General features: G+C 71.4%; 51 protein-coding genes, 2 tRNA genes and 1 pseudogene (1 of these 54 cut by a window edge). 33 read left to right on the top strand and 21 right to left on the bottom strand.

The annotated features are described in order from the left end of the window. Window positions 1-20 precede the first annotated feature (20 nt). The 3 genes from Q9R28_RS15120 to Q9R28_RS15110 all read right to left on the bottom strand — a co-directional run bounded on the left by Q9R28_RS15120 (window position 21) and on the right by Q9R28_RS15110 (window position 3,712). A tRNA-Pro gene (locus tag Q9R28_RS15120) sits at window positions 21-94 on the bottom strand. Window positions 95-197: 103 nt separating this feature from the next. After that, complete coding sequence (locus Q9R28_RS15115) at window positions 198-1,160, bottom strand: metallophosphoesterase (RefSeq protein WP_066655158.1); 963 nt, start codon at window positions 1,158-1,160, stop codon at window positions 198-200. Further along, window positions 1,151-3,712: a transglycosylase domain-containing protein gene (locus tag Q9R28_RS15110; protein ID WP_311206490.1), complete on the bottom strand. Its 2,562-nt coding sequence runs from the start codon at window positions 3,710-3,712 to the stop codon at window positions 1,151-1,153. The genes Q9R28_RS15115 and Q9R28_RS15110 overlap by 10 nt, the downstream gene beginning before the upstream one ends. Before the next feature lie 50 nt (window positions 3,713-3,762). Between Q9R28_RS15110 and Q9R28_RS15105 the strand changes: the two genes are divergently transcribed. Continuing rightward, complete coding sequence (locus tag Q9R28_RS15105) at window positions 3,763-3,921, top strand: hypothetical protein (protein ID WP_182046010.1); 159 nt, start codon at window positions 3,763-3,765, stop codon at window positions 3,919-3,921. Beyond that, complete coding sequence (locus Q9R28_RS15100; protein ID WP_066655154.1) at window positions 3,918-4,379, top strand: RidA family protein; 462 nt, start codon at window positions 3,918-3,920, stop codon at window positions 4,377-4,379. The genes Q9R28_RS15105 and Q9R28_RS15100 overlap by 4 nt, the downstream gene beginning before the upstream one ends. A 74-nt stretch (window positions 4,380-4,453) precedes the next feature. Here the strand turns inward: Q9R28_RS15100 and acs are convergent, their stop codons facing one another. Beyond that, the gene (acs, locus tag Q9R28_RS15095) at window positions 4,454-6,406 is read right to left on the bottom strand and encodes an acetate--CoA ligase (RefSeq protein ID WP_271825290.1); all 1,953 of its coding nucleotides are present in this window, start codon (window positions 6,404-6,406) and stop codon (window positions 4,454-4,456) included. A gap of 543 nt (window positions 6,407-6,949) precedes the next feature. Here acs and Q9R28_RS15090 point away from each other — a divergent pair. From Q9R28_RS15090 to Q9R28_RS15050, 9 genes are all read left to right on the top strand, one after another. Next, on the top strand, window positions 6,950-8,008 hold the full coding sequence (locus tag Q9R28_RS15090) for a CpaF family protein (protein ID WP_081984954.1): 1,059 nt from the start codon (window positions 6,950-6,952) through the stop codon (window positions 8,006-8,008). Next, on the top strand, window positions 8,005-8,847 hold the full coding sequence (locus Q9R28_RS15085) for a hypothetical protein (protein WP_066655144.1): 843 nt from the start codon (window positions 8,005-8,007) through the stop codon (window positions 8,845-8,847). Before Q9R28_RS15090 ends, Q9R28_RS15085 begins: the two co-directional genes overlap by 4 nt. 179 nt (window positions 8,848-9,026) lie before the next feature. Next, window positions 9,027-9,221 carry a DUF4244 domain-containing protein gene (locus Q9R28_RS15080; RefSeq protein WP_066658434.1) on the top strand — a complete coding sequence of 65 codons (195 nt, stop codon included), beginning with the start codon at window positions 9,027-9,029 and terminating at the stop codon, window positions 9,219-9,221. Next, window positions 9,218-9,559: a hypothetical protein gene (locus Q9R28_RS15075; RefSeq protein ID WP_066655141.1), complete on the top strand. Its 342-nt coding sequence runs from the start codon at window positions 9,218-9,220 to the stop codon at window positions 9,557-9,559. Before Q9R28_RS15080 ends, Q9R28_RS15075 begins: the two co-directional genes overlap by 4 nt. A gap of 503 nt (window positions 9,560-10,062) precedes the next feature. Then, window positions 10,063-12,840: a type I DNA topoisomerase gene (gene topA / locus Q9R28_RS15070; protein WP_311206502.1), complete on the top strand. Its 2,778-nt coding sequence runs from the start codon at window positions 10,063-10,065 to the stop codon at window positions 12,838-12,840. Further along, complete coding sequence (gene tmk, locus Q9R28_RS15065; protein ID WP_066655139.1) at window positions 12,837-13,484, top strand: dTMP kinase; 648 nt, start codon at window positions 12,837-12,839, stop codon at window positions 13,482-13,484. The genes topA and tmk overlap by 4 nt, the downstream gene beginning before the upstream one ends. A 25-nt stretch (window positions 13,485-13,509) precedes the next feature. Beyond that, window positions 13,510-14,652: a DNA polymerase III subunit delta' gene (locus Q9R28_RS15060; RefSeq protein WP_066655138.1), complete on the top strand. Its 1,143-nt coding sequence runs from the start codon at window positions 13,510-13,512 to the stop codon at window positions 14,650-14,652. A gap of 226 nt (window positions 14,653-14,878) precedes the next feature. Next, window positions 14,879-15,514 carry a TetR/AcrR family transcriptional regulator gene (locus Q9R28_RS15055; protein ID WP_066655137.1) on the top strand — a complete coding sequence of 212 codons (636 nt, stop codon included), beginning with the start codon at window positions 14,879-14,881 and terminating at the stop codon, window positions 15,512-15,514. A gap of 44 nt (window positions 15,515-15,558) precedes the next feature. Next, window positions 15,559-15,631 (top strand) — tRNA-Thr (locus Q9R28_RS15050). Window positions 15,632-15,695: 64 nt separating this feature from the next. Here the strand turns inward: Q9R28_RS15050 and Q9R28_RS15045 are convergent. Then, entirely contained in the window at window positions 15,696-17,354 is a 1,659-nt protein-coding gene (locus tag Q9R28_RS15045) for an HAD family acid phosphatase (RefSeq protein WP_311206489.1), read from the bottom strand. A gap of 144 nt (window positions 17,355-17,498) precedes the next feature. Between Q9R28_RS15045 and Q9R28_RS15040 the strand changes: the two genes are divergently transcribed. The 4 genes from Q9R28_RS15040 to Q9R28_RS15025 all read left to right on the top strand — a co-directional run bounded on the left by Q9R28_RS15040 (window position 17,499) and on the right by Q9R28_RS15025 (window position 22,260). Next, window positions 17,499-18,506 carry a Gfo/Idh/MocA family protein gene (locus tag Q9R28_RS15040; RefSeq protein ID WP_251159552.1) on the top strand — a complete coding sequence of 336 codons (1,008 nt, stop codon included), beginning with the start codon at window positions 17,499-17,501 and terminating at the stop codon, window positions 18,504-18,506. Window positions 18,507-18,579: 73 nt separating this feature from the next. Next, window positions 18,580-20,076 (top strand): D-alanyl-D-alanine carboxypeptidase/D-alanyl-D-alanine-endopeptidase, encoded by a 1,497-nt coding sequence (gene dacB / locus Q9R28_RS15035; RefSeq protein ID WP_066655133.1) that lies wholly within the window; start codon window positions 18,580-18,582, stop codon window positions 20,074-20,076. Window positions 20,077-20,116: 40 nt separating this feature from the next. Further along, window positions 20,117-20,737, top strand: coding sequence for an isochorismatase family protein (locus Q9R28_RS15030; protein ID WP_066655131.1), 621 nt, complete (start codon window positions 20,117-20,119; stop codon window positions 20,735-20,737). Between the two features lie 50 nt (window positions 20,738-20,787). Further along, the gene (locus tag Q9R28_RS15025; protein WP_311206501.1) at window positions 20,788-22,260 is read left to right on the top strand and encodes an NAD-dependent succinate-semialdehyde dehydrogenase; all 1,473 of its coding nucleotides are present in this window, start codon (window positions 20,788-20,790) and stop codon (window positions 22,258-22,260) included. Window positions 22,261-22,349: 89 nt separating this feature from the next. Here the strand turns inward: Q9R28_RS15025 and Q9R28_RS15020 are convergent, their stop codons facing one another. The 9 genes and pseudogenes from Q9R28_RS15020 to Q9R28_RS14980 form a co-directional block, all read right to left on the bottom strand. Beyond that, window positions 22,350-24,224: an ABC transporter ATP-binding protein gene (locus Q9R28_RS15020; RefSeq protein ID WP_311206488.1), complete on the bottom strand. Its 1,875-nt coding sequence runs from the start codon at window positions 24,222-24,224 to the stop codon at window positions 22,350-22,352. A gap of 278 nt (window positions 24,225-24,502) precedes the next feature. Further along, window positions 24,503-25,924 carry an MFS transporter gene (locus tag Q9R28_RS15015; protein WP_066655129.1) on the bottom strand — a complete coding sequence of 474 codons (1,422 nt, stop codon included), beginning with the start codon at window positions 25,922-25,924 and terminating at the stop codon, window positions 24,503-24,505. 249 nt (window positions 25,925-26,173) lie between these two features. Next, window positions 26,174-26,797, bottom strand: a pseudogene (gene ribA, locus Q9R28_RS15010) (GTP cyclohydrolase II); the annotation flags it as partial. Window positions 26,798-26,826: 29 nt separating this feature from the next. After that, on the bottom strand, window positions 26,827-27,948 hold the full coding sequence (ribD, locus tag Q9R28_RS15005) for a bifunctional diaminohydroxyphosphoribosylaminopyrimidine deaminase/5-amino-6-(5-phosphoribosylamino)uracil reductase RibD (RefSeq protein ID WP_311206500.1): 1,122 nt from the start codon (window positions 27,946-27,948) through the stop codon (window positions 26,827-26,829). A gap of 12 nt (window positions 27,949-27,960) precedes the next feature. Next, the gene (locus Q9R28_RS15000) at window positions 27,961-28,557 is read right to left on the bottom strand and encodes a GNAT family N-acetyltransferase (RefSeq protein ID WP_311206487.1); all 597 of its coding nucleotides are present in this window, start codon (window positions 28,555-28,557) and stop codon (window positions 27,961-27,963) included. Window positions 28,558-28,568: 11 nt separating this feature from the next. Next, a complete protein-coding gene (gene trpS / locus Q9R28_RS14995) occupies window positions 28,569-29,579 on the bottom strand; it encodes a tryptophan--tRNA ligase (protein ID WP_111227094.1) in 1,011 nt (336 codons plus the stop codon). Between the two features lie 34 nt (window positions 29,580-29,613). Beyond that, complete coding sequence (locus Q9R28_RS14990; RefSeq protein ID WP_209685117.1) at window positions 29,614-30,456, bottom strand: exodeoxyribonuclease III; 843 nt, start codon at window positions 30,454-30,456, stop codon at window positions 29,614-29,616. Window positions 30,457-30,595: 139 nt separating this feature from the next. Continuing rightward, window positions 30,596-30,868, bottom strand: a complete 273-nt coding sequence (locus Q9R28_RS14985; protein ID WP_066655121.1) for an HPr family phosphocarrier protein — start codon at window positions 30,866-30,868, stop codon at window positions 30,596-30,598. A 75-nt stretch (window positions 30,869-30,943) separates the two neighbouring features. Further along, the gene (locus tag Q9R28_RS14980; RefSeq protein ID WP_058728882.1) at window positions 30,944-31,714 is read right to left on the bottom strand and encodes a DeoR/GlpR family DNA-binding transcription regulator; all 771 of its coding nucleotides are present in this window, start codon (window positions 31,712-31,714) and stop codon (window positions 30,944-30,946) included. Between the two features lie 261 nt (window positions 31,715-31,975). On the opposite strand from Q9R28_RS14980, the gene ptsP reads away from it, so the two are divergent. From ptsP to Q9R28_RS14945, 7 genes are all read left to right on the top strand, one after another. Continuing rightward, a complete protein-coding gene (gene ptsP / locus Q9R28_RS14975) occupies window positions 31,976-33,631 on the top strand; it encodes a phosphoenolpyruvate--protein phosphotransferase (RefSeq protein WP_311206486.1) in 1,656 nt (551 codons plus the stop codon). Between the two features lie 109 nt (window positions 33,632-33,740). Beyond that, a complete protein-coding gene (locus Q9R28_RS14970) occupies window positions 33,741-35,297 on the top strand; it encodes a PTS mannitol transporter subunit IICB (protein WP_066655119.1) in 1,557 nt (518 codons plus the stop codon). Between the two features lie 75 nt (window positions 35,298-35,372). Next, window positions 35,373-35,810 carry a PTS sugar transporter subunit IIA gene (locus tag Q9R28_RS14965; protein WP_022907882.1) on the top strand — a complete coding sequence of 146 codons (438 nt, stop codon included), beginning with the start codon at window positions 35,373-35,375 and terminating at the stop codon, window positions 35,808-35,810. Continuing rightward, window positions 35,807-36,961 (top strand): mannitol-1-phosphate 5-dehydrogenase, encoded by a 1,155-nt coding sequence (locus Q9R28_RS14960; RefSeq protein ID WP_311206485.1) that lies wholly within the window; start codon window positions 35,807-35,809, stop codon window positions 36,959-36,961. Before Q9R28_RS14965 ends, Q9R28_RS14960 begins: the two co-directional genes overlap by 4 nt. 241 nt (window positions 36,962-37,202) lie before the next feature. Beyond that, a complete protein-coding gene (locus Q9R28_RS14955; protein ID WP_311206484.1) occupies window positions 37,203-38,135 on the top strand; it encodes an NADP-dependent oxidoreductase in 933 nt (310 codons plus the stop codon). 64 nt (window positions 38,136-38,199) lie between these two features. Further along, window positions 38,200-38,814: a DUF805 domain-containing protein gene (locus Q9R28_RS14950; RefSeq protein WP_311206483.1), complete on the top strand. Its 615-nt coding sequence runs from the start codon at window positions 38,200-38,202 to the stop codon at window positions 38,812-38,814. After that, window positions 38,811-39,548: a DUF805 domain-containing protein gene (locus tag Q9R28_RS14945; RefSeq protein WP_311206482.1), complete on the top strand. Its 738-nt coding sequence runs from the start codon at window positions 38,811-38,813 to the stop codon at window positions 39,546-39,548. The genes Q9R28_RS14950 and Q9R28_RS14945 overlap by 4 nt, the downstream gene beginning before the upstream one ends. A 74-nt stretch (window positions 39,549-39,622) precedes the next feature. Here the strand turns inward: Q9R28_RS14945 and Q9R28_RS14940 are convergent, their stop codons facing one another. The 6 genes from Q9R28_RS14940 to Q9R28_RS14915 form a co-directional block, all read right to left on the bottom strand. Further along, window positions 39,623-40,267 (bottom strand): glycohydrolase toxin TNT-related protein, encoded by a 645-nt coding sequence (locus Q9R28_RS14940; RefSeq protein WP_066655114.1) that lies wholly within the window; start codon window positions 40,265-40,267, stop codon window positions 39,623-39,625. Window positions 40,268-40,337: 70 nt separating this feature from the next. Beyond that, window positions 40,338-41,111, bottom strand: a complete 774-nt coding sequence (locus Q9R28_RS14935; protein ID WP_066655113.1) for a succinate dehydrogenase iron-sulfur subunit — start codon at window positions 41,109-41,111, stop codon at window positions 40,338-40,340. Continuing rightward, window positions 41,111-42,904, bottom strand: coding sequence for a succinate dehydrogenase flavoprotein subunit (sdhA, locus tag Q9R28_RS14930; RefSeq protein WP_311206481.1), 1,794 nt, complete (start codon window positions 42,902-42,904; stop codon window positions 41,111-41,113). The genes Q9R28_RS14935 and sdhA overlap by 1 nt, the downstream gene beginning before the upstream one ends. Window positions 42,905-42,995: 91 nt before the next feature. Further along, window positions 42,996-43,442: a succinate dehydrogenase, hydrophobic membrane anchor protein gene (sdhD, locus tag Q9R28_RS14925; RefSeq protein WP_066655106.1), complete on the bottom strand. Its 447-nt coding sequence runs from the start codon at window positions 43,440-43,442 to the stop codon at window positions 42,996-42,998. An 18-nt stretch (window positions 43,443-43,460) separates the two neighbouring features. Continuing rightward, entirely contained in the window at window positions 43,461-43,910 is a 450-nt protein-coding gene (gene sdhC, locus Q9R28_RS14920; protein WP_209685124.1) for a succinate dehydrogenase, cytochrome b556 subunit, read from the bottom strand. Window positions 43,911-43,988: 78 nt separating this feature from the next. Then, window positions 43,989-45,227: a glycosyltransferase family 1 protein gene (locus Q9R28_RS14915; RefSeq protein WP_311206480.1), complete on the bottom strand. Its 1,239-nt coding sequence runs from the start codon at window positions 45,225-45,227 to the stop codon at window positions 43,989-43,991. 238 nt (window positions 45,228-45,465) lie between these two features. On the opposite strand from Q9R28_RS14915, the gene Q9R28_RS14910 reads away from it, so the two are divergent. Next, window positions 45,466-46,581, top strand: coding sequence for a mannose-1-phosphate guanylyltransferase (locus tag Q9R28_RS14910; RefSeq protein ID WP_066655104.1), 1,116 nt, complete (start codon window positions 45,466-45,468; stop codon window positions 46,579-46,581). 528 nt (window positions 46,582-47,109) lie between these two features. Here the strand turns inward: Q9R28_RS14910 and Q9R28_RS14905 are convergent. After that, a complete protein-coding gene (locus tag Q9R28_RS14905; protein WP_311206479.1) occupies window positions 47,110-47,268 on the bottom strand; it encodes a hypothetical protein in 159 nt (52 codons plus the stop codon). A 40-nt stretch (window positions 47,269-47,308) separates the two neighbouring features. Between Q9R28_RS14905 and Q9R28_RS14900 the strand changes: the two genes are divergently transcribed. From Q9R28_RS14900 to Q9R28_RS14855, 10 genes are all read left to right on the top strand, one after another. Continuing rightward, a complete protein-coding gene (locus tag Q9R28_RS14900) occupies window positions 47,309-48,595 on the top strand; it encodes an alpha/beta hydrolase (RefSeq protein ID WP_311206478.1) in 1,287 nt (428 codons plus the stop codon). A gap of 181 nt (window positions 48,596-48,776) precedes the next feature. After that, window positions 48,777-49,148: a hypothetical protein gene (locus tag Q9R28_RS14895; RefSeq protein WP_066655099.1), complete on the top strand. Its 372-nt coding sequence runs from the start codon at window positions 48,777-48,779 to the stop codon at window positions 49,146-49,148. 161 nt (window positions 49,149-49,309) lie between these two features. Further along, window positions 49,310-49,705 carry a hypothetical protein gene (locus Q9R28_RS14890; protein WP_311206477.1) on the top strand — a complete coding sequence of 132 codons (396 nt, stop codon included), beginning with the start codon at window positions 49,310-49,312 and terminating at the stop codon, window positions 49,703-49,705. A gap of 204 nt (window positions 49,706-49,909) precedes the next feature. Then, window positions 49,910-50,287: a hypothetical protein gene (locus tag Q9R28_RS14885; RefSeq protein WP_311206476.1), complete on the top strand. Its 378-nt coding sequence runs from the start codon at window positions 49,910-49,912 to the stop codon at window positions 50,285-50,287. Between the two features lie 286 nt (window positions 50,288-50,573). Beyond that, window positions 50,574-50,933, top strand: a complete 360-nt coding sequence (locus tag Q9R28_RS14880) for a hypothetical protein (RefSeq protein WP_311206475.1) — start codon at window positions 50,574-50,576, stop codon at window positions 50,931-50,933. Between the two features lie 268 nt (window positions 50,934-51,201). After that, window positions 51,202-52,272, top strand: coding sequence for a BMP family protein (locus tag Q9R28_RS14875; protein WP_066655092.1), 1,071 nt, complete (start codon window positions 51,202-51,204; stop codon window positions 52,270-52,272). A gap of 95 nt (window positions 52,273-52,367) precedes the next feature. Beyond that, a complete protein-coding gene (locus tag Q9R28_RS14870) occupies window positions 52,368-53,888 on the top strand; it encodes an ABC transporter ATP-binding protein (RefSeq protein WP_066655091.1) in 1,521 nt (506 codons plus the stop codon). Then, window positions 53,885-55,231, top strand: a complete 1,347-nt coding sequence (locus Q9R28_RS14865) for an ABC transporter permease (RefSeq protein WP_251159538.1) — start codon at window positions 53,885-53,887, stop codon at window positions 55,229-55,231. The genes Q9R28_RS14870 and Q9R28_RS14865 overlap by 4 nt, the downstream gene beginning before the upstream one ends. Further along, entirely contained in the window at window positions 55,228-56,514 is a 1,287-nt protein-coding gene (locus tag Q9R28_RS14860) for an ABC transporter permease (protein ID WP_311206474.1), read from the top strand. The genes Q9R28_RS14865 and Q9R28_RS14860 overlap by 4 nt, the downstream gene beginning before the upstream one ends. A 127-nt stretch (window positions 56,515-56,641) precedes the next feature. Next, window positions 56,642-56,822 carry the 5' portion of a cytidine deaminase gene (locus Q9R28_RS14855; RefSeq protein WP_066658412.1) on the top strand. It continues 239 nt past the right edge of the window, so the window shows 181 of its 420 coding nt (coding positions 1-181); it begins with the start codon at window positions 56,642-56,644; its stop codon lies off the right edge, out of view.

The following is a 56,822-nucleotide window of genomic DNA, read 5'->3' as shown; positions in this document are numbered from 1 at the left end:
TCTACTGTCTCAACACAGTGTCGGGGTGACAGGATTTGAACCTGCGACCTCCTCGTCCCGAACGAGGCGCGCTACCAAGCTGCGCCACACCCCGCGGTGTGGTTGCTCCGAATCGGAGCGACCAGGAAAGTCTACCGGACGTTCGAGGGTGCTCACGACCATTCGCGGTACACCCGGGCGCGTCGCGGCGGCTCGGGTCAGGAGGTCTTCGCGGTGAGTGTCACGACCACGGCCTCGGGGCGGCAGGAGAACCGCACCGGAGCGTAGATCGACGTGCCGATGCCCGCCGAGACCTCGAGCCACGACCAGTGTCCACGGTGCTGCCAACGGTGCAGACCGCTGACGTACTGCCGGGGCAGGTCGGAGTTCGTGACGAGTGCGCCGACCCCGGGCACCTGCACCTGACCACCGTGCGTGTGCCCGGCGAAGACGATGTCCGCACCCTGGTCGACGAAGGCGTCGAGGACGCGCCGGTACGGGGCGTGGGTGATGCCGATCGCGACGGGGGAGGGGCCGTCCTCGTCCTCGGTCCACGGCACGGCGCTGCGCATCTCGTCGACGTTGGTCGGCAGCAGGTCGAGACGGTCCCAGTCGCGGTGGGCGTCCGAGGTGCCGAACAGTTCGAAGCGCGATCCGCGGAGCTCGATCGCGTGGGCCTGGTCGTTGACGTCGAGCCACCCGAGCGACTCGAAGAACGCGGTCTGCCGGTCGATGTCGAGCTCGACCGGACGGCGGCCGGTGGGGTGGCTGCTCGGGCCGGTGAAGTACTTGAACGGGTTCCGCGGGGAGGGGCCGTAGAAGTCGTTCGAACCGTGCGCGAAGGCGCCCGGGACGCCGCGGAACGGCTCGAGTGCGTACTCGACCGCGGTGTTGGCCGTGGGGTGCCCGAGGTTGTCGCCCGTGTTCACGACGAAGTCGGGCTCGACCAGGCTCAGGTCGCGGAGCCACTGCTGCTTGTCGGCCTGCCAGGGCGCCATGTGGATGTCGGAGAGGTGCAGGACGGTGACGTCCCGGGACCCCGGCGGCAGCACCGGGACGGTCTCCCAGCGGATGCCGAAGCGGCGACGTTCGACGAGGGAACCCCACGCCGCCGTCGCCGCTCCGACGGTCGCGCCCGCTGCGATCACTCCCAGCGCGGCGCGACCACGGTTCACCGGCATTCCTTCGGGGCCTTGCCGTTCTTGTTGCCGAACAGCTGCAGCGTGATGGTCGCGTCCTTGCCGACCGCGGTGCCCTCACCGGGGTCGACCGCGGCGACGCTGCACTTGTTGTCGCCGTCGCCCTTCGCGTAGCCGTCCGAGAGCGCGATCTTCGTGAAGCCGGCATCCTGCAGGGCGCCGCGCGCATCGCTGACGCTCTTCCCGGTGACCTGGGGGACCGTCGTCTGACTGCCGTCGGTCGTGTACACGGTCACGCTGGACCCCGTCGACAGGAGCGATCCCGGGCCCGGGGAGGTCGACGAGACCGTCCCCGGGGTGCCGCCGCCGGGCTGGGCTCCGCCGTCGACGTACGTGAAGCCGGCACCGGCGAGCGTCGCACGGGCCGCGTCCGCGGTCTTCCCGCGGACGTCCGGAACGTTGACGCTGTTGCCGCGCAGCGCGGTCTGCGACGGCGTCGGGAACGGGTCGGCCGGGTGCAGCTGGTTGATCGGGATCATCGCCTGCTGCCACACGTGCGCACGCTGCGACGCGTAGGAGCCGTACCCCGCGGTGTTGTAGTAGTGGCGCAGGTTGTTCTTCGCCCCGTCGGTGTTGCCCTGCCAGTAGGCGGTCGCGACCTTCGAGCTCGCACCCACGAGCCAGATCTGGTCGGCGTCGTCCGTCGTGCCGGTCTTGGCGAACAGCTGCGTGCCGTCCGGGGTCTGGGCGCCCTGCGCGGTGCCGTACTGGATCGTGCCGCGCATCGCGAACGCAGCGGTGGCTGCGACGCTCGGGTCGAGCACCTGCTTGCACTGCTTCGGCTGGCCGCCGAGCTCCTTGCCGGAGGCGTCGGTGACCTGGTCGATCGCGATCGGGGCGCAGTAGGTCCCGCCGTTGGCGATGGTCGCGTACGCCGACGCCATGGTCAGCGGCGCGATGTTGTTGGTCCCGAGGATCGACGACGGGTAGGCGTTCAGCTCCGTCTTCTCGTCGGCGGAGTGCACGCCGAGGTCGACTGCGGTCTGCCGGATGTCGCACAGGTCGAGCTTCGCGGCCATCGACGCGAACGCGGCGTTCACGGAGAGGGCTGTGGCACGGGCGACTGTGAACTGGCCGTTCTCACCCGCGGAGTCGTTCTTCGGAGCCCACGGCGAGGTGATCGTGGAGCCGCACTGGGTCCACTGGGACGTGTTGTGCGGGGTGCCGTTCACGCTCTCGTTCAGGCCGTGCCCGGCCTTGAGCCAGTCGAGCAGCGTGAAGACCTTGTAGGTCGAGCCGACCTGGAAGCCGATCGAGCCGCCGTACTCCTTGTCGACGCTGTAGTTGATGGACGTCGCCGTCGGCGGGGACTGCAGGGACTGGTCGTAGTCCTTGTTCTGGGCCATCGTCAGGATGCGCCCCGTCGACGCCTCGACCGAGTTGAGCGCGCCGCCGAGCTGCAGCCGCGACTCGGTGTTCGGGTCGTAGGTGTTCAGCAGGTCCTTCTGCTGCCCGTTCAGGTTGATGTCCAGCGTCGTCTGGATCTTGTAGCCGCCGTTGCGCCACGCCTGGTCGCGCTCCTTCTGGGTCCCGCCCAGCTGTGACATCTGCTTGACGACCTTGACCGCGTAGTCGCAGAAGAACTGCGCGCCGTTGCCGGCCGCCGACTGGCAGCCCTGGTTCGGCTCGGTCAGGTGCACGTAGTCCTTGGGCTCCGACGCGATCGCCTTGTCGAACTCGTCCTTGGTCAGGTGCTTCTGCGCGTACATCGACTTGAGGATGACGTCGCGGCGAGCCTTGTTCGCCTCGTAGTTCTTCTCGTTCGCCAGGTTGCGCGTGTTCGGGGACTGCACGATCGCGAGGATCGAGGCCGCCTCGGCCGGCGTGAGGTTGGTCGCCGACTTGTTGAAGTAGTGCTGTGCGGCGGCCTGCACGCCGTACGTCTGGTCGCCGAAGTAGGCGATGTTGAGGTACCCGGTCAGGATCTCCTTGTGCGAGTACTTCTTCGCCAGGCCGATGGCGAGCTTCATCTCCTCGAGCTTGCGGGGGATGGTCTGCTCGACGGCGTCGTTGTACGCCTTCTGGCGCTCTTCCTCGGACGGGAGCTCGAGGGCCTGCTGCATCTTGATGTTGCGGACGAGCTGCATCGTCAGGGTCGAGCCACCGCCGGACTCGCCGAGGCCGCCGGCGATGCTGCCGACGCCGGCGCGGACGAGCGAGGTCATGTCGACGCCACCGTGGTCCCAGAAGCGCTTGTCCTCGCCGTCGATCGCGGCGTTCTTCAGCTGGTCGCTGATCTGGTCGTACTTGAGCTCCTCGCGGTTCTGGTCGTAGACCGTCGCGAGCTTGACCGGTTGCCCGTTCGCGTAGGCGTAGATCTCGTTGCGCTGCGGGAGGTCACCGATCTCGATGTACTCCGGCAGGGACTCGAACACGCCGATGGTCGAGGTCGTCGTGACGCCGGCGACGGCGATCGCCGGGGTGACCCCGATCGTGACCAGCAGACCAGCGAGCGCACTGAAACCGACGAAACCGACGAAGGCGCCGATCGCGGAGACGGGCTTGGTCCGCGAGGCAGACTTCTGGGCAGACATAGGATGCAGCCTAAACGACGCCCACGACTGAAAGGCTGGCAAGGAACCGCATGACTCAGTGGGAGTACTTCACCGCTCCGTTGTTCATCCACAACACGGCCGCGATCCTCAACAACTTCGGTTCCGAGGGGTGGGAGCTGGTCCAGGTCGTCAGCGGCCCCGAGGGCGGGCTCGTCGCCTACCTGAAGCGCCCGAAGGCCGACGCGTGAGCACCGCCGACCGCCTCGCGGAGCTCGGTCTGACGATCCCGGAGGTGGCTGCGCCCGTCGCCGCCTACGTGCCGGCCGTCCTCACCGGGCAGTACGTGTACACGGCCGGGCAGCTGCCCTTCGTCGACGGGGCGTTGTCGGTCACGGGCAAGGTCGGTGCCGCGGTCGACGCGGACACCGCCACCGCCCAGGCGCGCGTGGCCGCGCTCAACGCCCTCGCCGCGGTGCAGTCGGTCGCGGGCTCGCTGGACCGGGTCGCCCGGGTCGTCAAGGTGACGGTGTTCGTCGCGTCGGACCCGTCCTTCACCGGGCAGCCCGCGGTCGCCAACGGCGCGTCGACGCTCGTCGGCGAGGTGTTCGGGGACGCCGGCGTCCACGCGCGCAGCGCGGTGGGCGTGGCCGTGCTCCCGCTGGACGCACCGGTCGAGGTCGAGCTGGTGGTGGAGCTCACCGACTGACCGACCGTCAGCGACGCAGCTGACGCGAGCCGCGCCTCCAGACCGGTCGGGAGGCGCGGCTCGCGTCGTTCCGGCTACATGAGCTCTGCGATGGTCGCCATGATCGTCGGGTCGGCGAGCGTCGTCGTGTCGCCGATGCGACGGCCCTCGGCCGCGTCGCGCAGCAGGCGACGCATGATCTTGCCCGAGCGGGTCTTCGGCAGCTCCGGGACCACGACGACCTGCCGGGGCTTCGCGATCGCACCGATGCGCTTGCCGACCCAGTCGCGGAGTTCCTTCGCGACCGCGTCGCGGTCGGCACCCTCGGCCGCCTCGGCGGTCAGGATGACGAACGCGACGACGGCCTGGCCGGTCGTCTCGTCCGCGGCACCGACGACGGCGGCCTCGGCGACGCCCTCGTGCCCGACCAGGGCCGACTCGATCTCGGCGGTGGAGAGCCGGTGGCCGGAGACGTTCATGACGTCGTCGACGCGACCCTGCACCCAGATGTCGCCCTGCCCGTCCAGCCGCGCGCCGTCGCCGGCGAAGTAGCGGCCGGGGAAGCGGCTCCAGTAGGTCTCGACGAAGCGGTCGGGATCGTTCCAGATGCCACGGGCCATCGACGGCCACGGCTCCGTGATCGTCAGGTAGCCGCTCTCGCCGGGGTCGGCGCGGTGGCCCTCCTCGTCGATGATCTCGGCGACGATGCCCGGCAGCGGGGTCTGTGCGGCTCCGGGCTTCAGCTTCGTCACGCCGGGCAGCGCCGAGATCATGATCGCGCCGGTCTCGGTCTGCCACCAGGTGTCGACGATCGGCGTCCGGTCGTGGCCGATGACCTGCCGGTACCACTGCCACGCCTCGGGGTTGATCGGCTCGCCGACGCTGCCGAGCAGGCGGAGGGACTCGAGGCTCCGCGCCTCGGGGATCTGCCGGCCGGCCTTCATCGCGGCGCGGACGGCGGTCGGCGCGGTGTAGAGGACGGTGACGCCGTAGCTGTCGACGATGTCCCACCAGCGGCCGGGCTGCGGCTCGTCCGGGGTGCCCTCGTAGAGCACCTGCGTGACGCCGTTCGCGAGCGGGCCGTAGACGACGTAGGAGTGCCCGGTGATCCAGCCGATGTCGGCGGTGCACCAGTAGACGTCCTTCTCCGGGTGCATGTCGAAGACGTTCCGGTGCGTGTAGGCGGCCTGTGTCAGGTAGCCGCCGGAGGTGTGCACGATCCCCTTCGGCTTCCCGGTGGTGCCCGAGGTGTAGAGCACGAACAGGGGCGTCTCGGCGGGGAACGCCCGCGCCTCGTGCTCGGGGGCTGCCTTCGCGAGCTCGTCGTGCCACCACAGGTCGCGGTCGTTCCAGGCGATGTCGTTGCCGCCGCGCCTGACCACGAGCACGTGCTCGACGGAGTCGGTGCCCTCGCCGGCCAGTGCCTCGTCCACCGCGGGCTTCAGCGGGGAGACCGCGCCGCGCCGCCAGCCCCCGTCGGCGGTGACGACGAGCTTCGCGCCGGCGTCCTCGATGCGGGCGCGCAGGCTCTCGGCGCTGAAGCCGCCGAAGACGACCGAGTGGACGGCGCCGATCCGGGCGACGGCGAGCATCGTGACGACCGCCTCCGGGATCAGCGGCATGTAGACGACCACGCGGTCGCCCTGCGCGACGCCGAGGTCGGTGAGCATGTTCGCGGCGCGTTGCACCTCGGCGGTCAGTTCCGCGTAGGTGATCCGACGCGTGTCGCCGGGTGCACCCTCGAAGTGGATCGCGACCCGGTCGCCGTTGCCCGCGCGGACGTGCCGGTCGAGACAGTTCTCGGCCACGTTGAGGGTGCCGTCGTCGAACCACTTCGCGAACGGCGCGCCCGACCAGTCGAGTGTCCGGGTGAACGGTGTGCGCCAGTCGAGCAGGGTCCGGGCCTGGTCCGCCCAGAACGCCTCGCGGTCGGCGGCGGCCGCCTCGTGCAGGTCCTCCCGCGCGACGGCGTCCGCGACGAAGTCCGCCGGCGGAGCGAAGGTCGGGCCGTCCTCGTGGCGTTCGTCGGCCTGGGTCGGTGTGGACATCGGTGTCCTCTCGCATCGTTGCGGCTGGGGTGCAGTCGGAGACTACCCCCGGTGCGGGACCGTGCTGCGGGGCCCCGCGGACATTCCGGCCGAGGGGTTGCCGAGCACGGGTCGTCATGGGGTACAGTGGTTCCTGCCGGACTCGTTTCCGGTGGCACCGGGCCGGATTCCCCCCAATCCACCGATGTCAAGGCGGCACCGGTTCCCCCCAACAGGTGCCGCCTCTTCTTTTTCCCCGACGCCTGTTGCGCAGCGTCTCCGGGTGGCACGGCTCGATCGGCGTCCTGGTGCCGAAGAGTGGACAGACTTGTCCACGTCCTCGTTGCAGGGCCGCTCGCGACGGCGTCCGCTCGGAGGGTGCCCGGGCGACCGGCCGCCCGGCCCGGTGCCGTCGGTTCCGTGTGGTCGCGTGCGGACACCGAACGGGGTACGGCTTTGCGTGACGGGGTACAACACGGCACTCCGAGGGTGTCGAGCGGGTGGCGTCCACACGACATACCGATTCCTGCCGCGGCCGCCACAGACCGACCTAGCGTCGACCGCATGCACCGCCACCGAGCCGACGCCCCCGGGGCCGATCACGACGCCGCCGGTCCCGGCGCCCCTGCTGAGCCGGGCGGCGTGCCGTTCCTGCCGGGCGCCGCGCGTGCTCGGCGGCGCAGGGCCCTCGATCCGTCGGTGTTCGAGGAGCTCGCGGCCCTGGTCGCGGACGCGGAGACGACCGACGTGCTCGTCGTCGGCGGGCAGGGCACCTGGATCGACCGGGGTCGCGGCCTCGAACGCGTCCGCCCCGAGCTCCCGGAGCGGCGTGCGCGAGCGCTCGCCGCCGAGCTCGTCGCCCTCGGCGGCCGCCACGTCGACGAGACCACGCCGTGCGCCGACGTGCGGCACGGCGACGGGGTGCGCGTGCACGTCGTCCTCGCGCCGGTGTCCGTCGGCGGCACCGCGCTGTCCGTCCGGCTGCCGCGACCGGAGCGCCCGACGCTCGCCGGCCTGGAACGCCTCGGTGCCTTCCGGGTCGTGCCCCGGGCCGTGCTCGAGGACGCGGTCGCCCGGAGGCGCAACGTCCTGGTCACGGGCGCCACCGGCAGCGGGAAGACGACCGTGCTCGCGGCGATGCTCGGCGCGGTGCCGCACGACGAGCGGATCGTCACGGTCGAGGACACCGCGGAGCTCCGGGTCGAGCACCCGCACGTCGTCACGCTCGAGGCGAGACAGGCGACCGCCGAGGGCACCGGTGCGCTCGGGCTCGACCGGCTCGTGCGCGAGGCACTCCGGATGCGCCCGGACCGGTTGGTGGTGGGGGAGTGCCGGGGTGCCGAGGTCCGTGAGCTCCTCGGGGCCCTGAACACCGGGCACGACGGCGGGGCCGGCACCCTGCACGCGAACGGTCTCGCCGACGTCGGAGCGCGGCTCGAGGCCCTCGGGGCACTGGCCGGTCTCGTCCCGCAGGCGCTCGCGCGACAGGTCGTCAGCGCGGTCGACCTCGTCGTGCACGTCGAGCGGCGGTCGTCGTGGCGGGGGATCACGGCGGTCGGGACGTGCGGGATCGACCGCGACGGGCGGCTCGAGGTCCGCCCGGTCGGACGCGCCGGCCCGTGAGTCGCCGCCGCGGTCGGGTCGGTCCGGACGCTGCCGGAGCCGCGCGCGTGCTGGACCGGGTCGCGGTGCTCGTCGGTGCGGGGGTGCCACCACCTCGGGCCTGGGCCCTCGTGGGTGGCGTGCCCGAGGCCGACGCTCCCGCCTGGCAGGACGTCCGCCTCGTCCTGCAGGTGGCGGAGCGGACCGGGGCGCCCTCTGCCGGTGCCCTGCGCGCCCTGGCCGCGGCGATGCGCCGGACGGCCGCGTCCGACCGTGCCGTCCGGGTCGCCCTCTCCGGACCGCGCACGAGTGCTCGGGTCGTGCTGGCGCTGCCGCTCCTCGGGCTCGGACTCGGTTCGGTGTGGGGTGCGGACGCGTTCGTCGTGCTCCTCACCCGGCCGGTCGGCTGGATCTGCTGCGCAGCGGCGGCCGGACTCGTGCTCGTCGGGCAGCGCTGGACCCGACGGCTGGTCGACGCCGTGACGCCGGACGGGCACGTGCCGGGCATCCTGCTCGACGCGTGGGCGGTGGCGCTGACCGGCGGCGGGTCGTGGCAGTCGGCGGAAGCAGCCGTGCGCGGAGCCCTCGGAGCAACCACCGGTGACGGGGTCGCGGCGGCGCGGCTGCACGAGGTGCTTGTCCTGAGTCGTCGCGCCGGGGTGCCCGCCGCGGAGCTGCTGCGCGCCGCTGCCGAGGACGCCCGGGACGACGCCGCTGCGGCGGGCCTCGCTGCGGCGGAGCGACTGGCCGTCCGGCTCGTGCTGCCGCTCGGCGTGTGCGTCCTGCCGGCGTTCGTCCTGGTGGGCGTCGTGCCGGTCGTGGTCGGGGTCCTCTCCTCCACCGTCGGTGGTCTCCGCTGAACCGTCCACAGACCGACCCGCCGAGCGTCGGACGGTGCCCCCGGTGGGCGAACGTGGGACCACCACAGAGAGAGGGGAACACCATGACCGACTCGACACCTCCGCAGCCGACACGGGTCCCGGCGCCGGTGCCGTCACCGGGAGACACGGCGGGCGTCGCCCGAGGGTGGGCCGCGAGCGTGCACGTCCCCGCTCGTCCCGGTGCCGGACGTCGTCGGTGCCGCCCCGGGGACGACCGCGGGTCGGCCACCGCCGAGTACGCCGTCGTCATCCTTGCCGCGGTGGCGTTCGCCGGTGTGCTCGTCGCCGTGATGCGCTCGGGCGAGGTACAGCAGATCCTGACCGACCTCGTCCGCGGGGCACTGGTCCCGTGACCGGGCTCCGTCCGTCCGCGTCCGACCGCGGCAGTGTGACCGTGGAGTTCGCCGTCGGGCTCCCGGTCGTCGCCCTCGTCCTGGTCTCCCTGGTCGCCGGCGTGGTCCTGGTCGACCGTGCCGGGCGGCTCGGGTCGGTCGCCGGCACGGCGGCACGGGCGCTCGGGCGCGACGACGAGCGGACGGCCGCCGCGGCACTCGCCACCGTGCCCGGTTCCACCTCACGGGTCCGCCACGAGGACGGTCTGGTGTGCGTGGACGTGCAGGGGACCCCGGCCGGTCCCTTCGCGGTCCTGCCGCTCCGCGCGACCGGCTGCGCGGCAGGAGGGGGCGGATGACGCGGCCGTCGGGACCCGACCGGCGCGTGCGGCCGACCGGGACCGTCGCGGTCCGCAGGGCACCGGACCGCGGTTCGGTGACCGTCGCCCTCGTCGCCGTGCTGGCGCTCGCGCTGCTCGTCGGCTCCGCGGCGCTCGCCGGTGCTCGGACGCGCGTGCTGCTCGAACGGACGCGCACCGCCGCCGACGCCGCAGTGCTCGCCGCCGCTGCGGTGCTCGTGCACCGTCTTCCCGGCGCCCCCTGCGCCGTCGCCGGACGCGTGGCACGCGCCAACGGTGCCGCACTCGACGCCTGCGCCACCGCGGGCTCCGCCGCCCGGGTCCGGACGGTGGCGGGCTCCGGACCGTTCGCCGTGAGCGCAGTGGCCGTCGCCGGGCCGCCACGCGGGCTGCCCGACCAGTGTGTGTATGGTGTGCACGTCGGCCCCCGGTCACCGTTGTCCCGGTCGACCCGGACACCGTTGCGGTCCTGGGCCGGCGCGCACCATCGATCAAGGAGTCACGTGCCAGGCACGAAGAAGCTCGTGATCGTCGAGAGCCCTGCGAAGGCGAAGACGATCGCGCAATACCTCGGCGACGGATACGAGGTCCAGGCGTCCGTCGGACACATCCGCGACCTCGTCGAGCCCAAGAACCTGCCGGCTGAGCTCAAGAAGGGCTCCCTCGGGAAGTTCTCGGTCGACGTCGACAACGGCTTCGAGCCCTACTACGTCGTCTCCGACGCGAAGAAGAAGACCGTCACCGAGTTGAAGCGCGCCCTGAAGGACGCCGACGAGCTCTTCCTCGCAACAGATGAGGACCGCGAGGGCGAGGCGATCGCGTGGCACCTCCTGCAGGTGCTCAAGCCGAAGGTGCCGGTCAAGCGCATGGTGTTCCACGAGATCACCAAGGAGGCCATCCAGCGTGCGAAGGAGGCCACCCGTGAGCTCGACACCGCCCTGGTCGACGCGCAGGAGACCCGCCGCATCCTCGACCGTCTCTACGGGTACGAGGTCTCGCCGGTGCTGTGGCGCAAGGTCGGCCCCGGGCTGTCCGCCGGTCGTGTGCAGTCGGCGGCGACGCGACTCGTCGTCGACCGGGAGCGCGAGCGCCTGGCGTTCGTGTCGGCGAACTACTGGGACCTGACGGCTCGGTTCGAGAAGGTCGGCGACACCGCCTTCACGGCGCGCCTCGCCCGACTGCAGGGCACCCGTGTCGCCTCGGGTCGCGACTTCGACGACCGCGGCTCGCTCAAGGGCGAGGCCGTCCGCCTGGACGAGGCCTCGGCCGCGGCGCTCACCACCGTGCTCGAGCGGGCCGGCGACGCCGTCGTCCGCAGCGTCGAGTCGAAGCCGTACACCCGTCGGCCCGCCGGACCGTTCACGACGTCGACCCTGCAGCAGGAGGCGGCTCGCAAGCTCCGCTTCTCCGCTCGGCAGACGATGAGCGTCGCGCAGTCGCTGTACGAGAACGGCCACATCACCTACATGCGTACGGACTCCTCGTCGCTGTCGCAGCAGGCGATCACCGCCGCGCGCAAGCAGGCCTCGGCGCTGTACGGGCCGGAGACGATCCCCGACAAGCCACGCAGCTACGCCGGCAAGAGCAAGAACGCGCAGGAGGCCCACGAGGCCATCCGCCCCGCCGGCGACACGTTCCGCACCCCGTCCGAGATGAACGGCGTGCTGCGGGGCAACGACTGGAAGCTCTACGACCTCATCTGGAAGCGGACGGTCGCCTCGCAGATGGCCGACGCCAAGGGTTCGACCGCGTCGGTCGTCCTCGGCATCACGTCGACCGACAGCGTCGCAGGGGTCGCCTCGACGGCGAACGGGACGGACGCCGAGTTCACCGCGTCGGGCACCGTGATCACCTTCCGCGGCTTCCTCAACGCCTACGAGGAAGGCCGCGACGAGGAGCGCCACGGCGGGGGCGAGAACGGCGATGCCAAGCTCCCGCAGATGGCCGAGGGCGACCACCTCGGCGTCACCGAGGTCGAGGCCAAGGGCCACGACACGTCGGCTCCGCCGCGTTACACCGAGGCGAGCCTGGTGAAGACGCTCGAGGAACTCGGCATCGGTCGTCCGTCGACCTACGCCGCCATCATCTCGACGATCATGGACCGCGGGTACGTCACGCAGCGCGGGAGTGCCCTCGTCCCGAACTGGATCGCGTTCAGCGTGGTCCGGCTCCTCGAGGACCACTTCGGCGACCTCGTGCAGTACGACTTCACCGCCGGCATGGAAGAGGACCTCGACCGCATCGCGAGCGGCGACGCCGACCGCACCGACTGGCTCAAGGGCTTCTACTTCGGCGGCGACGACCACCGCGGGCTCCGGACCGTCATCGACAACCTGGGCGAGATCGACGCGCGCGACATCAACTCCGTCGAGCTCGCGCCGGGTCTGACCCTGCGGATCGGGCGGTACGGCCCCTACATCGAGGTGCCGAGCGACGACCCCGAGAAGCCCCGTCGCGTCAACGTGCCCGAGGACCTGGCGCCCGACGAGCTGACGACCGACAAGGCCCGCGAGCTCGTCGAGGCACCCGTCGTGGGCGACCGCGTGGTGGGCATCAACCCCGAGACGGGCAAGGAGGTCCTGGCGAAGGACGGTCGCTTCGGGCCGTACGTCACCGAGCGCACCCCCGAGCCCGAACCGACCGTCGACCCGTCGACGGGCGAGGTCACCGAGCCGGCCGCCGATGCAGCACCCGCAGCCGCGGACCAGGCGACCACCACCGCGAAGGGCGCGAAGGCCCCCGCGAAGAAGACGACGAAGAAGGCCGCGGCGCCGAAGGAACGCACCGCGTCGCTCTTCAAGTCGATGGACCCGCAGACCGTGGACCTCGAGACCGCGCTCAAGCTCCTCGACCTGCCCCGCGTCGTCGGCAAGGACCCGGAGTCCGGCGACGACATCACGGCGCAGAACGGTCGTTACGGCCCGTACATCAAGAAGGGCACGGACACCCGCACGCTGCCGAGCGAGGACGCGATCTTCGAGATCGACCTGCCCGGTGCGGTGGAGCTCTTCGCGCAGCCCAAGTACGGCGGCCGACGCGCTGCCACGGCCGCGCTCAAGGAGTTCGAGGCGGACCCCGTGTCCGGGAAGCCCATCAAGGTGAAGGACGGCCGCTTCGGTCCGTACGTCACCGACGGTGAGACGAACGCGACGATCCCGCGCGGCGAGGACGTCGAGACCGTCGACCACGCCCGTGCCGTGCAGCTGCTCGCGGACAAGCGTGCCAAGGGGCCGGTGAAGAAGAAGGCGCCGGCGCGGAAGACCGCGGCCAAGAAGAAGTGACCGGGCGCTTCATCACGCTCGAGGGCGGCGACGGCGCGGGCAAGACCACCCAGGCCGAGCTCCTCAGCAGATGGCTCGAGGAGCACGGTCGGACGGTCGTCCGCACGCGTGAACCCGGCGGCACGGAGCTCGGGCAGCGCATCCGCGAGATGGTGCTGCACGAGCGCGGGCACGTCTCGGCGCGCGCCGAGGCCCTCCTCTACGCCGCGGACCGGGCGCACCACGTCGAGACGGTCGTCCGCCCCGCGCTCGCCCGGGGGGAGGTCGTCCTGCAGGACCGGTACATCGACTCGTCGGTGGCGTACCAGGGCGTTGCACGGGGTCTGGGTGCCGAGCGCATCCGCTCGGTGTCCGACTGGGCGGCCGACGGCCTGCTCCCGGACCTGACGGTGCTGCTCGACCTCGACGTCACGGTCGGGCGGAGCCGGGTCGCGGCAGCTCGGGGCGACGTCTTCGACCGCCTGGAGTCCGAGGCGGCGTCGTTCCACGAGACCGTCCGACGGGCCTTCCTGGACGCTGCCGATGCGGAGCCGGAACGCTTCCTCGTCGTGGACGCCGGGCAGCCTGCCGACACGGTCCACCGCGCGGTCCGCGCCGCGGTCGGTGCCGTCGTCGGGATCGCGGACGAGGACGGTCCGGCGTGACGGTGGCTGCTGACAGGATGTCCTCGTGAGCGTGTGGGACGGCCTGACCGGACAGGACGACGCCGTCGCGGCCCTGCGCAGTGCGGCCGAGGCTCCCGACGGGACCGGTGGCATGACCCACTCGTGGTTGATCACCGGGCCGCCCGGGTCCGGCCGGTCGAACGTCGCCACCGCCTTCGCTGCCGCCCTGGTCGGTGCCGGAGCGGACGACGACCACGCCCTGCGGCAGATCACCGCGCGCACGCACCCCGACGTGTCGGTGCTCACCACACAACGCGTCATCATCACGATCGACGAGATCCGTCAGCTGGTGACGTCGTCGTACTACTCGCCCTCGGTCGGTCGGTACCGCGTGGTGATCATCGAGGACGCCGACCGCATGACGGAGCGCACCTCCAACCTGCTGCTCAAGGCACTCGAGGAGCCGCCGGAGCGGACGGTGTGGATCCTGTGCGCGCCGAGCGAGGCGGACCTGCTACCGACGATCCGGTCCCGCGTGCGCTCGGTGCGGCTCCGGGTGCCCGACGTCGCGTCCGTCGCGGAGCTCATCGTGGCCCGGACCGGGGTCGACCGGGCCCTCGCGACCGATGCCGCGCGGCAGGCGCAGAGCCACATCGGGATGGCGCAGCGACTGGCGACGAGCGAGGACGCCCGCGCACGCCGACGCCGGACACTCGAGACCGTGCTCGGGGTGCGCTCGGTCGGCGACGCCGTGATGGCCGCCGCCGAGCTCCTGGCGGTCGCCGACGAGGACGCCAAGGCGATCACGCAGCAGCGGGACGGCGAGGAGCGGGACGCAGCCCTGCGGTCACTCGGCGTGGAGCCGGGCGGCACGGTGCCACCGGCGCTGCGGTCGCAGCTGCGGGCGCTGGAGGAGGACCAGAAGCGCCGGGCGACCCGCAGCCTGCGCGACGGACTCGACCGGATCCTCGTCGACGTCTCGTCGCTGTACCGCGACCTGCTCCTGCTCGGCCTCGGTGCGCCGGCAGAGCCGGTGAACCTGTCGATGCGCGACCAGCTGGACCGGGCGCTCGAGGTGGTGCCGCCGTCCGCGGCGCTCGAGGTGCTCGACGCGGTGTCGCTCGCCCGCTCGCGGATCGCGGCGAACGTCGCGGCACTGCTCGCGCTCGAGGCGCTGCTCGTGACCGTGGCCCGCGCGACCCGCTGACCCGCGTGGCCCGCTGACCCGCGCGACCCGCTGGCCCGCGCCACCCTGACCCGTGCGGCCCGCGCCACCCTGACCCGCGCGGCCCGGACCGCCGTGACACCGGACCCCTGGCGACCAGGGTCGCGGGGCGGGCGTGCGCCGAGCCTCCCGGCCGGTCAGCCTCCACCCACCGGACCCTGCGCGACCCCGCAGCCGATCGCCCCGACCACCGTGAGAAGATCGCGACATGCCCGAAGCCGCACCCGGACTGCGTGAGCGCAAGCGCCGCGCCACCCGTCTCGCGATCCAGCAGGCCGCCCTGCGGATCGCACTCGACTCCGGCTGGCCCGCCGTCACCGTCGACGAGATCGCCCGACGAGCGGACGTGTCCCCGCGGACGTTCTTCAACTACTTCCCGAGCAAGGAACAGGCGCTCCTCGGGGACGACCCGACGCTGCCGACGGGACCGGCGCTCGACACCTTCCGCGCCGGGGGACCGAGCGGCGAGCTCCTGTCCGACCTCGGCACCCTGCTCGTGCACGCGACGGGCGAGCTGGTGGAGGAACGCGGGCTGCTCGCGGAACGGCAGCAGGTGCTCCGCGCCGCTCCGGAGCTGTTCACGCGGCGGATGGCCTCGATGAAGGAGTTCCAGGCCGAGATCGAGGAGGCCGTGGCGGGGCGGCTCGCGGACACGGAGCCGGACCTGGCGTCGGACCCGGACGCGCTGCGGCGCCGCGCCCGGCTGGCGTCGGTGGTGGCGCTGGCAGCGCTCCGACACGCCTGGTGGGAGTGGTCCGACGGGGCCACCGAGACGCAGCTGACCGAGGAGCTCCAGCGGTCGTTCGACGAGCTCGGCGCGCTCGTTTCGCGTTCGCTCGTCTGAACCTGTATAGTCATTGCTCGTGCCGCTCCGGGAACGGAGCGTCCGCCGCCTTAGCTCAGTCGGCAGAGCGATTCACTCGTAATGAATAGGTCGTCGGTTCGATTCCGACAGGCGGCTCGACACCGGAACCCCCGGTCGGACAGTGTCCGACCGGGGGTTCCGTCGTTGCCGAGCGGTCCGGCTAGGGCAGGTAGTAGGTCGGGTTCGGCAGCTTGATGCTCCGGTCCGACGATCCGCCGAGCAGGTCGCTGTACTGGTCGCCGAGGTTCGCGACCACGTCGTACCCGCCGCCGGCGGGGGACTCGATGTGCGCCCGGGTCTGCGCCTTGTACTCGACGGTCGTGCACTTCGCGGCGGCGCAGGTCACGTACGACGGCTGCTGGGAGCTGCCGGTGCCGGTCCACTTCGTGTAGTAGGTCCGGTTCCCGTCGGTGGTCGCGGCGAACTGCGGGTAGCCGACGGCGTGCAGGTTCGCGATGGTGGCGTCCTGCTGCGCCTCGTTCCGACCGGTCACGCCGATGACGGTGCAGCCCGCCTGCTGCGCGGCGGCGACGAGCGTCGGCATGCCCGGCGTCGCGGGGAAGCGCTGGTCCTGCACCCACTCGTCCTGCAGTGCGGGGTCGAACACGAAGTGCATCGCGGCGACCTCCATGTCGTAGGTCCACAGCGTCGTGTCGTCGGCGTCCAGGACGATCGCCGGGTTGCGGTGCTGCTGCCGGGCGACGGCGCACTGCCGGGCGATCGCGGGGGCCTGCCGTGCCACGAGCCGGGCCGTCTCGCGGACGTAGGGGGAGTCGGTGCGGTTCGCGAGTCCGGTGCCGGGGTCGCCGTAGTAGGTGGCGATGGTCTTCTTGACGGAGTCGATGTTCGGGATGCCCTCGCCGCCCTGCGTGGCGCCGGAGGAGCCGTCGGCGGCCATCGTGAAGTGGGTCCTCGGGGCGAGGCGGGGTTCGCGGACGCCGGGCAGGTCCGCCGAGGGCAGGGAGTACGTGGGGTTCGGCAGCTTCAGCGTCCGGTCGGCGTACCCGCCCTGCAGGTCGCTCCACTGGTCACCGACGTTCAGTGCGATGTCGTAGCCGAGGTCCTGCTCGATGTGCTTCCGGGTGAGTGCCTTGTACTCGACGGTGGTGCACTTCGCGGCTGCGCAGGTGATCCAGGACGGCTGCTGGGACGCGCCGGTCCCCGTCCACTTCGTGAAGAAGTGGTCCTCGGAGAAGGCCGTGTAGCCGACCTTCGCCAGGTTCTGCACGGTCGCCGTCTTCTGGTCGTCGGTGCGGCCGGTCAGGCCGAACACGGTGAAGCCCATCGCCTGCGCGCGGTTCACGAAGCCGACCATGGACGGGGTCGCGGGGAAGCGCTGGTCCTGCACCCACTCGTCCTGGCGCGCGGGGTCGAAGACGAAGTGCATGTCCGCGACCTCCATGTCGTAGGTCCACAGCGTGGTGTCGTCGGCGTCGAGGACGATCGCCGGGCGCTGCCCGTGCCGGACGGCGCGGTCGTGGATGCGGCGGAGCTGGCGCGTCTCGCGGTCGACGATCGACCGCACCTCGCGGACGTAGGGGGAGTCGGTTCGGTTCGCGAGTCCGGTGCCGGGGTCGCCGTAGTAGGTGGCGATGGTCTTCTTGACGGAGTCGATGTTCGGGATGCCCTCGCCGCCCTCGGTGGCGCCGGAGGAGCCGTCCGCGGCCATCGTGAAGTGCGTCCTCGGGGCGAGCGAGGAGTCGGGGCCGTGAGCGGGCGGCGTCCAGCCGTGCGCGTCGGCCGGCGCCGCGGTGAGGACGGTGGACACGACGAGGAGTGCCGCGCTCGTGGCGACGGCGGTGCGGAGGGATCGGCGCATGGAGACCTGGTGACCTTCGAGTCGGGGACCGCCCCCGATCGGGGGACAGCAGCACGCTAGTTGTCGGTCAGCCGAGTGGTCCATGTGGGTCCGTACAGGTGCCCGCCGCGTCGTCGCCCGGCGACCGGCTGGTAGACAGGTGCCATGACGGTTCGCTGGGGAGTCATCGGTACGGGCGGCATCGCCCACTCGTTCGTGGCGGACTGCACCGCCGCGGGGATCGACTTCGTCGCGGTGGGGAGCCGCACGCGCGAGTCCGCCGAAGCCTTCGCCGCCGAGCACGGCATCGCCCGCGCGCACGGCTCCTACGCAGACCTGGTCGCCGACCCGGACGTCGACGCCGTCTACGTCGCCACACCGCACTCGCGTCACGCCGAGGACGCCCTGCTCGCGATCGACGCCGGCAAGCACGTCCTGGTCGAGAAGGCGTTCACCATCACCGCGGCCGAGGCGCGTCGGGTGGTCGACGCCGCCCGCCGCGCCGACGTCGCCGTGACCGAGGCGATGTGGACCCGCTTCCTGCCGCAGATGCGGATGATCCGCGAGCTCGTGGCCGAGGGGCGCATCGGACGCCCGCGCCTGGTCGAGGCCACCCACCACCAGGCCCTGCCCAGCGATCCCCGCCACCGGCTGAACGACCCGGCGCTCGGCGGCGGCGCGATCCTCGACCTCGGCGTGTACCCGATCTCGTTCGCGGTGGACGTGCTCGGTGTGCCGACCGCGGTCACGGCCGCGGGCACGCTGAGCGACCAGGGCGTCGACACCCAGATGGGCCTGGTGCTCACCCACGAGGGCGGTGCCCAGTCGATGATCCACTTCAGCCTGGACCTGCGGAGCCCGAACACCGCGTCGATCATCGGCGAGGACGGGCGCATCGACCTCGACGACACCTGGTACACGCCCACCACGTGGCGGCTCCGTGACCGCGACGGCACGGTCCTCGAGGAGTTCGACTCGCGCGAGGAGCTCGCCGGCTACGCCCACGAGGCGCGTGCGTTCGAGGCGATGGTCACCTCCGGGACGCACGAGGGCGGCCCGATGGACCCCGAGGAGACGATCGCGATCACGGCCGTCATGGACGAGGCCCGCCGGCAGGTGGGCGTCCGCTACGCGGCCGACGACGACGGATCGGACGCGCCGTCGGCCGACTGACGTCCGCCGGCGGGTGCGCCGGTGACCGATCCGGTCTGGAGGCTCCTCCCGCGGTTCCGTAGTATCGGTCGCGATGTCCGACCAGCAGCCCACGTCGAAGTCCGTCCCGGCACGCCTCCGCGGCGCCGTCGGGTCCCTACGCCGCTCCGCGGCTCGCCGACCGGTCCCGTGGATCGCCGGTGGTCTCGTCGGTGTCCTCCTGCTGGGCTCGGGCGCCTCGGTCGCCGTGGCTGCCGCGACGATGCCGTCCCGCCCGTCCGCGGCGACGCGGTCGGCCGCCGCGACGCCCGCGCCGTCGGACACGCCCCGGAGCTCCGCGACACCGAGTGCGACGCCGACGGACGAGTCCCGCTCGGTGCCGGACGACGCCGCCGGCCCGTCGGCCCTGCGGACCTGCACGATCGACGCCGCGGCCTCGGCAGCCGGCCTCGGGTCCTTCGAGGGCTTCGTCATGGACGCGGAGTCCGGGGAGACGCTGTTCTCGCGGAACGGGGAGGAGGCGGCACAGACCGGCAGCGTGATGAAGACGCTGACGAGCGCCACGGCCCTCGCGGTCCTCGGCGGCGACCACCGCATCCCGACCACGGTGACGAAGGAGGCCGACGGCACCGTCGCGCTCGTCGGCCACGGCGATGCGACGCTCTCGGCCGGCAACGGCACGGTGTACCCGGGCGCGCCGACCCTCGCGCAGCTCGCACAGCAGGTGAAGGCGGCCCTCGGTGACGCCCCGGTGACGACGATCGTCGCCGACGACAGCTACTGGGACGACGCCGACGCGTGGGACCCGACCTGGCCGGAGAGCGAGCGCACCATCGGGTACCAGCCCCGGGTCACCGCGCTCATGGTCGACGGCGACCGGGCGAACCCGGCCGCTGCGACCTCGCCCCGCTCCACCGACCCGGTCGGTCGCGCCGGAGCAGCCTTCCGCACGGCACTGGCGAACGCGGGCGTCGCAGGAGCCGGGAACGCGCAGGTGGTGCAGCGCGCGACCACGAGCACGGACCAGATCGCCTCGGTCTCCTCGCAGCCGGTGTCGACGCTGATCGGGCAGATGATCCCGAACTCCGACAACACCCTGGCCGAGATGCTGGCGCGCGTCTCGTCGAAGGAGTCCGGTGCAGGCGGGTCGGCGGCGTCGCTGACCGGCGTCTACCAGGAGGCACTCGCCGGCTACGGCGTCGATCCCGCGGGCATCACGATCAAGGACGGCTCGGGGGAGAGCGCGGCGAACGCGGTGTCGCCGTCCTTCGTCGCCCACCTGATGGTCGCGGTCGCCGCGGGCGAGAAGGGCCTCGGCGTGCTGTCCGGGGCGCTCCCCGTCGCCGGCGTGTCCGGCACCCTGTCGAGCCGGTTCACGGGGGAGAACGCGGTCGCGCGCGGCAAGGTGCACGCGAAGACCGGGTGGATCGACAGCGCGAACACGCTCGGCGGGTACATCGACGCGGCGGACGGCCGACGCCTCACCTTCGCGTTCTACGCGATCGGGTCCCCGCGTGCCGCGGCGCTGCCGGCGCTCGACGCGGTCACCGCGGCGACGTACCGGTGCGGTGGGAGCCTGACCTCGTCCTGACGTCCACGCAGCCGCAGGGTGCCGGGTGCAGGATGGGTGCATGGCCAGGGCACTGCTCGTCGTCGACGTCCAGAACGACTTCACGGAGGGCGGTGCGCTCGGTGTGACCGGGGGCGCGGCCGTCGCGGAGCGCATCAGCGCGTTCCTCCGTCGGCACGCGGACGAGTACGACCTCATCGTCGGCTCCCGTGACTGGCACCACGGCGACGACGACAACGGCGGACACTTCGCCGGACCCGAGGGGCCGGACTTCGTGGACACGTGGCCGGTGCACTGCGTCGGCGGCACGCCCGGTGCGGCGTACCACCCGGACCTCGACACGAGCGTCATCGACGTCGACGTGTTCAAGGGGCGGGGCCGGCCGGACTACTCGGCGTTCCAGGCGAGCACGGACGACGGCACCGCGCTGCCGGACCTCCTCGCCGACCGTCGGGTGACGACGGTGGACATCGTCGGCATCGCCACCGACCACTGCGTGCGCGCCACGGCGCTCGACGCGCGGGCCGCCGGGTACGACGTCGCCGTCTACGACGACCTCGTGGCCGGGGTGGACCCGGACCGCAGCGCACGGGCCCTGGACGAGATCAGCGCGGTCGGCGGGCACGTCGACCACAGCGACATGGACGAGGGGCTCGCGAACCCCGGAGGAGCAGTACTGTGACCGCACCCACCACCACGACCAGCGGACCCACCCCGGCCGGCCCGACCACCATCGTCTCGGACGACCACGTCACCGTCGCCGACGTCCCCACCGGGCTGTTCATCGGTGGCGAATGGCGTTCCGCGAGCGGTGGCGCGACCTTCCCCGTCCGCGACCCCAGCACGGGCGAGGTCCTCGCCGAGGTCGCCGACGCGACGCCCGACGACGGCATCGCCGCCCTCGACGCCGCCGTGGCCGCGCAGGAGGCCTGGGCCTCGACCGCGCCGCGGCGACGGTCGGACATCCTCCGCCGGGCGTTCGACCTGGCTCACGAGCACGAGGACGACCTCGCCGCCCTGATGACGCTCGAGATGGGCAAGCCCCTCGCCGAGTCCCGGGGCGAGGTCGCCTACGGCAGCGAGTTCCTCCGGTGGTTCTCGGAGGAGGCCGTCCGCATCTCGGGTGACTACCGCACCAACCCGGAGGGCACCGGACGCGGCATCGTGCTCCGACGCCCCGTCGGTCCCGTCTACGCGATCACGCCGTGGAACTTCCCCCTCGCGATGGCGACGCGCAAGATCGGCCCGGCACTCGCGGCCGGCTGCACGGTCGTGCTGAAGCCGGCGGACCTCACGCCGCTCACGACGCTCTTCCTGGTCGAGTTGTTCCGCCGCGCCGGGCTGCCCGACGGGGTGCTCAACGTGGTGCCCTCGCGCGATGCGAAGGCGCTGTCGGAGCCGATCATCGCCGACCGCCGGCTGCGCAAGCTCACCTTCACCGGTTCGACGCCGGTCGGGTCGGCACTCCTCAAGCAGGCCGCCGACAACGTCCTCAAGACGAGCATGGAGCTCGGCGGCAACGCTCCGCTCCTCGTCTTCGACGACGCCGACCTCGACGAGGCGGTCACGGCGGCGATGCAGGCCAAGTTCCGCAACGTCGGCGAGGCCTGCACGGCGGCGAACCGCTTCTTCGTGCAGGAGGGCATCGCCGAGTCCTTCACCGCGGCGCTCACCGCGAAGGTCGACGGACTGCGGATCGGCCGGGGCACCGAGGACGGGACCACCATCGGTCCGCTCATCGACGACCGCGCCGTGGACAAGGCCGCCGGGCTCGTCGACGACGCCGTGCAGCGGGGTGCCCGACTCGTGACCGGCGGGGAGCGGGTCGACCGTCCGGGCACGTTCTACGCACCGACGGTGCTCGACGAGGTCCCGCCGGGGTCGGACATCCTCACCACCGAGATCTTCGGGCCGGTCGTGTCGATCACGCGGTTCGCCACCGAGGAGGAGGGCATCCGCCTCGCGAACGACACCGAGTACGGGCTCGTCGCGTACGCGTTCACGACCGACCTCCGGCGCGGTCAGCGGCTCGCCGAGCGTCTCGAGACGGGCATGCTCGGGCTGAACACGGGCGTCGTGTCGAACGCGGCGTTCCCGTTCGGCGGGGTCAAGTCCTCGGGGCTCGGCCGCGAGGGTTCGCACGAGGGCCTCGAGGAGTACCTGGAGTCGGTCTACGTCCTCACGCCGGACCCCTTCGCCGCCTGACCCCCCTCCGCACGACGCAACGTCGGCGGTTCCCCGCAGCGGTACAGCCCTGCGAGGAACCGCCGACGTTGCGTTCCGCGGGATCGACGTCAGACGAGCAGCTGGTGCTTGGCGAGGTCCCGGTAGAGCGGAGTGGACTGCACGAGCTCCGAGTGCGTGCCCGTGCCGACGACACGGCCGTGCTCGAGCACGACGATGACGTCGGAGTCGACGACGGTCGACAGCCGGTGGGCGATGACGAGCAGCGTCCGGTCGGCCGCGACGGCGTCGATCGCGAGCCGCATCTTCTGCTCGTTCACCCCGTCGAGGGACGACGTCGACTCGTCGAGCAGCAGGATCGGGGGAGCGGCGAGCAGCGCCCGGGCGATCGCGAGCCGTTGCCGCTCACCGCCGGACAGCATGACGCCGTCCTCACCGACCTGGGCGTCGAGCCCGCGGGGGTCGCGGTGCAGCACGTCGCCGAGGTTGACGGCCTCGAGCACCCGGACGCACTCGGCCTCGGACGCGTCGGGGGAGCCGAGCAGCAGGTTCGCCCGGATGGTGCCGGCGAGCACGGGGGCGTCCTGCTCGACGTACCCGATCTGCGCGCGGAGCTCGGCGCGGTCGAGCCCGCGGACGTCGACGCCGCCGAGCCGGATCACGCCCGAGGTCGGGTCGTAGAAGCGCTCGATGAGCGCGAGCGTCGTGGACTTGCCGGCCCCGGAGGGGCCGACCAGCGCCACTCGCGCGCCGCGGGGCACGCGGAACGACACGTCGTCCAGCACCACGTCCTCGGCGGAGGGTGCGGCGTCGACGGCACCCGAGCCTCCCGACCGGTCCGTCGCGCTGCCCGCGCCCGACGCGCTACCCGCGCCCGACGCTCCGTCCGCGCCCGACGCATCCGCAGCCCGCGCGTAGCGGAACGTCACGTGCTCGAACGCGATCGCGTCGTCGGTCTCCGTCGCCGCGGCGACCCGGACGGCACCGTCGTCCTGGTCCTCCGTCGGCAGGTGCAGGATCTCCTCGATGCGGCCGAGGGCGCCGAGTGCCTGGGCGACCGCGACGGCCGCACCGAGGGCCTGCCCGAGCGGCATGACCATCATGAAGAGCAGCAGGATGAAGGTGATCAGCGTGGCGATGGTGATCTGCCCCGCGGCGACCTGTGCACCCCCGACCCCGAGCACGGCGATGAACGCGACCTGCATCACGATGCTCGCGACCGGCACCACGAACGCCGACATCTTCGCGATGTCCAGGCCGCGGCGGTAGGCCTCGGTGGCGTGGCCGTCGACCTCGGCGACCTCGCGGCCGGTGGCCCCGGCGGCTCGGATCGTGCGGACGGCACCGATGCCCCGCTCGACCGCCGCGGTCAGGTCGCCGACCTTCTCCTGGGCACGCTTCGACGCGACGCGGATGCGTCGGCTGAGCCCGCCGACGACGACGATCGCGACGAGGACGATGACGACGGTGATGCCGAGGAGCAGGGGGTCGATGACCGCCATCGCGATGATCGCGCCGACGAACGTCAGGGCGCCACCGATCGACTCGATGAGTCCCTGCGTGAGCACGGCGCGCAGGAGCGTCGTGTCGCTGCCGACGCGGGACACGAGGTCGCCGGTGCGGCGGGTGTCGAACTCCGAGATCGGCAGGTTGAGGATCCGCGCGATGAGCTTGCGGCGGGTGGAGAGCACCACGCCCTCGCCGGCGCGCTGGAGCAGGAAGTGCTGCACGCCGTTCAGCACGCCCGAGACGAGCACGAGGGCGACGAGCGCCCAGACCAGGATCGAGAGCGTCTCGCCGTGCTGCACGGCGGTGACGACCTGGTTGACGAGCAACGGCTGCGCGAGCGAGGCGCCGGCTCCGAGGACGCTCAGCACGATGATCAGGGCCATCGCGGGCTTGTTCTCGAACAGGTAGGTCAGCAGGCGGCCGAAGCTCGCCCGTGGGCCCTCGGACGGCTTGCGGCGTGCGGAGAAGAGGCTCATCGTTCCTGGTTCCTGCCGCCCGTGCGGGGTGTGCTGGCGGCCGTCGTCCATCTTCGCACCGTCCCGTGGGAGCGTGGTGCGCGGGAGGCGGTGTGCGGTGCGTGCGGAACGATGCGCACGCACGGTCCGACGTGGCGCGCGTCGATCGACAGGTGCGATGTCGGAGCATGCGCCCGCACGGGATGCGCGCGCGACGCCGGACGCGACGGACAGGAGGCGCGGTGCCGGACCGGCACCGCGCCTCCCGTCCGTCGGGTGGTCGCGTCAGGACGCGCCGGTCATGCCCGCACGTCTGCCGGAGCAGCGTCCGGCGAACCGGCTGCGTCGGCTTCGTCGAGCCCCGCACCCTTCGTCTCACGGACGAAGAACAGCGCGACCACGGTCACCACGGCGGCGAGCGTCAGGTAGAGCCCGACCCAGACGATCGTGCCGTCCGGCTGCCACAGCGCCAGGGCGATCGTCGGTGCGAGCGACGCCCCGAGGATCGACGCCACGTTGTAGGCGATCGCCGACCCGGTGTAGCGGACGTTCGTCGGGAAGAGCTCCGGCAGCAGGGCCCCCATCGGACCGAACGTCAGGCCCATGAGCGAGAGCCCCACGACCAGGAACGTGACGACGGTGATCGGCCCCGTCGACGCGGCGAACCAGAACTGGAACGTCAGGCCGAACAGGGCGATGCCGATCGTGGTGGGGATCAGCGTGCGTCGGCGGCCGTACCTGTCGGCGAGCCACCCGGCGATCGGGGTGAAGACGCCGAAGAACACGACGCCGATCATGAGCAGCGTGAGGAACTCGCCCCGGCTGTACCCGAGGCCGACCTTCGGCACCAGCGGGCCGGCCTCGGCGGCGGTGGTGCCGTAGGACAGCGTGAACGTCGTCATGAAGTAGAAGAGCACGTAGGTCGCGACCATGCCGAAGGTGCCGACGATCAGGGCCTTCCACGAGGTGCGGAACACCCGTCCGAGCGGCACCTTGGCGACCGAGCCGGACTCCTGTACGCCGCGGAACACCGTGGACTCGACGAGCTTGAACCGGACGTAGAGGCCGACGATCACGAGGACGGCCGAGAGCAGGAACGGGATGCGCCAGCCCCACGCCTGGAAGTCGGCGTTCGGGGTGCCGTCCGCACCGGCGGGCATCGCGGCGTTGATGGCGATGAACAGGCCGTTCGCGAGCAGGAATCCGATCGGGGCGCCGAGCTGCGGCATCGACCCGAACACGCCGCGCTTGCCCTTCGGCGCGTTCTCGGTCGCGAGCAGCGCCGCGCCGGACCACTCGCCGCCGAGCCCGACGCCCTGGGCGAAGCGCATCACGGCGAGCAGGACCGGTGCCCAGATGCCGATCGACGCGAAGGTCGGCAGGCAGCCGATCAGGAACGTGGCGGTCCCCATCACGAGCAGCGACGCGACGAGGGTGGCCTTGCGACCGACACGGTCGCCGAAGTGGCCGAAGACGATCGACCCCACCGGGCGGGCGAAGAACGCCAGGGCGAACGTGACGAAGGACGACAGCTGCGAGGCCGTCGGGTCCTCGTTGGGGAAGAACAGCGTGGGGAAGACGAGGACGGCGGCGGTCGCGTAGACGTAGAAGTCGTAGAACTCGATGGAGGTTCCGACGAGGCTGGCGATGATCACGCGGGAGCGCGGGTTGCCGGTGGCCTTCGTGTCGGTCGTGGCGGCGGGTGCCGGGGCGGCGGTCATGTACGGGGACTCCGAGGGGAGCACTCACGAGGAGCGCGGCGGTGTACCGAGGCTGCGGACACCGGTCGGTCGCGCGGGGTGGCGCGGGCTCGGACCGGGTGCGTTCGGTGGGTGGTGGACCGCTCGTGACGGAACCCTCACCTTACGACACCCGTCGCGCAGCTGGAAATCGGCCGGGAGGCCCGTGGCAGCGTCCGCGCGCCGCGGAGCGTCCGTCAGCCGGCCACCGCCGTCAGCCGGCCATCCCCGTCAGCTGGTCGCGCCGGTCTCCAGGTGCGCGGGAAGCTGGTGGCCCATGCGGTCGCGCTTGGTGTCGAGGTACCCGGCGTTCTGCGCGACGACGCCGACCACGAGCGGGACCAGCGACGACACCGCGATGCCGTGCTCCTCGAGCTGCCGACGCTTCTCGGGGTTGTTCGAGAGCAGTCGGACGCGGGCGATGCCGAGGTCGGTGAGGATGCCCGCCGCACCGCCGTACTCGCGGGAGTCGGCCGGCAGTCCGAGCGCGAGGTTCGCGTCGAGCGTGTCGAGACCGTCCTCCTGCAGGCGGTAGGCCTTGAGCTTGTTGATCAGCCCGATACCGCGTCCCTCCTGCCCGCGCAGGTAGATCACGACCCCGCCCTCGGTGGCGATGGTGTCGAGCGCGGCGTCGAGCTGCGGCCCGCACTCGCACTTCAGCGACCCGAACGCCTCGCCGGTCAGGCACTCCGAGTGCACGCGGACCAGGGCGTCGTCCCCGGGGGCCGATCCGTCGGGCAGCGCGGCGATGATCGCGACGTGCTCGGCGCTCGTGACGAGGTCGCGGTAGGCCCGCATCTCGAACGTGCCGTGGGTGGTCGGGACGGTGGTCGCGACCTCGAACTGCACCGGGCTGCCCGGGGTGGGGGAGGTGAGGGCGTCGGTCATGGGGTGCTCCGGTCGTTCTGTGCCTGGTCGGCGGTCCTGGTCGTCGCGGCCGTCGACGTCGCGTCGTCGGCACGGGCGGTCCGGGCGCGGTGGGGTCGAGCGCGGACCAGGAGGTCGGGTCCCAGGCTGGTGGTCGATGTGATGTCCAACGGGTGGCGGTCGCTGATGCTTCCCACGCCGACGTCACCGATCGCGACGCGCGGGCCACCGAGCAGCACGGGCGCGAGGTACACGAGCAGCTCGTCGACGAGGCCCGCGGCGACGAGCGCCGAGGCCACGGTGGGACCGCCCTCGACGAGGACGCTGTGCACGCCGTGGTCACGCAGGGTGCGCAGCGCGGCGGCGAGGTCGTGCCCCGGCAGGGCGAGCAGGCCGCGTGGGTGGCGTCGGACGGCCGCGTCGTCGGGTACCGGGCGGTCGCCGACGACGACGGGGAGCGGCTGGTCGGCGAGCAGTTCGCCGGCGTCGCCGCGTGCGGTGAGGCTCGGGTCGTCGGCGAGCACGGTGCCGGTGCCGACCAGGATCGCGTCGTGGGCGGCACGCTGCTCGTGCACGTGCTGTCGGGCTGCCGCGCCGGTGATCCACTTGCTCGTGCCGTCGGCGGCGGCAGCGCGACCGTCGAGGCTCGACGCCCACTTCACGGTCACCCACGGGCGCCCGGTGCGGACGGACAGCAGCCAGCGCTCGAGGAACGCCTCGGCCTCGTCGGCGAGGACGCCGCTGACGACCTCGACGCCGGACGTCCGCAGTCGCTCGGCCCCGCCGCTCGCCTGCTCACCCGGGTCGTCGACGGCGTAGACGACGCGGCCGACGCCGGCCTCGATCAGGGCGAGCGCGCAGGGGCCGGTGCGACCGACGTGGTTGCACGGCTCGAGCGTCACGACGGCGGTGGCGCCCCGCAGCTGTTCGGCGGGCACCTTCGCCATCGCGTCGACCTCGGCGTGCGGGGTCCCCGCGCCCTTGTGCCAGCCCTCGGCGAGGACGTCCCCGGCGGGGGAGAGGAGCACTGCACCGACGCGGGCGTGGTCACCGACGACCGGTCCGAGCGCGGCGAGCTCGAGGGCGCGGCGCATCGCCCGGAGTTCCTCGGGGCGGGCGCGCGGGTCGGACGGCGACATCACGCTCCGACACTACCGACGAGGCGTCGATGACGCGTCACCTTGCTGTCCCCTGTCAGCGAACGACGCCGCGGGCCAGGGCAGGTCGGACGCAGGGACGCCGTCGGCGCGACGGAGGCCGGTCCACGCGGTCGTCGGCCCGCCGTCCCGGTCGGGGATCCGGGCGGTCCCGGTGCCCGTGAACGCGAAGCCGCCGGCGCGGGCCACCGAGGCGGAGCCGACGTTGCCCTCGTAGCACTCCCAGTACACGTCGGGCGCCCCCTGGGAGAACGCCCACGCGACGACGAGCTCCACCGCCGCGTGCATCAGGCCCTGGCCTCGGGCCGTCGGTGCGAGCCAGAAGCCGAGGTCGCGGTGCTCGGTGCGGAACGACACCACACCCTCGAGCCACGTCGACCCCGGGCGCCGGATGCCCCACGTGTACTCGCGGTCGGACGCCCACCCCGGGCCGACCAGCGCGTCGACGAAGGTCTGCGCGTCGCGGTCCGTGTACGGCGTCGGGATGGTCGTCCACCGCACGACCGACGGGTCCTGGCAGCCCCGCGTGATGGCCGCGGTGTCGGACCGGGTCGGCACCGTGAGGTGCACCCGGTCCGACGACAGCGTCACGGGGAGCATCGTCAGCCGCGCGAGCGGGGCACGAAGCCGATGCGGTCGTACACGCGGGCGAGCGTGGCCTGCGCGATGGACTCGGCACGCTCGGCGCCGACGGCGAGCAGCCGGTCGAGCTCCGCAGGGTCGTCGAGCAGTTCGAGCGTCCGCGCGCGCACGGGTTCGAGCTCGGCGACGACGGCGTCGGCCACGGCACCCTTGAGGTCGCCGTAGCCCTTGCCGACGAACTGCTCCTCGAGCGACGCGACCGGGGTCCGCGTGAACGCCGACAGGATCGCGAGCAGGTTGGTCACGCCGGGCTTCTCCTGGCGGTCCGCCCGGATCTCGCGCTCGGTGTCGGTGACGGCGGAGCGGATCTTCTTCGCGGTGCGCTTCGGGTCGTCGAGCAGGCGGATGAGGCCGTTGTCCGACGCGGCGGACTTGCTCATCTTGCTCGTCGGGTCCTGCAGGTCGTAGATGCGTGCGGTCTCGGTGCCGATCTGCGCCTTCGGGACGACGAAGGTGTCGCCGAAGCGGGAGTTGAACCGGGTCGCCAGGTCCCGCGTCAGCTCGACGTGCTGCCGCTGGTCGTCGCCGACCGGCACCACGGCGGTGTCGTAGAGCAGGATGTCCGCCGCCATGAGGATCGGGTACGTGAAGAGCCCGACCGAGGCCGCCTCGGCGCCCTGCCGTGCCGACTTGTCCTTGAACTGGGTCATGCGGCTCGCCTCGCCGAACCCCGTCAGGGTGTTCAGCACCCAGGCGAGTTCGGCGTGCGCCGGCACGTGCGACTGCACGAACAGGGTCGACTTCGTCGGGTCGATGCCGGAGGCGATGTACTGCGCCGCGGTCGCCCGGGTGCTCGCCCGGAGCTCCGCGGGGTCCTGCGGGGACGTGATCGCGTGCATGTCGACCACGCAGTAGATGGCGTCGTGGTCGTCCTGCAGGTCGCGCCACTGCATGAGCGCCCCGACGTAGTTGCCGAGGTGGAGGGATCCGGCCGACGGCTGGATGCCCGAGAAGATGCGCGTCTTGGTCATGAGGGTGTTCCTGTACTGCGTGGAGGGGAGGGGGTCAGAGCTCGTAGTCGACGACCACGGGGGCGTGGTCGGACCATCGCTGGTCGTACGCCGCAGCGCGGTCGACCGTGGAGCTCGTGACCTTCGCGGCGAGGTCGGGGGTGGCCACCTGGTAGTCGATGCGCCATCCGGAGTCGTTGTCGAACGCCTGCCCGCGCCACGACCACCACGTGTAGGGACCGTCGACGTCGCCGGCCTGCTCACGGCCGACGTCGACCCAGCCGAGACCCGGCGCGGTGGACCCGTCGGCGCCCTCGACCTGCTCGCCCTCGGCGCCGAAGAACCGCGAGAAGTAGGCGCGCTCCCGCGGCAGGAAGCCGGCGCGCTTGACGTTGCCCTTCCAGTTCTTGATGTCGCGCTGGTCGTGCCCGACGTTGAGGTCGCCGACGACGACCGCGAGCGGGTTGTGCTCGCGCAGCGCGGGGAGCCGCTCGGTCATCCCGTCGAGGAACTTCCACTTCTCGTCCTGCTTGGGGGTGTCGACCTCGCCCGAGTGGACGTAGCAGGACACCACCGTGACCGTGGTGCCGTCGAGCTCGTAGTCGGCCTCGATCCAGCGCCCGGCGGAGTCGAAGTCGGACGGGCCGAGCTCCACACGGTGGACGTGCGCGCGGTGCCGCGAGGCGATCGCCACCCCCGCGCGGCCCTTCGCCGTCGCGGGGTCGTGCACGATGTCCCACTCGTCGCCGAGCAGCCCCGCCAGGTCGTCGGTCGAGGCACGGACCTCCTGCAGGGCGAGCACGTCGACGTCGCGGGTGGCGAGCCAGTCGCCCATGCCCTTCCGGAACGCGGCGCGGACGCCGTTCACGTTGACGGATGCGAGGCGCAGGCGTGTCATGCCGACCACCCTACCGACGCGCGCCGACGGCTCCGGCGCAGCCCGTCGCCGTGGGTCGCGACAGACGGACGGGAGGCACGGTGCCAGCTGGCACCGTGCCTCCCGTCCGTCACGTGGTCGCGTCGCGCGACCGACCTGCTCAGGCCGCGTCGTGGTCCGTCTGCAGGAACTCGACCAGGCTGTCGGCCGTCGTCTCGGCGTCGTCGCCGGTCACCGTGAGGGTGACCTCGTCGCCGTTCTCGATGCCCAGGCCGAGGAGCGCGAGGATGCTGCCCGCGTTGCCGGACTTGTCGCCCTTGGCGATCGTCACCTGGTGACCGGACGCGGTGACGGTCTGGACGAAGAGGGACGCGGGGCGGGCGTGCAGGCCGGACGCGCTGGCGACGGTGACGGTGCGGGTGGCTTCGGACATCGATGGACTCCTGTCGACGGGTGGTGCGCTCATGCTAGCGAGCGCGTGGTGGGCGGTCCCGGGGACCGGCGCCGGTCAGTCGCGACCGGGCCAGAGGACCTCGGTGCCGGCGGCCTCGACCTCGCGCACGAGGTCGGCGTTCACGCCGGGGTCGGTGATGATCGTGTCGATCGCGGCGAGCGGCGCGACGCGGCCGAACTCCTCGCGGCCGAACTTGGTGTGGTCCGCGAGCAGGATGCTCCGGCGGGCGGACTTGATCATCGCGCTCTTCACGGCGGCCTCGGCCATGTTGTGGGTCGTCAGCCCGCGCTCGGGCGTGATCCCGTTGATGCTGATGAAGGCGACGTCGACGCTGACCATGCCGATGAGCTGATGCGTCCACGTGCCGACGCCGGCGAGCGAGTCGCTGCGGATGTTGCCGCCGAGCAGGTGCAGGTCGATGCCGGACCGGTTCGCGACGGCCATGGCGACCGGCAGCGAGTGGGTCACGACGGTGAGCCCGCGGTCGGTGGGGAGCATCTCGGCCAGGCAGATCGTCGAGGTCCCGGCGTCGATCATCACCGAGCCGTTCTCCGGCAGCTCGGCGAGGGCCGCCTCGGCGATGACCATCTTCTCGGCCTGGTTGATGCCGCCGCGGTCGCCGACGCCCGGGTGCAGGGTGATCCGCTCGACGGGGATCGCGCCACCGTGCGCACGACGGACGAGCCCACGCCGCTCCAGGCTGGTGAGGTCACGACGGATGGTCTCGGGCGTGACCTCGAGCAGCTCGGCGAGGTCCTTCACGTCGACCCGTCCCTGCGACCTGGCGCGTTCGACGATGCGCTGGTGGCGCTCTGGTGCGTACATGGACCTCGTCGTCTCGGTCGATCGGCCTGCTCGGAACAGAACGGGCATGCTCGGGCAGATCGGCGCCGGATCCGTCCGGATCGCTTCGTCCGCCAGACGCAAACGGGCATCTGTTTCTGCATTTTTATCCCCGGATGTGTTTGTTTGTCAACGCGGATCGGGGTAGTGTGCTGCCAAGCCGCACGGGCGTGGTCCGTTCGTGTCGCTGCGCACCGAACGAACCACCCCCACCGTGAGCGCGTGGAGATGAAGGAGTCTCGAATGTCCGAACTGCTCGGCACCGGCGTCGGCCGTGGCGTGGCCCACGGCCCCGTGCTCCGCATGGCGGACCCGCTCGGCGAACCCTCGAAGGACGCGCTGGCCGGCACGGCGGACGACGCGAAGCACGCCGTCGCCGAGGCGCTCGCGGCCGTGGCCGAGGACCTCAACAAGCGCGGACAGCTCGCCGGCGGCGACGCCCAGGCCGTGCTCGAGGCGCAGGCGCTCATGGCGCAGGACCCGACGCTCCTCGACGACGTGCACGCCCGCATCGACGGCGGCACCAACGCCGAGCGTGCGGTGTTCGAGGCGTTCGGCCAGTTCCGCGACCTGCTCGTCGGCATGGGCGGCTACATGGGGGAGCGCGCGGCCGACCTCGACGACGTGGCGCAGCGCATCATCGCGAAGCTCCGCGGTGTCCCCGCCCCGGGCGTCCCCGAGTCGGACACCCCCTTCGTCCTCGTCGCCCGTGACCTGGCGCCGGCCGACACCGCGCTGCTCGACCTCGACAAGGTGCTCGCCCTCGTCACCCGTGACGGCGGCCCGACCTCCCACACCGCGATCCTCGCCCGTGCCAAGGGCATCACCGCGATCGTCGGCGTCACCGGCGCCGACGACCTGTCCGACGGCACCCACGTCGTCGTGGACGCCGCGGCCGGCACCGTCGTCACCGACCCGTCCACCGAGCTCGTGGCCGACGTCGACCAGCGCATCGCGGACCGCCTCGCCGCTGCCGCCGCACCGCTGACCGCCGGTGCACTCGCCGACGGCCACACCGTCCCGCTGCTCGCGAACCTCGGCAGCCCCGCCGACGCCGCCGGCGCCGTTGCTCTCGGTGCGGAGGGCGTGGGGCTCTTCCGCACCGAGTTCCTCTTCCTCGACTCGCCGAAGGCGCCGACCGTCGAGCAGCAGACCGAGTCCTACCGCCAGCTGCTCGAGGCGTTCCCCGGCAAGAAGGTCGTCGTCCGCGCGCTCGACGCCGGCGCGGACAAGCCGCTGCCCTTCCTCACCGACAAGGACGAGGAGAACCCGGCACTCGGCCGTCGCGGACTGCGCGCGCTGCGGAACCACGAGGAGGTCCTCCGCGACCAGCTCACCGCGCTCGCCCAGGCCGACGCGGCGACCGAGGCCGACCTCTGGGTGATGGCACCGATGGTCGCCGACGCCGAGGAGACCGAGTACTTCGTCGACCTGGCCCGCGAGCTCGGCATCCGCACCGCCGGTGTCATGGCCGAGGTGCCCTCGCTCGCACTCATGGCCGAGCAGGTCTTCACGAACGCCGACTTCGTGTCGATCGGCACGAACGACCTGACCCAGTACACGATGGCCGCCGACCGCATGCTCGGCACCGTCGCGTCCTACCAGGACCCCTGGCACCCCGCCGTGCTGCGCCTCGTCGCACAGCTCGGTGCGGCCGGCGCCGACGCGGGCAAGGCCGTGGGCATCTGCGGCGAGGCCGCGGCCGACCCGCTGCTCGCCGTCGTGCTCGTCGGCCTCGGCGCCACCAGCCTGTCCATGACCCCCGCGGCCCTGGCCGACGTGCGCGCCGAACTCGGCAAGCACTCGCTCGAGCAGGCCCGCGAGATGGCGAAGGCGGCACTCGCCGCGAGCACCGCGGCGGCGGCCAAGTCCGCCGCGGCTGCCGCGCACGCCGTCTGACCCGACCAGCTCCACCCCACGCAGCACCAGCACCACCGCAGCACCAGCACCACCGCAGCACCAGCACCCCTTCACACCGCAGCAGCACCCATCACAGAAAGCCAGGCACATGACAACGTCGTCCGTTGCAGCGCCCGACGCACCCGCGAAGTCGCGGGGCGGCGCACGCGTCGCCGTCCAGAAGTTCGGCACGTTCCTCTCCGGCATGGTGATGCCGAACATCGCGATCTTCATCGCGTGGGGCCTCATCACCGCGTTCTTCATCGAGACCGGGTGGACCCCCGTGGGCGTCCTCGGCGGTTTCGGTGAGACCGACGGCGTGGCCAACATCGGTCTCGTCGGCCCGATCCTGACCTACCTCATCCCGCTCGCGATCGCCTTCCAGGGCGGCCGGATGATCTACGAGACCCGCGGCGCCGTCGTCGGCTCGATCATGGCGATGGGTGTCATCATCGGCGCCAACGGCACGATCATGATCCTCGGCGCGATGATCTGCGGCCCGCTCGGCGCGTGGCTCATCAAGCAGATCGACAAGATCTGGGACGGCAAGATCAAGCCCGGCTTCGAGATGCTCGTGAACAACTACGCGGCCGGCATCCTCGGCTTCGTGCTCGCGCTCGTCGGCTTCTTCTGGCTCGCGCCGCTGTTCAAGCTCATCGCCGAGGGCCTCGGTGCCGCGGTGAAGTTCCTGGTCGACAGCTCGCTCCTGCCGCTCGCCAGCGTCATCATCGAGCCCGCCAAGGTCTTCTTCCTGAACAACGCGATCAACCACGGCGTGCTCGACCAGCTCGGTGCGCAGCAGGTCCAGGAGTCGGGCAAGAGCATCCTGTTCCTGCTCGAGGCGAACCCCGGCCCGGGTCTCGGCATCCTGCTCGCCTTCACCTTCTTCGGTGTCGGCATCGCCCGCTCGACCGCTCCCGGTGCGATCCTCATCCAGTTCTTCGGCGGCATCCACGAGATCTACTTCCCGTACGTGCTGCAGAAGCCGGTCCTGTTCCTCGCCGTCATCCTCGGCGGTGCGACCGGTGTCGCGACCAACGTCGCGTTCCAGTCCGGCCTGGTCGCCCCGGCTTCGCCCGGTTCGATCATCGCCGTCCTCACCGCCACGGCGAAGGACAGCTACGTCGGCGTCATCCTCTCGGTGATCCTGTCCGCGGCGGTCTCGTTCGCGGTGGCCTCGTTCTTCCTGCTCGCCAGCCGCAAGCGTGACCTGGCGAACAACGGTGGCGACATGAGCGCCGCGATGGCGAAGCTCCAGGCCAACAAGGGCCGCGACGTCAACGCCGCGACCTCGGGCCTGCTCGGCAACAACGCGCCGGCCAACGACGAGGAGGCCGAGGCCGCGCTCGGTGGAGTCGGTTCGGCGTCCACCGCGACGGCGACCCGGGTCGAGAGCGTCGTGTTCGCCTGCGATGCGGGCATGGGCTCGAGCGCCATGGGCGCCAGCGTCCTGCGCAACAAGGTCAAGAAGGCGGGCATCGAGGGCGTCACGGTCGTCAACAAGGCGATCGCGAACCTCGACGGCACCGAGGACCTGATCATCACGCAGGAGGAACTGACCGACCGTGCGAAGCAGAAGAACCCGAACGCACAGCACGTGTCGGTCGGCAACTTCATGAACGCGCCGCAGTACGACCAGGTCGTCGACCAGCTCAAGAACCAGTAACGAAGTGCAGTATCGGAGGGGACGGGTGCGAACCCGTCCCCTCCACCACGTCCGTCGAGAACAAGGAGAACCCCGATGCCCGTCCTGCAGGAGAGCCAGATCCGCATCCACACCGAGGACACCGCCCCGACCAAGTCGGAGGCGATGAAGGAGGCGGCCGAGATCCTCGAGGCTGCGGGCGCGGTCACGGCGGACTACTACCCGGCGATGCTCGAGCGTGAGAAGAGCGTCTCGACGTACATGGGGAACTTCCTCGCCATCCCACACGGCACGAACGACGCCAAGGACGCCATCAAGTCCTCGGCCCTGTCGTTCATCCGCTACGCCACCCCGATCGACTGGGACGGCAACCCCGTGCGCTTCGTCGTCGGCATCGCCGGCGTGAACAACGAGCACCTCGACATCCTGTCGAAGATCGCGATCGTGTTCTCGGACGAGGACGAGGTCCAGAAGCTCACCGACGCGCCGGACACCGCCGCGATCCTGTCGATCCTCGGCGAGGTCAACGAGTGACCGGGACCGCCGTCCACTTCGGCGCCGGCAACATCGGGCGCGGCTTCGTCGGGCTCCTGCTCCACGAGGCCGGCTACGAGGTCGTCTTCGCGGACGTCGCCGCGCCGCTCATCGACGCCCTCGCCGCCGCCGACTCGTACACCGTGCACGAGGTCGGCCAGGGCGCACAGGACCACGAGGTCACCGGCTTCCGTGCCGTGAACAGCGCGCAGGACGAGGCCGGCGTGGTCGCCGAGGTCGCCGCCGCCGACATCGTGACCTGCGCCGTCGGACCGACCGTCCTGAAGTTCATCGCCCCGGTCATCGCGAAGGCGCTCCTGCAGCGCGACGCCGGTGCCGCGCCCCTCGCCGTCATGGCGTGCGAGAACGCGATCAACGCGACCGACCGCCTGCGCGAGTTCATCGTCGAGGCGCTCCCGGCCGAGTCGCGCGACGAGGCCCTGGCCAAGGCCGTGTTCGCGAACACCGCCGTCGACCGGATCGTCCCGGCCCAGCCCGAGGGCGCCGGCCTCGACGTCACGGTCGAGACGTACTTCGAGTGGGCCATCGACCGCACGCCCTTCGGCGGGAACGAGCCGGAGATCCCCGGTGCGCACTACGTCGACGGGCTCGCCGCGTCGATCGAGCGCAAGCTCTTCACGGTGAACACCGGACACGCCACGGTCGCGTACCACGGCTTCCTCGCCGGCGCCGACAAGATCTCGGACGCGATCGCGATCCCGGCCGTGCGGTCGGAGCTCGAGTCGGTGCTCGCCGAGACGAGCGACCTGCTGGTGCGTCGTCACGAGCTGGACCCCGAGGTGCACCGCTCGTACGTGCAGGCGATCATCGGCCGCTTCGAGAACCCGCACCTGCCCGACACGGTCACCCGCGTCGGTCGGCAGCCGCTCCGCAAGCTGTCGCGTGACGAGCGCTTCGTCTCGCCCGCGGCCGCCCTCGCCGAGGACGGTACCGAGCCGACCGCGCTGCTCGACGCGATGGGCGCCGCGCTGCGCTTCGACGTCGCCGACGACGAGCAGAGCGTCGAGCTGCAGCAGCTGCTGCGTTCGGACCGCTCGGACGCCGACGTGGCGACGGAGATCACCGGGCTCGACGCGCAGCACCCGCTGCACGCGGCGTTCACCGACCGGGTGCGGTCGGCGCGCGGCTGACGCGACGACACGACGCTCTGGAGGCGCGGTGCCGGCCGGCACCGCGCCTCCCGTGCGTCCGGGTACCGCGCCGCCCGCGAGTCCGACGGCCGCGCCCGCGAGACGCCGCGCTGCCCGCCAGACGCCGCCGGATCCGACCGTGTCTCGCCGACCCGGCGGCGTCTCGACGAGACGCCGCCGTCACGCTGCGGCGCCGCCCGGACCTGAGGGCAGGCCGGTCCCGGAGCGTAGCGTCCACCCCATGACGAAGCACTGGGTCGCCCCCGAGTTCGGCGGCAGCGAGGTCCTCGAGTACGTCGACGTCGAGGTGCCCGCCCCCGGCACCGGCGAGGTCACGATCGACGTCCGTGCCGCCGGCATGAACCCCGCCGACACGAAGCACACCCGGCAGGGCGACCGGTCCGACCTGCCGATTGCGGTCGGGTACGAGGTGTCCGGCGTGATCAGCGCGGTCGGTCCCCGCACCGAGATCGCGTCGGGCGGGGGAGCGGTCGGCGACGAGGTCCTCGCCTTCCGGGTCGAGGGCGGCTGGGCCGAGCGCATCACCGTCCCGGCCGCGGACGTCTTCGCCAAGCCCGCGTCGCTCGACCACCCGCAGGCCGCGAACCTGCTGCTCGCCGGGACCACCGCCGCCGACATGATCCGGGTCACCCGTGCCGAGGGGCGCGACATGGTCCTGGTGCACGGCGCCTCCGGTGCGGTCGGGGTCGCCGTCCTGCAGCTCCTCCGCCAGCTCGGCACACGCGTCATCGGCACCGCCTCGGAACGCAACGCCGAGACCGTCCGCCGCTTCGGGGGCGAGTGGGTCGCGTACGGTGACGGCCTGGAGGCGCGCGTCCGGGACCTCGCACCCTCCGGTGTCGACGTGGCGCTGGACTGCGTCGGGACGGACGAGGCGGTCGACGTGTCGCTGGCGCTCGTCGCCGACCGCTCCCGCATCGTGACCATCGCGGCCTTCGGCCGCGCGCAGCAGGACGGCTTCCCCGCGGTGGGTGGCGCGCAGCCGGAGAGCCAGGCCTTCCGGGACTCCGTGCGGCAGCGGTTGGTCGACCTCGCCGCGGCGGGGGAACTCGAGGTGCCGGTGGCCCGGACGTTCCCGCTCGCCGACGCGAAGGCCGCGGCGGAGCTGCTCGAGTCGCAGCACCCGGGCGGCAAGCTCGCACTGATCCCGTGAGCGCACTCGGTTCTGGTTGACTCGACGGGTACGTCGCACGACCGAACACCACGAGGGGGATCACGTGAGCGACCAACGACCGTCCGATCGACCGGGACCGACGGGCCCACCGTCGGCACCGCAGTACCAGCAGACGCAGTACGACCAGCCGCCGCAGTTCCGACCGCAGGGCCAGGCGCTGTACGAGCGTTCGGCGCCGGTGGGACCGGACGGGCGCCCTCCGCTCTGGGCACCCTGGTACGGCATCGGCTTCGTCCAGGCGCACGCGCGCTACTGGAGGAAGTACGTCCGCTTCGACGGGCGTGCGAGCCGCAGCGAGTTCTGGTGGGTGTACCTCTGGAACGTCGCGATCTCCGTCGTGCTGGGCGCGATCTGGGGCATCGGGTTCGCGCAGTCCGGCCGCGAGACGTACGTGACGCCGTCCGGGGTCGAGACGGTCGTCAGCGAGCCGTCCGCGCTGTTCTTCATCATGGGGTACGTGGGGACCCTGTGGATGCTCGTGATCGTGCTGCCCTCGATCGCCCTGGCGTGGCGACGCCTGCACGACGCGAACCTGGCGGGCCCGTTCTTCTTCCTCGGCCTGGTCCCGTTCTTCGGCGGGATCGCGCTCCTCGTCTTCACCCTGCTCGACTCCAAGCCCGCAGGCGCCCGCTTCGACCGACCGGAGGGATCGCGATGACGAACGGCGAGCAGTACGACCGAAACCCTGAGCAGCCGCAGCAGCCGCAGCAGCCGTACGGCCAGCAGCAGCCGCAGCAGCCGCAGCAGCCGCAGCAGCCGTACGGCCAGCAGCAGCCGCAGCAGCCGTACGGCCAGCAGCAGCCGCAGCAGCCGTACGGCCAGCAGCAGCCGTACGGCCAGCCCTACCCCCAGCAGCAGCAGCCGTACGGCCAGCCGTACCCGCAGTACCAGCAGCAGGCGCCGATCCCGACGGACGCCAGCGGCGCCCCGCCGCTCTGGGCGCCCTGGTACGGCGCCGGGTTCCTCGACGCCTTCGTCCGGTTCTGGAAGAAGTACGCCCGGTTCGACGGACGCGCGAGCCGCAGTGAGTTCTGGTGGTGGTACCTGGCGAACGCGATCGTGGTGACGGTCCTGTTCAGCGCGTACATCGCCTCGATCCTCGTCTGGGCGGCCGGTGCCACCACCACGGACGAGTACGGCACCACGACCTCGACCGGCGGCTTCCCGGCGGTCGCGCTCCTCTTCGCCGGGCTGCTCGGGCTGTGGGGACTCGCGACGTTCGTCCCGTCCCTCGCGCTCGGCTGGCGCCGCGTGCACGACGCTGGTCTCGCCGGCCCCTTCTGGCTGGTCTCCTTCGCGGCTGGGGTCGCCGGCATCGTGTTCGGGTGCCTGGAGTCGAGCCCCGCCGGTGCGCAGTACGACCGACCGGAGGCGCCCGGCCCGCAGGTCTGAGCGCCCGGACACGACGAAGCGGCCCACCCCGGCAGGGGTGGGCCGCTTCGTCACGTCAGGGGGGGGGCAGAGGCTCAGACCACCCGGAGACGGACCAGCGAACCGTCCACGACGAGGTCGCGCACCGTGACGGACGGGTCGGCCGTCGCGAACCGGAGCGCGCCTCCCGGCTGGTCGAACCAGGGCTGCACGAACGTGACCGTGACCATGAAGGGCCGGTCGACGACGTAGCGGTGCACCTCGGGTGCCGCCGCGACGTGCGGGGGCAGCGACCGCTGGGGGAGCGGGGTGTCGAGCGGGTGCAGCAGGTAGCCGTCGGGGCCGCCGACCCGGTCGACGGGGACGCCGGCCGGGATCTGGATGGTGAGCCCCTGCGGACCGGCCTGGCCGACCTGCTGTGCGAGCTGCGGGTACGTCGACGCAGCACGGTCACGCAGCCCGTCGAGCTCGTGCCGGGGGATGTCCCGCGGTGCCGGGAAGGCGCGGTTCAGGAAGCGGCGGAGCATCTCGACGGCGTCGTCCTCACCACGCGCGGTGGCGAGTCGGCGAGCGGTGCCGTAGTCGACGACCTCGAGCGCGAAGTCGCCGTGCGCCTCGGCCGGGACGACCCGGAGTGCACCCTCGACCGGGGGCTCGCCGAGCGTCTCACCGGGGAGCTGCACGTAGCGGATCGTGTAGCCGAGCTGGTCCAGGATGGGGCGGGTCTCCGCGAACGTCATGGGCGCGAGCCTACCGGCCGCTTCCATGCCGTTCGCCGAGACACCGCCGTGGCCCCGGTGGGTCGACGTCTCACACGCCGCCGCGCATGATCGCCTGCTTGACCTCGGAGATCGCCTTCGTCACCTGGATGCCGCGCGGGCAGGCGTCGGTGCAGTTGAAGGTGGTGCGGCACCGCCACACGCCCTCCTTGTCGTTGAGGATGTCGAGGCGCACGTTCGCCGAGTCGTCGCGCGAGTCGAAGATGAAGCGGTGTGCGTTGACGATCGCCGCCGGGCCGAAGTACTGCCCGTCGGTCCAGAACACGGGGCACGACGAGGTGCACGCGGCGCAGAGGATGCACTTCGTGGTGTCGTCGAACCGGGCGCGGTCGGCGACGGACTGCACGCGCTCCTTGCCCTTCTCCGGCTTGCTCGAGGCCTGCAGGAACGGCTGGACCTCGCGGTAGGACTGGAAGAACGGCTCCATGTCCACGACCAGGTCCTTCTCCAGCGGCAGGCCCTTGATCGCCTCGACGTAGATCGGCTTCGACACGTCGAGGTCCTTGATCAGGGTCTTGCACGCGAGCCGGTTGCGCCCGTTGATGCGCATCGCGTCCGAGCCGCACACGCCGTGCGCGCAGGACCGCCGGAACGTGAGCGAGCCGTCCTGCTCCCACTTGATCTGGTGCAGGGCGTCGAGGATGCGGTCCGTCGGCAGCATCATCACGTCGAAGTCCTGCCAGCGCGGCTCGTCGTCGACGTCCGGGTCGAACCGGCGGACGATGATCGTGACGGGGAACGATCCGGGAGGAGCGCTCTGCACGGTGTCGGTGCGCGGGCTGTCGGAGACCAGGGTGTCGGTCATCAGTACTTCCTCTCCATCGGCTCGTACCGCGTCACGACGACGGGCTTCCAGTCGAGTGTGATGTGGTCGTCGGCGAGTGACGAGTGCGGGTCGCCCGTCAGGTACGCCATGGTGTGCTGCATGTAGTTCTCGTCGTCGCGCTTCGGGTAGTCGTCGCGCATGTGGCCGCCGCGGCTCTCCTTGCGGTTCCGCGCGGAGAACACGACCACCTCGGCCAGGTCGAGCAGGAACCCGAGTTCGACGGCCTCGAGCAGGTCGGTGTTGAAGCGCTTGCCCTTGTCCTGCACGGCGATGTTCAGGTACCGCTCGCGGAGCTGGTGGATCGTCTCGGTCATCTTGCCGAGCGACTCGTCCGTGCGGAACACCTGCGCGTTCTTGTCCATCTCGTCCTGCAGCTCCTTGCGGAGGACGGCGATGCGCTCGGTCCCGGTCGAGGCGCGGAGCTGGTCGAGCATCCCGCGGACGCTGGCGGCCGGGTCCTCGGGCAGGGGGAGGAACTCGGCGGTCTGCACCCACTCGGCCGCGTTGTTGCCCGAGCGCTTGCCGAAGACGTTGATGTCGAGCAGCGAGTTGGTGCCGAGGCGGTTCGAGCCGTGCACGGACACGCAGGCGCACTCGCCGGCGGCGTACAGGCCGGGCACGACCGTGGTGTTGTCGTAGAGCACCTCGGCGTTGGTGTTCGTCGGGATGCCGCCCATCGCGTAGTGCGCGGTCGGCATGACCGGCACCGGCTCGACGACCGGGTCGACACCGAGGTAGGTGCGGGCGAACTCGGTGATGTCCGGCAGCTTCGTCTCGAGCACCTCGGCACCGAGGTGGGTGCAGTCGAGGAGGACGTAGTCCTTGTTCGGACCGGCACCCCGCCCCTCGGCGACCTCCTGCACCATGCACCGTGCGACGATGTCGCGGGGCGCGAGGTCCTTGATGGTCGGGGCGTACCGCTCCATGAAGCGCTCGCCCGAGGCGTTGCGGAGGATCGCGCCCTCGCCGCGGGCACCCTCGGTGAGCAGGATGCCGAGGCCGGCCAGGCCGGTCGGGTGGAACTGGAAGAACTCCATGTCCTCGAGCGGCAGGCCCTGGCGCCAGACGATGCCGACGCCGTCACCGGTCAGGGTGTGGGCGTTCGAGGTCGTCTTGTACATCTTGCCGAAGCCGCCGGTCGCGAAGATCACGGCCTTGGCGTGGAAGACGTGCAGTTCACCGGTCGCGAGCTCGAACGCGACGACGCCGGCAGGCTGCTGACGGGTGACCCCGTCGTCGCCGACGACGTCGACCATGACGAGGTCCAGCGCGTAGAACTCGTTGTGGAACTCGACGCCGAGCTTCACGCAGTTCTGGAACAGCGTCTGCAGGATCATGTGGCCCGTGCGGTCGGCCGCGTAGCAGGCCCGGCGGACGGGGGCCTTGCCGTGGTCACGCGTGTGCCCGCCGAAGCGCCGCTGGTCGATCTTGCCCTCGGGCGTGCGGTTGAACGGCAGGCCCATGTTCTCGAGGTCGATGACGGCGTCGATCGCCTCCTTCGCCAGGATCTCGGCGGCGTCCTGGTCGACCAGGTAGTCACCGCCCTTGATCGTGTCGAAGGTGTGCCACTCCCACGAGTCCTCCTCGACGTTGGCCAGGGCCGCAGCCATGCCGCCCTGGGCCGCACCGGTGTGCGAGCGCGTCGGGTAGAGCTTCGAGATGACGGCCGTCTTCGCCTTCGGGCCGGCTTCGATGGCGGCACGCATGCCGGCACCGCCCGCGCCGATGATGACGATGTCGTGCTGGTGGTGGTGGACGGTGGTCTCGCTCACTGGGGCCTTTCGGGGTGGGTCAGCGCGCCGGCGGGGTGGTCGCGGCGTGCGCGTGGGTCTACGGCGCGGTGCTCGTGGCCGAGCCGTGCTGCTACTGCGCGGGGCAGAACGACGGCAGGTCGGCAGCGGCGGCGCCGGCCGGGCACGGGTCGAACGTCCAGCAGACGAGCAGGCCGAGCACGACCAGCGCGACGCACGCGATGAGCACCGCGAGCAGCAGGGTCTTCCGGATGCCGGGCTTCGCGACGTAGTCGTTGATGATCGTCCGCATGCCGTTCGAGCCGTGCACGAGGGCGAGGACGAGCATCAGGGAGTCCCAGACCTGCCAGAAGGGGTTCGCCCACTTGCCGGCGACGAAGGCGAAGTCGATCTGCTTGACGCCTTCGCCGGCGACCATGTTGACGAAGAGGTGGCCGAAGATCAGCACGACGAGCAGGACGCCCGAGGCGCGCATGTAGATCCACCCCCACTTCTCCCAGTTGGTGGTGCGGCGGGCTGCTGCGGCCGAACGAGGCGGCTCGACGATCTGCGTGGTCATGTCCGTGGGTCCCTTCGCCTACTGGAAGTCCGCGACGAGGTTCATGAGCTGACGGGGCAGGAAGCCCGCGATCAGGACGGCCCACACGACCAGGACGATCCAGAACATGGCGCGCTGGTACTTCGGCCCCTTCGACCAGAAGTCGACCAGGATGATCCGCAGCCCGTTCAGCGCGTGGAAGACGATCGCCATCACGAGCGCGATCTCACCGATGTTCATGATCGGCGTCTTGTAGGTGCCGATCACGGCGTTGTACGCCTCGGGGGACAGGCGCACCAGCGCGGTGTCGAGGATGTGCACGAGCAGGAAGAAGTAGATCGCGACACCGGTGATGCGGTGCAGCACCCAGGACCACATCCCCGTGGACCCGCGGTACAGCGTTCCTTCGAGCTTCCGGGACGCACGGGGCGCCTCGATCGTCACTCTCGGTTCGACGATCGTCGTCCCGCCTGCGGTCTGCTCGGCCATGAGCGAGTCCTCCCATAGGACGGGCTCGTCCGATCGGCGAGCCCTTGCCGTTCGTGTTCGTGTGGAACACGACCCATCCTATGCGCGTGCGCTGACACTCTCGTCCCACCCGACACGGAGGGTCCGGGACAGGGTCGGCGGAGCCCCGATCGTGCGGGCGGTGTCGTGGTGTGCGAGGAGCTGGTCGCCGACGGCCTCCCACGTGGTGCCCTCGACCCGGAGACGCCCGGCCGAGCCCATCCGTGCGGCCGCCGCCGGGTCCGTCACGAGCCCGAGCACGGCGTGACGGAGTGCCTGGGGCACGTCGGGGTCGTACAGCTCGCCGTCGAGGCCGGGCGCGACGAGGTCGATCGGGCCGCCCGATGCCGGCGCGACGACCGGCAGGCCACTCGCGTGGGCCTCCTGCAGGGTCTGCCCGAAGGTCTCGGCCGGACCCGTGTGCACGAAGACGTCGAGCATCGCGTAGGCGTCGGCCAGGGCGTCGCCGCGCAGGGGTCCCGTGAACGTGACGTCGAGGTGTCGCAGCCGACGCTCGAGGGACGCACGCGACGGCCCGCCGCCGGCGACGACCAGCCGGATGCCCGGGACGCCGCCGAGCTCGGCGAGCCGCTCGACCTCCTTCTCGGGCGCGAGTCGACCGACGTAGCCGACGATGGTCTCGCCACCCGGTGCGATCCGCCGCCGCGCCGCACGGACGTGCGCCGAGCGTCGCCGGTCCGGGTGGAACAGGTCGGTGTCGACACCGCGGCCCCAGCGGGCGACGCGGGGCACGCCGTCCTCGGCGAGCATCGCCGCGGTCGCGCTGGACGGGGCGAGCGTCAGCGACGCCCCCGCGTGGATGCGGCCCAGGATCCTCCTGACCAACGGGACGGTCGCGGTCAGCCCGTTGCGGCGGGCGAACCCGGCCACGTCGGTCTGGAAGACGGCGACGGAGGGGATGCCGAACCTCCCGGCGGCCGTGATCGCGCGACCGCCCAGCAGGAACGGGCTCGCCGCGTGCAGCACGTCGGCGCCGGAGGCGGCGAGGATCGTGTCGAGCACGGGGTGGGGGAGCGCGACCGGGAACTGCCGGTATGCCACGGCGGGCACCCGGTGCACGTCGAATGACCGGTAGCGCTCGACCCGGGTCCCCGAGCGGAACCGGGCGAGACCGGGGGTGTCCGGGGCGATCACCACCGCGCGGTGGCCGCGGCGCTCCAGGTGGTCGAGGACCGCCAGGACGCTGGTGGTGACGCCGTTCAGGGTGGGCAGGAAGCTCTCGGTCACGACGGCGACGGTCCGCTGGGACGTGCCGCGCTCCACGCTGCGTGCGCTCATGGTGCTGTCCATGGTCCGCGCGCGCCGTGACCGGCCGGGGCGGTGCGGGTGAACGGGCGGCGCGCAGCCGGTGAACTCGCGCTGCGCTGCGAGCCGGTCGGGAGGCGCGGGGCACGGTGGTCCCGTCGGCTGCGGCCCGTCCCGGTGCGAGCGGCCGCTGCGGGCACCCGCAGGAGCGGTGCGGCGGTCGTCCGGGTGGCGTCCAGGTCACGTCCGGCGACACCGGTACGGTGAGCGGGTGGCAGACGCACTCGAGGACTTCTACGCGATCATCCCGGCCGGCGGCATCGGTTCCCGCCTCTGGCCGCTCTCGCGCGCCGACGCGCCCAAGTTCCTGCACGACCTGACCGGCTCCGGCGCGTCGCTCCTGCGGCAGACCTGGGACCGGCTCGCGCCGCTCGCCGGCGAGCAGCGGATCATGGTCGTGACCGGGCGGGCGCACCGAGCAGCCGTCGAGGCGCAGCTGCCCGGCGTGGCCGACCACAACGTCGTGCTCGAGAGCGAGCCGAAGGACTCGACCGCGGCCATCGGGCTCGCCGCCGCCATCCTGCGCCGCCGTGAGCCGGACGTGGTCATCGGCTCGTTCGCGGCGGACCACGTCATCGGTGACGCCCGGGGCTTCCGCCGCTCGGTGCGCGAGGCCGTCGCCGCCGCACGCGCCGGGTACGTGACGACCATCGGCATCACCCCGACCGAGCCGGCGATCGGCTTCGGCTACATCCACGCCGACGGCGCTGCGCTCCCGGTCGAGGGTGCGTCGACGGTGCACGCGGTGAAGTCGTTCGTCGAGAAGCCCGACCTCGACACCGCCCGCGGCTACCTGGAGGACGGCTCGTACCTCTGGAACGCCGGCATGTTCATCGCGCGGGCCGACGTGCTGCTCGCCGAGATCGGTCGCACGAAGCCCGAGCTGCTCGCCGGCATCGAGGAGCTCGCCGCGGCGTGGGACACCTCCTCGCGCGGCGCGGTCGTCGACGCGATCTGGCCGGGGCTCGAGAAGATCGCCATCGACTACACCGTGGCCGAGCCCGCCGCCGCCGCGGGGCGCATGGCCGTCGTGCCCGGCGACTTCGACTGGGACGACGTCGGCGACTTCGCCTCGCTCGCGAAGCTGCAGTCCGGCGGGCGGGCGAACAACCTCGCTGTGCTCGGGGACGGCGCGCGGATCCTCGCCGACTCGTCGAGCGGCATCGTCGTGGCGCACAGCCAGCGGCTCATCTCGCTCATCGGGGTCGAGGACATCGTCGTCGTCGACACTCCGGACGCGCTGCTCGTCACCACGAGCGCGAACGCGCAGCGGGTCAAGGGCGTGGTGGACGCACTGAAGCTGAGCGGTCGGGGGGACGTGCTCTGACGGTCCGCCGACCTGGTGTACGGTGATGTTCCGGTCGCGGGGGCCGGGCTGACTCGGGGGAGTGCTGATGGGGGACATCCAGTTCGAGACTTCGGACGCGAGTGCGCTCGCACGTGTCGCGCGACGAGCCGCTGACACGTTGCGAGGGCAGGCCGGTCCGCGGTCGGGCGCCGTCGCATCCGCGCTCGACGACGCTGCTGGCTCGTACGCCGACCGGTTCCGTGAGGCGGCCGTGGTCGAGGCCGAGGACCGGGCACGACTGGCGGGCGTGCTGGTCGACCTCGCCGACCAGATCGACGCCGCGGTCGCTGCTGCGGAGCGCGAACGGGAGCGCCAGCGTGACCACGCCGACTGGAAGGCGCGTGACGCCGACCGGAAGCGGGCGGCGTCCGTGGCCGAGGCCTTCGCCGGTTCCGCAGGACGATCGGTCGTCGACGCACTGGAGCGCTTCACCGATCCTGAGCCGGCGACCGAACCCGAGCCGAGGCCGGAGGTCGACGCCGAGTTCCGCGGTCGGGAGCGTGCGCGCTACGGCGACGGAGCGAGCCGTGGCAGGAGTTCTGCCGATCCGAGCGCGCTCCGGGCCTTCGTGACGACGACCTCGGGACTGGACACGACCGCGTCGGCCGAGTCCGAGCGCGTGCGATCGGCGTGGTCCTCCTTCCGGTCCTCCTGCGCCTGGGTCACGGTCGACCGCGCGAGCATGCCGGCGGGTTTCGCGCGCTACGTGCGCGAGAACGACGAGGATCGGAGCTGGATCGGCAGGATCGCCGACGCCTTCGAGGCCGCCGGCGGCAGTGGGTCGCTGTCGAACGCGGCTCTCGACATCGCGGCGACCGGACAGGCGGCGCCTGCCCTCCAACGGCTGTTCGCGGAGCACCTGACGCCGACGGAGGTCGCGGAGCGCTGGGCTGCGCTCGGGCTGACGACGGCCGACGCCAGCGTGTTCGACGGTTTCCCGACGGACGTGCTCGCGCGACTCGGGAACCTCGAGGGTGTCCCGTACTGGGCGCGGAGTACGGCGAACGCCCTCGTGCTGAACCAGCGACTGGTCGACGTGGAGCGCCAGATCGAGCAGCTGGAGCGGACGGTCGCATCGGCGGGTGACGGCTCACGGGTGTTGGCGCGGGAACTGACGGCGCTGTACGCGGACCGCAAGGCCCTCCGGAACGTCAATGCTGCGTTGACGAAGAAGGGCTCCGACGGGAAGCGCTTCCTCATCGCTCTCACGGATGATCGACCGCCGCTCGCTGCCGTCTCGATCGGCGATCTGGACCGTGCGAAGTCAGCGACCTGGGCTGTCCCTGGTATGGACACCACGACAGCGGACATGACGACGTGGGCGAGGGCCGCTCAGAACATCGCCGATGAGCAAACGGACGTTGCGGACACCACAGACGTCGCAGACCCTTCGGATCGAGCAGTCGTCGCTTGGGTCGGCTACACCACCCCGGGACCACAGGATGTGCTCCTCATGGCCAAGGCGAAGGAGGGCGGCAAGCGTCTCGCAGATTCGATCCGCGGGTTCTCAGCCGTCCGCGGAACTGATGACGTGCAGACGAACGTCGTGGCGCACTCCTACGGCACGACCGCGGGCGCTGTGGCTCTGGCCGAGCGGGGTGTCCACGTTGATCGGTTCGTCGCACTGGGTTCTGCCGGGCTGCCCGATGGGCTCGACGATGCGCAGCAGCTGCACGCAGACCAGGTCTTCGCGGCTCAGGCGAAGGACGGCCCCACCGGCGAGTCCGGACAGGGTGACGAATGGGCGACGTTCGGCCGGGAGAAGAGCCTCGCCCATCGCGTCGACCCGACCGCGCAGGGTTTCGGAGCGACCGTGTTCGGCGCCGACGGCGGGACTGGGAGCGAGGGGCAGACCCTTGCGTCGGTCCTGCATCACGCCCCGGTGTTCAAGGACCACCGAGGTTACCTGGACCGTGGTACCGAGTCACTGCACAACGTGGCACTCGCCACCACAGGTCAGGACGAGTTGCTGACCGGGGCGCGAGATCGATGACCCGGTCCGACGAAGGAGGAGGCACATGAACGCACGACACCGTGCTCGTCGCGCACTCGCGGCGACGGCGGCGCTACTGGCAGTCGTCGTCGTGACCGCCGGATGTGCCGGGCAGCAGCATGATGCAACCCGACCGACTGAGAGGACGTCCTCCGTGGACGCAGACACTGCGAAGCGAAACATGATCGACATCGTCGATCAGACAACGGCCGCGCTCGGCGGCGAATGGGAGACGCGGACGTCTCCCGATTACGTCGAGAGCTGCCAACTGTCGAGCGACGAAGAAGGAGCTCGGTGGGTGTACCGAGTTGCTCGAGCAGAGTCCGCCGACGTCGAGGCGGACGCTGCTGCTGCCTCCGATGTCTGGAGGTCCGCCGGTCTGACCGTGGACCGACTCGCTGACTCCAAGGGGCCGGCGGTGGTCGCTCGCGGCGGCGATCGCGTCGAGATGATCCGTTTCTTCGCTTTCCCCGGCAACTACAGCATCCAAGCGCTCTCGATGTGCTTCGCTGGCGACGCAGACGAGATCGAGGAGCAGCAGGCCGACGAATGACCCGCGATCCCGGGTTCGTGGTGTCCTGGCCGTGCCGGATCAGCGCGCGCGACCTCGCAAGCCTCATCGTCGTCCTCGCGCTCGCGGGACTGAGCACCGGGTGTGCGTCCCGAGCGGTCGAGACGAGGACGGCCAGCGCAACGGCCCCGATCGTGGACGCAGTGACCGCGAAGCAACAGATGGTCGCCGCTGTGGACGACGCCACCGAGCTCCTCGGCGGAGTGTGGACGGCGCGGACCGGACCGGACGCAGCGGAGCGGTGCTCGTTGCCGGACGGGGAGCGCGGAGCACACTGGCGGTACCTGACGGGGAGCGCGATCGAGGGGCGGCCGGAGGAAGACAGCTCGGCGATGGCCGACCACTGGCGTGCGCAGGGCAAGCGCGTGACCGCGCGGGACACGAGCACCGGGCCGGTGGTCTTCGGTGGGGGAGGCGGGGACATCGCGTCCATCAGCTTCTACGCGGTCTCCGGCAACTACACCGTCCAGGCCGTCTCGCTGTGCTTCCCCGGCGACGCCGACCGCATGGCCGAGGACGACGCCGACGAGGTCGAGTGAGCCTCCGAGGACGAGACGCCGGAGCGTCTCGAGAGGAGACGAATGTCTGCCGAGCTGACCATGCGGCGCCTGACGAGCGTTGCCCTCACACCCCTCGCATTGCTGATCGTCATCAGCGGTTGCACGCAACACCCTCCGGTCGGCGAGACGCTGTCCGACGATGGAAGGACGGCCCAGGTGGACCCCGAGACTGCTCAGCGGAAGATGACCGAGCTCGTCGACAGGACCGCTGCGGCGCTCGGGGGCGAATGGGTCACCACGCAGGGTCCGGACTACGTCGACAGCTGCACGCTCCCCGACGGTGGACAAGGAGCCAACTGGGTCTACCTGACCACCAGGACGGACGGAGGGGGCAATCCGGACGACGATGCTGCGGCGGTCACGAAGACCTGGCAGTCCGCGGGCATGACCGTCGGACGAGTCGCGGATCCTGACGGCCCGGTCGTCGTCGGACGGGGTGGAGCCTCGACCGCGCTGATCGATCTGTACGCGTTCCCGGGCAAGTACACGCTGGAGGCCGAATCGCTCTGCTTCCCGGGGAGTGCCGACGAGATCGAAGAGGAGCAGAGCAGCGGGTCCTGATCCGCTCCGTCGAAGGAGGATGCGCATGCACGCAGGACGGCCCGCGCGTCGTCTGACCACGACCACGGGTCGAGGAGCAGCAGGCCGACGGGTGACGCACGGAGCATCGTTCACGGCGGTCTCCGTTCGCCGGAGCAGCGAGCGGATCGTCGCGAGCTCCGCCGTCGTCTTCGCGCTCGCGGGTCTGCTGCGCGGCTGTGTCCCCAGCGCGACCGACACAGCGACGGACCGACGAACGGAGTCCTACCCGGATGCAGCGACCGCGAAACAGCAGATGATCGACGCCGTGGACGATGCAACCCGACTCCTCGGCGGGCACTGGAAGGCGCGAGCCGGACCTGACCACCCCGAGGACTGCGTCCTGTCCGACGGCGAGCAGGGTGCGCAGTGGCGGTACCTCTCGGGGAGCACGCTGGCGGGTGACCCGTCCGAGGACGGCGCCCGGATTGCGGAGCACTGGCGTGGGCAGGGGCTGCGGGTCATCGTCCGTGATTCAGACGACGGACCGGCGGTGCTCGGGCGCGGCGGTGAACAGATCGCTTCGATCAGTGCGTACGCCTCCCCCGGCAACTCCACGGTCCAGGCAGTGTCCCTGTGCTTCCCCGGCGACGCCGACCGCATTGCGGAGCAGCAGGCCGACGAGTGATGCAGGACCGTCGTCTGGTGCTTCCGTGCACGAACGACGGCAGGTGTCGCTCGCTGTAGCGCTCCACCACGAAATCCTCGGATCGTCCCCCGGACCGGGTCCCCGGGGGACGTCGGCGTTACGAGCGCGTTTCGTCGGGGTCGCGATCGGGTAACTGATCCCAGCAGTCCCTCAGGGGCGTTCTGTACCGGCCCGACGGTCGTGTACTGTCGCCACGATCGCCCGGAACGCACGTGGTCCGGGCACCGCCCCCCGGAGGAACCAACCCGTGACATCTCGTACCCGCAAGGTCCTGCTCAGCGGCCTCGCGCTCGCCGGCACCATGGCCGTCCTGGCCGGCTGCTCGGCTGCCCCGTCCGACACCACCTCGGCGAAGAAGACCGACTTCCGCCCCTGCATGGTCTCCGACGCCGGTGGCTTCGACGACAAGTCCTTCAACCAGCTCGGCTTCGACGGCATGGTCGACGCGGCGAAGGAGCTCGGCGCCGACTACAACAAGGCCGAGTCCAAGGACGCCACGGTCTACGACTCGAACATCGAGCAGCTCGTCAACCAGAACTGCAACATGATCATCACGGTCGGCTTCAACCTCGCAGACGCCACGAAGAAGCAGGCAGCTGCGAACCCCGACACCGAGTTCGCGATCATCGACGACAACTCGATCGACGCGAAGAACGTCAAGCCGATCACGTTCGACACCTCGCAGGCCGCCTTCCTGGCCGGCTACGCGGCGGCGTCCTACTCGAAGACCGGCGTCGTCGGCACCTTCGGCGGCATGCAGATCCCGACCGTCACCATCTTCATGGACGGCTTCGCGGACGGCGTGAAGTACTACAACGAGCAGAAGAAGAAGGACGTCAAGGTCGTCGGCTGGAACGTCGAGACCGGCAAGGGCTCCTTCACCGGTGGCTTCGAGGCGGGCACGCAGGCCAAGTCGGTCGCGCAGACCCTGCTCGACCAGGACGCCGACGTGATCCTGCCCGTCGGTGGCCCGATCTACCAGTCGGCAGCCGAGGCGATCAAGGACGCGAACAACGGTTCGGTCCTGATCGGCGCGGACAGCGACCTCTACGAGGCCGACCCCCGCTACAAGGACATCGCCTTCACCTCGGTGATGAAGGGCATGCGCCCGGCGGTCAAGGACGTCGTCGAGCAGGCGGCGGACGACAAGTTCTCGAAGGAGCCGTACGTCGGCACCCTTAAGAACGACGGCGTCGGCATCGCGCCGTTCCACGACTACGAGTCCAAGGTGGACTCGGGTCTGCAGGACGAGCTCGACAAGATCAAGTCGGGCATCATCGACGGCTCGATCACGGTCGAGACGCAGTCGGACAAGTAGTCGGGTGAACGCGGGCGGGGGATCGATCCTCCGCCCGCGTTTCCGCGCGTCCACCGACGGGTGACGCGCTGACCAACAGGAACGCAGTAGACAACATGAAGCTCGAGCTCCGCGGAATCACCAAGCGGTTCGGCCCCCTGGTCGCGAACGACCACATCTCCCTCACGGTCGAACCCGGTGAGGTGCACTGCCTCCTGGGCGAGAACGGTGCGGGCAAGTCCACCCTGATGAACGTGCTCTACGGCCTGTACCAGGCGGACGAGGGCGAGATCCTGCTGGACGACGTCGTCCAGGACTTCGACGGCCCCGGTGACGCCATGCGCTCCGGCATCGGCATGGTGCACCAGCACTTCATGCTCGTGCCGGTGTTCACCGTCGCCGAGAACGTCATGCTCGGTCAGGAGCAGACGACCTTCGGCGGTCGTCTCGACCTCGCCGGCGCCCGCAAGCGCGTGCGCGAGATCAGCGACCGTTTCGGGTTCGACGTCGACCCCGACGCCCGCATCGAGGACCTGCCCGTCGGCGTGCAGCAGCGCGTCGAGATCATCAAGGCGCTGTCCCGCGACGCGAAGGTCCTCGTCTTCGACGAGCCGACGGCGGTCCTGACGCCGCAGGAGACCGACGAGCTGATGGGCATCATGCGCCAGCTCCGCGAGGCCGGCACCGCGATCGTCTTCATCACGCACAAGCTGCGCGAGGTGCGCGAGGTCGCCGACCGGATCACGGTGATCCGCCTCGGCAAGGTCGTCGGCGAGGCCTCGCCGACCGCGACGAACAACGAGCTCGCTGCGCTCATGGTCGGCCGGGCCGTCTCGCTCGTCGTCGACAAGACGCCCGCGTCCGGCGGCGAGGACGCCCTCGTGGTCGAGGGCGTGACCGTCACCGACCCGTCGGGCGTCGTGCTCGTCGACGACGTCTCGTTCACCGTCCGCCGCGGCGAGGTCCTCGCCATCGCCGGTGTGCAGGGCAACGGGCAGACCGAGCTGACCGAGGCGATCATCGGCCTCGAGCCCGTGCACGCGGGTCGCATCACGCTCGACGGCAAGGAGCTCACCGGTCGCACGGTGAAGCAGGTCCTCGACGCGGGGGTGGGCTTCGTGCCCGAGGACCGCAAGGAGGACGGCCTGGTCGGGGAGTTCACGATCGCCGAGAACCTCATGCTCGACCGCGCCGACCACGACGAGTTCGTGCGCGCCGGCACGATCCGCGCCGCCGAGCGCGACGCGTTCGCCGACGAGAAGATCGCCGAGTTCGACATCCGCACGCCGTCCCGCACCACGGCGGCCGGTCGGCTGTCGGGCGGCAACCAGCAGAAGATCGTCCTCGCCCGCGAGCTGAGCCGCGAGCTGCGGCTGTTCGTCGCCGCGCAGCCCACGCGCGGCATCGACGTCGGCTCGATCGAGTTCGTGCACAAGCGCATCGTCGCCACCCGCGACACCGGCGTCCCGGTCATCGTCGTCTCCACGGAGCTCGACGAGGTCGTGGCGCTCGCCGACCGGATCGCGGTCATGTACCGCGGCGGCATCGTCGGCATCGTCCCCGCGGACACCCCGCGCGACGTCCTCGGCCTCATGATGGCCGGGGAGATCCCAGAAGGAACGGAGCTGGCAGCGTGAGCACCCCCACGCCAGACAACACGCAGCCGGCGACCCCGGCCGAGGCACCCACCGACGACCGCATGCAGGACGTCGAGGGCACCCCGCACCTCATGACGGACTCGGCGGACGACACCGAGCGTCGGGCTGCCGGCGGTGACCGCTGGAGCACGGCGCTGCAGAGCATCGTCAACGGCTCCGTGCTCGTGACCGTCCTCGCCGTCGTCCTCGCCCTCGTCGCCTGCGGCATCCTGATCGCCGTCACCGACGAGAACGTCCGCGCGGCGGCCGGGTACTTCTTCGCCCGCCCCGCCGACACCTTCCAGGCCGTCGGCACCGCGGTCGGTGGCGCGTACCGGTCGCTCTTCCAGGGCTCGGTCGTGAACTTCGGCGCGAGCTCCTTCGCGCAGGCCATCGCGCCGATCACGCGCTCGGTCGACTACGCCGTGCCGCTGATCGCCGCGGGCCTCGGCATCGCGCTGTCCTTCCGGGCCGGCCTCTTCAACATCGGCGGCCAGGGTCAGATCCTCATCGGTGCCGCAGCCGCCGGCTGGGTCGGCTTCTCGTTCGACGGCCCCGCCGCGATCCACATCCCGCTCACCGTCGTCGCCGGCATCGTCGGCGGTGCGGTCTGGGGCGGCCTGGTCGGGGTCCTCAAGGCCCGCACCGGTGCCAACGAGGTCGTCCTGACGATCATGCTCAACTACGTCGCGCTCTACCTCGTCAGCTACCTGCTCCGCACGCCGGGGCTGCTGCAGGCGCCGGGCAGCTCGAACCCGATCTCGCCCGCCACGAAGGAGAGCGCGGTCTTCCCGGCGCTGTTCGGTCCCCGGTACGGCATCGACCTCGGCTTCGTCGTCGCGCTGATCGCCGTGGTCGTGGTGTGGTGGCTCGTCAACAAGTCGTCGCTCGGCTTCCGCTTCCGGACGATCGGTGAGAACCCGCGCGCCGCCCGCGTCGCCGGCATGAGCGTCCCCGCGCTCACCATCTGGGTGATGGTCATCTCCGGTGCGCTCGTCGGCATCGCCGGCGCCTACCAGGTGCAGGGCGCCGTGACCTCGGGCTTCACCTCGGGCATCGACGCCGGCATCGGCTTCGACGCGATCACGGTCGCCCTCCTCGGCCGTTCGAAGCCGTGGGGCGTGTTCTGGGCCGCGATCCTGTTCGGCGTCCTGAAGAACGGCGGCTACGCCATGCAGGCCGCGAACGACATCCCGATCGACATCGTCGGCGTGATCCAGGCGCTCATCGTCCTGTTCATCGCCGCACCGCCGCTCGTCCGCGCGATCTTCCGCATCCCGCAGCCGGGTGCGCGTCGTCGCGGTCGTGCCGCGAAGAACTCCCGGAAGGCGGTCGCCGCATGAGCACCACCACCACCGCGGCGCCCGCACCGGCGCTGTCCGACCGCCCGATCGAGACGACCCGGAGCTGGAAGGCCCCGATCGGCTTCGGCGTCTTCACCCTGCTCGCGCTGCTGTTCTTCGGCGTGCTCCACCGTGCCGGCGACACCACGTTCCGGCTCGCCAACGGCGGCGACTTCTTCGCGCTGCCGAACGTGCCGCTCCCCGCGACCGGTACCGGCATCGTCGTCATCGTCCTGCTGGCGCTCGCCACCGTGTACGCCGTCGTCGAGGTCCGCGCGAACCGCCGGATCCCGCTCTGGCTGACCGCGGTCTTCGCGGTCGTCTTCGTCGTCGGCTTCCTCGCCTGGTCGGCCGCCGGGGACACCATCCCCGTGCCGGGCCTGCTCCTGGGCGCCCTGGGACTCAGCGTCCCGCTCGTGTTCGGTGCCCTCGGCGGCGTCATCTCGGAGCGTGTCGGCGTCGTGAACATCGCCATCGAGGGCCAGTTCCTCGCCGGCGCGTTCACCTCGGCGATGATCGCCTCGTTGACCGGGTCCGCGTGGGTCGGCCTCGTCGGTGCGCTCGCCGCCGGCGTGCTCGTCTCGTTCCTCCTGGCGGCGTTCAGCATCAAGTACCTGGTCGACCAGGTCATCGTCGGTGTCGTCATCAACGCGTTCATCTCGGGCCTGACGGGCTTCCTCTACTCGCAGGTGCTCTCGCCGAACGAGCAGACGCTCAACATCGGCGTGCGCTTCCCGAAGCTCGAGATCCCGGTCCTGCACCAGATCCCGGTCATCGGCCCGGTGTTCTTCGAGCAGACGGTCGTCGTCTACCTCGCCTACGTCGCGGTCGCGGTCGTCACCTTCGCGCTGTTCAAGACCCGCTGGGGCCTGCGCCTCCGCGCGGTCGGCGAGCACCCGCAGGCCGCGGACACGGTGGGCATCAACGTCGCGCGGACGCGCTTCTGGAACGTCTCGCTCGCCGGCGCGATCGCCGGTCTCGGCGGCGCGTACTTCACGCTCGACGCGGTCGGCCCGTTCACGAAGGACATGACCGCGGGCGCGGGCTACATCGCCCTGGCCGCCGTCATCTTCGGTCGCTGGGACCCGATCCGGGCGACGCTCGCGGCGCTGCTGTTCGGCTTCGCGTCGAACCTGCAGAACATCCTCGGCGCGATCGACTCCCCGGTGCCGAGCGAGTTCCTGCTCATGCTGCCCTACGTGGTCACGATCTTCGCGGTCGCCGGCCTGGTCGGGCAGTCGCGCGGACCGGCGGCCGCCGGCAAGCCGTACACCAAGAGCTGACGGCCTGGAGGCGCGGCACATGACCGACACGAACCCTTCCGGTGACCAGGAGGTCACCACCGGCCCCGCGACCGGCGAGCCGTCCTGGACGGACCCGGCCACGAGCCTCCCGTCCGACCCGGACACCGTGATCGACGCGAGCGTCGATGTCGACTGGAGCGCCCTGCGGGACGCTGCGACCGCCGCGATGCGGCGGGCCTACGCGCCGTACTCGTCGTTCCCGGTCGGCGCTGCTGCGCTCACCGACGACGGACGGATCGTGTCCGGCTGCAACATCGAGAACGCGTCGTACGGGGTCACCCTGTGCG

Source organism: Curtobacterium sp. BRD11 (genome assembly GCF_031844345.1).
Taxonomy (GTDB): Bacteria; Actinomycetota; Actinomycetes; order Actinomycetales; family Microbacteriaceae; genus Curtobacterium.
The sequence above is the reverse complement of the archived record's forward strand: the minus strand, read 5'-3'. Positions and strand labels throughout refer to the sequence as shown.

What these genes read in the sequence shown, in the direction of transcription:
- Q9R28_RS15115 (WP_066655158.1), bottom strand. Translation starts at nt 1,160, where the DNA reads ATGCCGGTGAACCGTGGTCGCGCCGCGCTGGGAGTGATCGCAGCGGGC.
- Q9R28_RS15110 (WP_311206490.1), bottom strand. Translation starts at nt 3,712, where the DNA reads ATGTCTGCCCAGAAGTCTGCCTCGCGGACCAAGCCCGTCTCCGCGATC.
- Q9R28_RS15105 (WP_182046010.1), top strand. Translation starts at nt 3,763, where the DNA reads ATGACTCAGTGGGAGTACTTCACCGCTCCGTTGTTCATCCACAACACG.
- acs (WP_271825290.1), bottom strand. Translation starts at nt 6,406, where the DNA reads ATGTCCACACCGACCCAGGCCGACGAACGCCACGAGGACGGCCCGACC.
- Q9R28_RS15090 (WP_081984954.1), top strand. Translation starts at nt 6,950, where the DNA reads ATGCACCGCCACCGAGCCGACGCCCCCGGGGCCGATCACGACGCCGCC.
- Q9R28_RS15055 (WP_066655137.1), top strand. Translation starts at nt 14,879, where the DNA reads ATGCCCGAAGCCGCACCCGGACTGCGTGAGCGCAAGCGCCGCGCCACC.
- Q9R28_RS15045 (WP_311206489.1), bottom strand. Translation starts at nt 17,354, where the DNA reads ATGCGCCGATCCCTCCGCACCGCCGTCGCCACGAGCGCGGCACTCCTC.
- Q9R28_RS15040 (WP_251159552.1), top strand. Translation starts at nt 17,499, where the DNA reads ATGACGGTTCGCTGGGGAGTCATCGGTACGGGCGGCATCGCCCACTCG.
- dacB (WP_066655133.1), top strand. Translation starts at nt 18,580, where the DNA reads ATGTCCGACCAGCAGCCCACGTCGAAGTCCGTCCCGGCACGCCTCCGC.
- Q9R28_RS15030 (WP_066655131.1), top strand. Translation starts at nt 20,117, where the DNA reads ATGGCCAGGGCACTGCTCGTCGTCGACGTCCAGAACGACTTCACGGAG.
- Q9R28_RS15020 (WP_311206488.1), bottom strand. Translation starts at nt 24,224, where the DNA reads ATGAGCCTCTTCTCCGCACGCCGCAAGCCGTCCGAGGGCCCACGGGCG.
- Q9R28_RS15015 (WP_066655129.1), bottom strand. Translation starts at nt 25,924, where the DNA reads ATGACCGCCGCCCCGGCACCCGCCGCCACGACCGACACGAAGGCCACC.
- ribD (WP_311206500.1), bottom strand. Translation starts at nt 27,948, where the DNA reads ATGTCGCCGTCCGACCCGCGCGCCCGCCCCGAGGAACTCCGGGCGATG.
- trpS (WP_111227094.1), bottom strand. Translation starts at nt 29,579, where the DNA reads ATGACCAAGACGCGCATCTTCTCGGGCATCCAGCCGTCGGCCGGATCC.
- Q9R28_RS14990 (WP_209685117.1), bottom strand. Translation starts at nt 30,456, where the DNA reads ATGACACGCCTGCGCCTCGCATCCGTCAACGTGAACGGCGTCCGCGCC.
- Q9R28_RS14985 (WP_066655121.1), bottom strand. Translation starts at nt 30,868, where the DNA reads ATGTCCGAAGCCACCCGCACCGTCACCGTCGCCAGCGCGTCCGGCCTG.
- Q9R28_RS14980 (WP_058728882.1), bottom strand. Translation starts at nt 31,714, where the DNA reads ATGTACGCACCAGAGCGCCACCAGCGCATCGTCGAACGCGCCAGGTCG.
- ptsP (WP_311206486.1), top strand. Translation starts at nt 31,976, where the DNA reads ATGTCCGAACTGCTCGGCACCGGCGTCGGCCGTGGCGTGGCCCACGGC.
- Q9R28_RS14970 (WP_066655119.1), top strand. Translation starts at nt 33,741, where the DNA reads ATGACAACGTCGTCCGTTGCAGCGCCCGACGCACCCGCGAAGTCGCGG.
- Q9R28_RS14965 (WP_022907882.1), top strand. Translation starts at nt 35,373, where the DNA reads ATGCCCGTCCTGCAGGAGAGCCAGATCCGCATCCACACCGAGGACACC.
- Q9R28_RS14955 (WP_311206484.1), top strand. Translation starts at nt 37,203, where the DNA reads ATGACGAAGCACTGGGTCGCCCCCGAGTTCGGCGGCAGCGAGGTCCTC.
- Q9R28_RS14945 (WP_311206482.1), top strand. Translation starts at nt 38,811, where the DNA reads ATGACGAACGGCGAGCAGTACGACCGAAACCCTGAGCAGCCGCAGCAG.
- Q9R28_RS14940 (WP_066655114.1), bottom strand. Translation starts at nt 40,267, where the DNA reads ATGACGTTCGCGGAGACCCGCCCCATCCTGGACCAGCTCGGCTACACG.
- Q9R28_RS14935 (WP_066655113.1), bottom strand. Translation starts at nt 41,111, where the DNA reads ATGACCGACACCCTGGTCTCCGACAGCCCGCGCACCGACACCGTGCAG.
- sdhD (WP_066655106.1), bottom strand. Translation starts at nt 43,442, where the DNA reads ATGACCACGCAGATCGTCGAGCCGCCTCGTTCGGCCGCAGCAGCCCGC.
- sdhC (WP_209685124.1), bottom strand. Translation starts at nt 43,910, where the DNA reads ATGGCCGAGCAGACCGCAGGCGGGACGACGATCGTCGAACCGAGAGTG.
- Q9R28_RS14915 (WP_311206480.1), bottom strand. Translation starts at nt 45,227, where the DNA reads ATGAGCGCACGCAGCGTGGAGCGCGGCACGTCCCAGCGGACCGTCGCC.
- Q9R28_RS14895 (WP_066655099.1), top strand. Translation starts at nt 48,777, where the DNA reads ATGATCGACATCGTCGATCAGACAACGGCCGCGCTCGGCGGCGAATGG.
- Q9R28_RS14885 (WP_311206476.1), top strand. Translation starts at nt 49,910, where the DNA reads ATGACCGAGCTCGTCGACAGGACCGCTGCGGCGCTCGGGGGCGAATGG.
- Q9R28_RS14870 (WP_066655091.1), top strand. Translation starts at nt 52,368, where the DNA reads ATGAAGCTCGAGCTCCGCGGAATCACCAAGCGGTTCGGCCCCCTGGTC.
- Q9R28_RS14860 (WP_311206474.1), top strand. Translation starts at nt 55,228, where the DNA reads ATGAGCACCACCACCACCGCGGCGCCCGCACCGGCGCTGTCCGACCGC.